The organism is Rhodococcus sp. NPDC077669, assembly GCF_040686915.1.
Taxonomy (GTDB): domain Bacteria; phylum Actinomycetota; class Actinomycetes; order Mycobacteriales; family Mycobacteriaceae; genus Rhodococcoides; species Rhodococcoides fascians.
In genome coordinates, this window is record NZ_JBFBMD010000004.1 from 1 (window position 1) to 57,671 (window position 57,671).

Below are 57,671 nucleotides of genomic sequence, written 5' to 3' on the forward strand. Positions count from 1 at the left end.
ACGCCCGGTCCCATTCCGAACCCGGAAGCTAAGCCCTCCAGCGCCGATGGTACTGCACTCGACAGGGTGTGGGAGAGTAGGACACCGCCGAACACCCGTTGTAAGAAGGGGACCCACTTGGTGGGTCCCCTTTTTGCGTTTGTACCCGAAAATCCGAAAGGACGCCCGTGTCGGAAGACAACAACGATCGTCGCCCCTCCCGAGCAGACGGTGGCAATCGCCCCAACGAGTCCCGAGATCGCAACCCCCGCGCTCAGGACCGTCGCGCCGACCCGCGTCGTTCGGACGGTCCTCCCCGCAGGCGTGGTGGGGAAGGTGGGTTCTCCGGCGATCGCCGCGGGAACAGCGCATCGTCCGACCGTCGACCCCCGCGGCCAGACGAGCCGGATCTGCCCGACGAGGTCGAAGCCGGGCAGCTGGAGCCGGCAGTGCGCCGGGATCTGCTGAGCTTGGACAAGAACAATGCCACTGCTGTGGCCCGTCACCTCGTGATGACCAGCCGCCTGCTCGACGACGATCCGCAGTTGGCGCTGCTGCACGCGCGCGCTGCTCGTCAGCGGGCCGGCCGCATTGCCGTCGTACGCGAGACAGCCGGTATCGCGGCGTATCACGCGGGTGAATGGGCGGAGGCTCTGTCGGAACTGCGGGCGGCACGTCGAATGGCCGGCGGCCCCGGCCTCATCGCGGTCATGGCCGACTGCGAACGCGGACTCGGGCGCCCCGAGCGGGCCATCGAACTCGGTCGCAGCGACGAAGCGCGGGAACTGACCGGTGAAGAGGCGTCGGAACTTCGGATCGTCGTTGCCGGCGCTCGCATGGATCTCAACCAGTACGACCAGGCCGTCGTCACCCTCCAGACTCCCGATCTCGACGCGTCCCGGTCGGGTACGGCTGCGGCTCGTCTGTTCTACGTCTACGCCGATGCGCTCGTTGCTGCCGGTCGCGTCGACGAAGGTGTGAAGTGGTTCCTCAACGCTGCCGCGGCGGATGTCGATGGAGAAACCGACGCAGAAGAGCGGGTCGAGGAGTTGTCCGGGGGCAGTCGGTGACATTACTGCGCGACGCCCACGACGTTCTGCTGCTCGACCTCGACGGCACCGTCTACGCCGGCAAGGAACCCATTCCGGGTGCAGTGGAGGCGCTTTCGGGTGGTTCCGAGAAGCAGTTCTTCGTCACCAACAATGCCAGTCGCGCACCGAGCGATGTCGCCGAACACCTCCGCGAACTCGGTTTCGACACCACAGCGGAATTTGTCGTCACCAGTTCCGAAGCAGCAGCCCGAGTACTCGCGGACAGACTCGATCCTGGCTCACGCGTCCTCGTCGTCGGTACCGACGCCTTGGCGACCGAGATCGAGAAGGTGGGATTGACGCCGGTGCGCTCTGCCGACGACCAGCCGGTTGCGGTGGTTCAGGGACATTCGGTCGATACAGGGTGGCCCATGTTGGCCGAGGCGGTGCTGGCTGTGCGTGCGGGCGCGCTGTGGGTCGCGACCAACGTCGATGCGACTCTTCCGACCGAGCGCGGCCTCGTTCTCGGCAACGGTTCGATGGTGGCAGCAGTGCGCAATGCCACCGACGTCGAGCCCATCGTTGCAGGCAAGCCCGCGGCTCCCATCATGCGTGACGCCGTCGAGCGAAGTGGTGCCAAGTCGGCGCTCGTGGTCGGGGACCGGCTCGATACCGATATAGCAGGCGCGAACGAAGCTGCCCTCCCGTCGCTGTTGGTCCTGACGGGTGTCAGTACCGCTGCAGAGTTGCTTCGTGCTCCGAAGCACCTGCGTCCCACTCACATCGGTAGTGATCTCGGGGTTCTGAACAAGGACGAGTCGGCGTCCGAGGTAGCCGGTAAGGATGGCTGGACGGTCGGCATCGACGACGAGGTCCTGTCCGTGCGGTTCGAGGGTGCTGCCGAGATGGATGCCTTCGAGGGTCTGCTCGCCGTCCTCGATATTGCGTGGTCGGGTTCGGAATTCTCGGACGTTCGCTTCGACGGGGATGGACTCGCCGATCTGCGCTCGTTGTTGGGTTGTTGACACGGGTTCGTGCAGTCGGCCGCGAGCGGGCGTTGGTCGGACCCATCCGATAGCGTGAGAGGTGATGAGCGCGTCGATTCCACTCCCAGGACAACACCGGCCGAACGCGGCCGGCGAACAGTCGTCCGCAGATCCGGACAGCATCAGGGCCGAGATGTCGTCGCTGCTCGCGCAGCTCACCATCGGGTCGGAGGCAGGCCTCGACTCGGAGGCCGTCGATTCCGACGCCCTGGCGCGTGATGCGAGTGTGCTGGACCGGGCCCACGAAGTGCTGGTTCGGGCCTTGACGACCGTCGACAAGACCTGACGTGGCCCGTCGCGCACGTGTCGACGCAGAACTGGTCCGTCGTGGATTGGCCAGATCTCGTGAACACGCCTCCGAACTCATCGAAGCAGGCCGGGTGAAGATTGCCGGAACCGTGGCTTCGAAGCCCGCTACCGCCGTCGAGCCGGGCACTCCGCTGTTGGTGGCCGAGGAAGACAACGAAATCAGCTGGGCGTCTCGCGGCGCGCACAAACTGCTCGGTGCCCTCGACGCGTTCGAGCCACTGGGTCTGACCGTCGAGAACGCGCGGTGTCTCGACGCCGGTGCCTCCACGGGAGGTTTCACCGACGTTCTGCTCAGTCGCGGTGTGCGCGAGGTCGTTGCGGTCGACGTGGGTTACGGCCAGCTCGTGTGGCGGCTGCAATCCGACGAACGCGTGCACGTCATCGATCGCACCAATGTGCGTTCGATAGATGCCGACACGATCGGGGGCCCGGTCGACGTCATCGTGGCAGACCTGTCGTTCATCTCTCTGAAACTCGTTCTTCCCGCTTTCGTCGCGTGCTCCACGTCGGGTACCGACATGGTGTTGATGGTCAAGCCTCAATTCGAGGTCGGCAAGGATCGTGTCGGTTCCGGCGGCGTCGTGCGAGACCCGGCGCTGCGGGCGGAGGCCGTCGAGGACGTCGCGAATGCCGCGCTTGCGTCGAACCTGCGAGTCGAGGCGGTCGCCGCAAGCCCACTGCCGGGACCTTCGGGCAACGTCGAGTACTTTTTGTGGCTGAAGGCGGGCGCAGGTGACGGTTCGCCGCGTACCGACGTGGACGTCACCGAGTTGGTCCGTCACGCGATCGAGGAAGGACCACAGTGACTCCGTCCCATGCAGCACCGACACAGGAGTCCGTTCGGGAGATTCTTCTCGTCGCACACCCCGGCCGGCCCGACATCGCCGAGACGGCGCGCCGAGTGGGCAAAGTGTTCGACGAAGCAGGCATCTGCCTGCGGGTTCTCGTCGACGAAGTGGAACCGTCCAAGATCGAGGCATCGGACACCGAGGAACACGACCATGTGTTCGTGGCGGACATGAGGCTCAACGTCGTCGAGTTCGGTCCCGATGCGGCCGCCGGGTGCGAGATGGTTCTGGTTCTCGGCGGTGACGGAACGTTCCTGCGCGCAGCCGAGCTCGCACAGGCGGCCGACATCCCGGTTCTCGGTATCAACCTCGGCCACGTGGGGTTTCTCGCGGAGGCCGAGGCCGACCATCTCGAGGACGCGCTGGCGCGTGTCATGGCCGGCAACTATCGCATCGAACAGCGGATGACGCTGGACATTGCCATCCGAGTGGGCGACCAGGTCGTCGAGCGTGGGTGGGCCTTGAACGAGGCGAGCATCGAGAACGGTTCCAGGCTCGGGGTCCTCGAGGTCGTTCTCGAAGTGGACGGGCGTCCGGTCTCCGCGTTCGGCTGCGACGGAGTGCTCGTGTCGACACCCACGGGGTCGACGGCATATGCGTTCTCTGCAGGCGGGCCGGTGGTGTGGCCGGAACTCGAAGCCATACTGGTCATCCCGAGCAACGCCCATGCCCTCTTCGCGCGTCCGCTCGTCACCAGCCCCGAGTCGATCATCGCCGTCGAGATCGATGCCGGCGGACACGATGGTTTCGTGTTCTGCGACGGCCGCCGCACATTGGGGTTGCCGGCGGGAGCACGCGTCGAGGTCGTGCGGGGAGCATCGCCCATCAAGTGGGTTCGCCTGGATTCGGCACCGTTCGCCGATCGCATGGTCAAGAAATTCGAACTGCCCGTGACCGGGTGGCGGGGGAGAGCGAGGTAGGGATGCTCGAAGAGATTCGGATCGACAGCCTCGGAGTCATCTCCGGTGCGAGCGCACAATTTCACGAGGGGTTGACGGTTCTCACCGGCGAGACCGGTGCGGGCAAGACGATGGTGGTCACCAGCTTGCATCTGCTGTCGGGTGCACGCGCCGATGCAGGTCGGGTGCGGCTCGGTGCCCAAAGGGCCGTGGTCGAGGGTCGATTCAGCACCGACACCGCCTCGGAACAGGTGATCGAGGACGTCGAGAAGGTGCTCGAATCCTCGGGAGGTCAACGCGACGAAGACAATTCGATCATCGCCGTGCGAACGGTCAATTCGGACGGCCGCTCACGTGCACATCTGGGTGGACGAAGCGTCCCCGCATCGGTGCTGTCGAACTTCACCGATTCGCTGCTGACAGTGCACGGCCAGAACGATCAGTTGCGGCTGCTGCGCCCCGATCAGCAACTCGGTGCACTCGACAGATTCGCCGGTGATTCGGTTGCCTCTCTGGTGGCGAAGTATCGCGCCGCCCGTAAGACGTGGCTCGACGCACGCAACGAATTGATCGACCGCACCGAACGCAGCCGTGAATTGGCTCAGGAAGCGGACCGGCTGCAGTTCGGCCTGCAGGAGATCGACTCCCTGGCACCGGAGCCGGGTGAGGATCGCTCCGTGGCCGAGGATGTGCGCAGGCTCGGCGACCTCGATTCGCTGCGGGAAACCGCCGAGGGTGCCGCCGCGGCTCTCGTCGGGAGTACCGAGGAGGCGTCGGACACCACGTCTGCGCTGTATCTGTTGGGCGAGGCACGATCGCGTCTCGAACACGCCGACGATGCTGCTCTCACAGAACTGCTGCCCCGGTTGAACGACGCGATGGCCGTCGTCGGCGACGTCGGTGCCGACCTGACCACGTATCTGTCGGATCTCCCGTCGGATCCAGGAGCTCTCGACACGATCCTGAACCGGCAGGCCGAGCTGAAGTCTTTGACGCGCAAGTACGCCGCCGACGTCGACGGTGTCATCGCGTGGGCCGAGGACGCTCGCGAACGTTTGTCTCGGATCGATACCTCTGCCGACGCGCTCGCGGAGCTGAGTGCGCGTGTCGAGTCGGCTGCGGTCGATGTAGCGGCGGCCGCGTCCAAGCTCAGCGCTGCCCGGTCGAAAGCGGCGACGAAGCTGTCCAAAGCCGTCAGCGTCGAGCTGGCCGGACTGGCGATGGGAAAAGCCAAGCTGCAGATAGATGTTCGATCGCTGCCGGCCGGACCGTCGGACACGGCACCGATCGTCGTCGACGGTACCGAGTTGCATGCGGGTAGTACCGGGGTCGAGGAGGTCGAGTTCCGGTTGTCCGCGCACGACGGCGCCCAGGCGTTGCCGATCAGCAAGAGCGCGTCGGGCGGCGAGCTCTCGCGGGTGATGTTGGCGCTCGAGGTGGTGCTGGCGGGTTCCGACAAGGGCGCGACGATGGTGTTCGACGAGGTCGACGCCGGAGTCGGTGGTCGGGCAGCGGTCGAGGTCGGTCGTCGGCTCGGTCGGTTGGCTCGTACCCATCAGGTCATCGTCGTCACCCACCTGCCGCAGGTGGCTGCGTTTGCGGACACGCATCTGGTGGTGGACAAGACCGACGCCAAGAAGGGGGCGGCGAACAGCGGAGTCCGGACGCTGTCGTCCTCGGAACGCGTCGTCGAACTCGCCCGGATGCTCGCTGGGCTCGACGACACCGAGACCGGTCGCGCACACGCCGAAGAGCTGTTGGCCACCGCAAACGCGGATCGAGCCGCCCTGTAACTTTTGGTGCTGATGTGATCAGTGTGGTAGTTGTTTCGGCGCGCCTCCATGGCCGGGCGTGTCGATCGGGTCATCATGGTGGGCATGAAGATGCCGGCACTGCTGTCACGTAGTCAGGATTCGCTGCCCGGAATCACCGGGATCGCGCGAGTCGATCGCAACACGGCCAAGCTGCTCAAGCGGGTCGGCCCCGGCGACATCGTCGTTCTGGACGAGCTCGATCTGGACCGGTTGACCGCAGATGCGCTCGTCGAGGCCGGGGTGCTCGCGGTCGTCAACGCGTCGCCGTCGATCTCCGGCCGCTATCCCAACCTCGGCCCCGAGGTCATCGTCGCCAACGGGATCACCTTGATCGACTCGGCCGGCACCGAGATCTTCAAGAAGATCAAGGACGGCACCAAGATCCGGCTCAACGACGGTGGCGTCTACACCGGCGATCGCCGCCTCGCCAAGGGTGAGGAGCAGAGCGAAGCCGAGATCTCGGACAAGATGATCGAGGCCAAGACCGGGCTGGTCGACCATCTGGAAGCGTTCTCGGGCAACACGATCGAGTTCATTCGGACCGAGAGTCCGTTGCTGATCGACGGCGTCGGGGTACCGGACATCGACATCGACCTCAAGGGTCGTCACGTCGTGATCGTTGCCGACGGGCCGGGGCACGCGGAGGACCTGAAGAATCTGAAGCCGTTCATCAAGGAGTACTCGCCCGTCATCATCGGCGTCGGTGCGGGCGCGGACACAGCGATGAAAGCGGGACACCGCCCGGATCTGATCGTCGGCGATCCGGAGGACGTCACGGCGCAGACACTCAAATGTGGTGCAGAAGTGGTACTTCCGGCCGATTCGGACGGACACGCGCAAGGTCTCGAACGCATCCAGGATCTCGGTATCGGTGCCATGACCTTCCCGGCGACCGGTGCTGCTGCAGACCTCGCACTACTGTTGGCCGACCACCACGGTGCGTCGCTGATCGTGTCGGTCGGTAGCCCGGCAAGCCTGGACGAATTCTTCGATCGCGGACGACGCAACACCAACCCGGCCGCGTTCATGACGCGTCTGAAGGTCGGTGCCAAGCTGGTCGACGCCAAGGCGGTGGCCACGCTGTACCGAAGCCGCGTGTCGGGCGGTGCAATTGCCCTGCTCATTCTCGCTGCGCTCGTTGCGGTGATCGTGGCGTTGGCCGTCTCCAACATCGGCGGCGAATCCTTGGATTGGGCGATCGATCTGTGGAACCGATTCGCACTGTGGTTCCAGGGGTTGCTTTCGTGATTTCGCTTCGCCAACATGCCATTTCGCTGGCTTCCGTGTTCGTTGCGTTGGCCATCGGCATCGTCCTCGGCTCGGGCCTGCTGTCCAGCGGACTGGTCTCGGGTCTGCGAGACGACAAGACGGGTCTCGAGAATCAGGTCGACGATCTGCAGTCGACCAACAATCAGCTCGGCGAGCAGCTGAACTCGGCCGACGGTTTCGATGCGGCGGTCTCGGGTCGAGTACTCCGAGACACCCTCGTCGATCGCAGTGTCGTGGTCATCACCACGCCCGATGCAGATCCCGGCGATGTCGACGGAGTCACGCGTTCGATCGGGGCGTCCGGTGCCACGGTCACGGGTCGGGTGTCGCTGACGGATTCGTTCGTGTCCGCGGCGAACGGCGACGATCTGCGCACGCGACTGACCAACGTCATTCCGGCCGGTGTGCAGTTGCGTACCGGGGCGGTCGACCAGGGAAGTCTGGCGGGCGACCTGCTGGGCTCGGTGTTGCTGCTCAATGCGCAGACGGCGCAGCCGCAATCGACCCCCGAGGAGCTGTCTCTCGCGCTCGAGACGTTGCGTAGCGGCGGGTTCATCGCTTACGACAACGGTGCGGTCGCGCCGGCGCAGTTGGCCGTGGTGGTCACCGGTTCGGGTGCCTCGGATGTCGAGGACGGCAACCGCGGTGCCATCGTCGCTCGCTTCGCCGGAGCTCTCGATTCACGTGGAGCAGGTGCGGTACTGGCAGGTCGTTCCGGTGCGGCCGAGGGCAACGGCTCGATCGCAGTAGTACGAGCCGACTCGGCGTTGTCGTCTGCGCTCAGCACGGTGGACAACGTGGATCGTGAAGCAGGCCGAATCACCACGGTTCTCGCCCTGGCGGAGCAACTGGACGGTGCGTCGGGCCGCTACGGCACCGGAGCGAACGCGAACGCCGTCACCGTGGGAGCGCCGGTGAGCTGATCGGCTCTCGCGTCGAATACGCGTGTCGTTGGCGGTGAGGTACGTACTGGTGTTACCGTGAAGTCCCGTGGGTAGCAGGCCCAATTTCCACGCTTTACCTCTCTTATCAGCCCCCTGATAGGAGCAAGCCCTGCAGACTCGTCACGGGAGCCTCATTGTCACGCCTTCAGTCGCGTTCCGACACCAAGCACATCTTCGTCAGCGGAGGCGTCGCGTCTTCGCTCGGAAAAGGTCTGACGGCGTCCAGCCTCGGCCAGCTACTGACCGCACGCGGCTTGCGCGTGACCATGCAGAAGCTCGATCCGTATCTCAACGTCGATCCCGGCACGATGAACCCGTTCCAGCACGGTGAAGTCTTCGTCACCGAGGACGGCTCGGAGACGGACCTCGATGTCGGCCATTACGAGCGCTTCCTCGACCGTGATCTGTCCGGATTCGCCAATGTGACCACCGGCCAGGTCTATTCGACGGTCATCGCCAAGGAGCGTCGCGGCGAGTACCTCGGCGACACCGTTCAGGTCATTCCGCACATCACCGACGAGATCAAACGTCGCATCCTGGCCATGAACGGTCCCGACCTCCAGGGCCACCAGCCGGACGTCGTCATCACCGAAATCGGCGGCACCGTCGGCGATATCGAATCGCAGCCGTTCCTCGAAGCGGCGCGGCAGGTCCGTCACGACGTCGGCCGCAACAACGTGTTCTTCCTGCACGTATCGCTGGTTCCGTTCCTGGCACCGTCCGGTGAACTCAAGACCAAGCCCACCCAGCACTCCGTCGCAGCACTGCGCAGCATCGGCATTCAGCCCGACGCGTTGATCCTGCGGTGCGACCGCGACGTGCCGCCTGGGCTCAAGAACAAGATTGCGCTGATGTGCGACGTCGACGTCGACGGCTGCATCTCCACACCCGACGCCCCGTCGATCTACGACATCCCCAAGGTGTTGCACAAGGAAGGCCTCGACGCCTACGTCGTCCGGCAGCTCGGTCTGCCGTTCCGTGACGTCGACTGGACCATCTGGGGCGGACTGCTCGAGCGCGTCCACCAGCCCCGCGAAACCGTGCGCGTCGGTCTCGTCGGCAAGTACGTGGACCTGCCCGACGCCTACCTCTCGGTCACCGAGGCGCTGCGTGCCGGTGGATTCGCTCATCGCGCCAAGGTCGAGATCAAGTGGGTTCCGTCCGACGAGTGCTCGACGCCTGCGGGGGCTCAGGCTGCGTTGGGTGATGTCGATGCCGTGCTCATTCCCGGCGGATTCGGCATTCGCGGTATCGAGGGCAAGCTCGGTGCCATCGGGTTCGCTCGTACCCGCAAGATTCCACTGTTGGGGTTGTGCCTCGGTTTGCAGTGCGTCGTCATCGAGGCGGCTCGTTCGGTCGGCCTGACCGATGCCAATTCGGCCGAGTTCGATCCGGATACCAAGGATCCGGTGATCTCCACGATGGCCGATCAGGAGGACGCTGTTGCCGGCGATGCCGACCTCGGAGGCACCATGCGTCTCGGTGCCTACCCCGCGACGCTGCAGAAGGGTTCGGTCGTCGCGGCGTCGTACGGCACCGAGAACGTCTCGGAGCGGCACCGTCACCGTTACGAGGTCAACAATGTCTACCGTGATCGAATTGCCAAGAGCGGCTTGGTCTTCAGCGGCACGTCCCCGGACGGTCATCTGGTCGAGTTCGTGGAGTTGCCGGCATCGGTGCACCCGTTCTTCGTTGCTACCCAGGCGCATCCCGAGCTCAAGAGCCGACCTACCCGTCCGCATCCGCTGTTCGCATCGCTGATCAACGCAGCACTGAAGTACAAGGCTGCCGAGCGGCTGCCGGTCGACATTCACGGTGACACCGCTGCGGCCGAGAAGTCGGACGCCGAGGCCGAGACCGTCGGATGAGCGAGGACTCCAGACACGAATTCGCGACGCTCGGTTCGGAGGTTCCGTACTCCGGCGCAATCCTCGCGCTGCGGCTCGATCAGGTGGCGATGCCGAACGGGCGTCGCGCCGAGCGAGAAGTGATCGAGCATCACGGCGCAGTCGGCATTCTTGCCGTCGACGATCAGGACCGCGTGGCGATGATCGAGCAGTACCGGCACCCCATCGGGCGTCGTCTCTGGGAGCTGCCCGCGGGCCTGCTCGACGAGCCGGGGGAGGAGCCCGTGCTGGCGGCGCAGCGCGAACTGGCCGAGGAGACCGGTCTCGCGGCCGGGAAGTGGTCGGTGTTGGTGGACGTGTTGGCCTCGCCCGGATTCACCGACCAAGCCGTACGCATTTTCCTCGCCGAGGATCTGAGTGAGGTCGATCGCCCGGAGGCACACGACGAGGAGGCAGACATCGAGCTGTCCTTCGTGCCGATGGACGAGGCCGTCCGTCGTGCGTTGGCAGGAGAGATCGTCAACGCCTCGGCCGTGTCGGGAGTGCTCGCGTTGGCGGCAGCTCGTGCCACCGGCACCGAGTTGCGTCCGGCCGACGCCCCGTGGGCGGATCGACCCACGGCATTCGAGTCTCGGAAGAGTTCACGAAAGTAGCCACCGTGATCGGCGATCAGATTGCGACGTATCTCGATCATCTTGTGGTCGAGCGCGGGTCGGCACCGAACACGGTGTCGTCGTACCGTCGCGATCTGGTGCGGTACGAGCGGTTTCTGAGTGGTTACGGAATTTCCGATCTGGCCAAGGTGACCGAGAACGACATCACCGAGTTCGTGCTGTACCTCCGGCGCGGCGACGACGAGTTCCCGGCTCTCGCAGCCAGTTCGGCGGCTCGAACGCTGATCGCCGTGCGTGGTCTGCACCGCTTTGCCCTGGCCGAGGGCATGGTGGAGCGCAACGTCGCGATCGAGGTGAAGCCGCCGCAGCCGGCCAAACGACTACCGAAGTCGCTGCCCGTCGACCAGGTCGTGGCGCTGCTGGAATCGGCGTCCATCGCCGGTCCCGATGCGCCGCGTGGGCTGCGAGATCGGGCACTGCTCGAACTGCTGTACTCCACCGGCGCGCGCATCTCCGAGGCCGTCGGTCTGGATGTGGACGACATCGACACCGAGGCTCGCTCGGTGCTCCTGCGCGGTAAAGGCGGGAAACATCGAGTCGTCCCGGTGGGGAGGCCGGCCATCGAGGCGGTCGACGCGTACCTCGTGCGCGGTCGTCCGGGGCTCGTCGCCCGCTCGAATCCGGCGCTGTTTCTCAATGTGCGCGGTGGTCGACTGTCGCGGCAGAGCGCCTGGCAAGTGCTGCAGGACTCCGCGCAGCGGGCCGGAATCACGGCCGGGGTGTCACCGCACGTGCTCCGGCACTCGTTCGCAACGCACCTACTCGACGGCGGTGCCGACGTCCGTGTCGTGCAGGAGTTGCTCGGCCACGCGTCGGTGACCACGACACAGATCTACACCCTCGTCACCGTCACGACGTTGCGTGAAGTGTGGGCGGGTGCGCACCCGCGAGCGCGCTAGCACGCGGTCGGCAATCGTGTGTCAGCGTGTCCGACGACAATGCCGTCGCGTCAAGCGGTAGCGTTTGCGTGAACTACTCGAAGACGAACGGGACAGGGGAGCGCTGGAACGTGTCGACACCGCAGCCGCCAGCGGCGGAGTCAGCCTCGGAACCGTCGTGGGGCGTGCAGCACGCCGCCACCCCCGATACCGGCGAAACGCATTCGTCTCATCCGCACAGCGATGGCGCTCTTTTCCATACACGTCAACCGGAATCCAGTCGGGAGACACGCGACATCATTCCTGCTCCGAACGAGCTCGGGCCCACCGGTCGCAAGACGAGGCCGGTTCCCGATCCGCAGCCGCTGGCCAGTCACGGCCCGGCCAAGATCATCGCGATGTGCAACCAGAAGGGTGGCGTCGGCAAGACGACGTCGACCATCAATCTCGGTGCCTCGCTGGCCGGTTACGGCCGTCGCGTGCTGCTCGTCGACCTCGACCCACAGGGCGCACTGTCCGCGGGATTGGGCGTCGCACATCACGAACTCGATCTGACGGTCTACAACCTCCTCGTGGAGGCGAAGGTGTCGGCCGACGACATCATCATGCGGACTCGCGTCGACAATCTCGATCTGATGCCGAGCAACATCGACCTGTCGGCCGCCGAGATCCAGCTGGTCACCGAGGTGGGTCGTGAGCAGACGCTCGGACGGGTACTGCACCCCATTCTCGACCGCTACGACTACGTGCTCATCGACTGCCAGCCCTCGCTCGGCCTGCTGACGGTCAATGCGCTGACCTGTGCCGACGAAGTCCTCATTCCGATGGAGTGCGAGTACTTCAGTCTTCGCGGCCTGGCTCTCCTCAACGACACCGTCGAAAAGGTGCGCGATCGGCTCAACCCGCGACTGAAGCTGGCGGGCATCGTTGTGACGATGTTCGACGCCCGCACGCTGCACTCGCGCGAGGTGATGACGCGGGTGGTCGAGGTGTTCGGCGACGTCGTCTACGACACCGTGATCACTCGCACGGTCCGGTTCCCCGAGACCAGCGTCGCCGGTGAGCCGATCACTACCTGGGCTCCCAAATCCGGCGGCGCGCAGGCGTACCGCGCTCTTGCGCGCGAGGTGATCTACCGGTCGGGTCCGTGACGATCGACGCTGCCGACGAGGCCCCGATCGAGGTTCCCGCCGACGCGGACCCGTCGAAATTTCGGGTTCGGTTGCTCAACTTCGAGGGCCCGTTCGATCTGCTGCTGTCGCTGATCAGTCAGCACCGCATGGATGTCACCGAGGTGGCGCTGCACACCGTCACCGACGATTTCATCTCGTTCACCAAATCGCTCGGTGCCGATGTCGGACTCGATCAGACAACGGAGTTCCTCGTCGTCGCGGCGACGTTGCTCGATCTGAAGGCGGCTCGTCTGCTGCCGTCTGGTGATGTGGAGGACGCCGAGGATCTCGCGTTGCTCGAGGTGCGCGATCTCCTGTTCGCCCGGTTGCTTCAGTACCGCGCCTACAAGCAAGTCGCGCTGCTGTTCGGTGAGCTGGAAGCCGCTGCGCTGCGGCGTTATCCGCGCTCGGTGTCGGTGGAAGATCGATTCGCCGATCTGATTCCCGAGGTGTTGCTGGGGGTCGACCCAGCCAGGTTCGCAGACATCGCAGCCGCAGCGTTTCGGCCCAAGCCGATCCCGCAAGTGGGCCTCGACCACATTCATCAGCATGCGGTCTCGATCCCCGAGCAGGCAGAGTGGTTGCTCGAGAACCTGCAGGGTCGGGGACTCAACGAGTGGGCATCGTTCTCGGAGCTGGTGCAGGACTGCGAAGTGCAGGTCGAAATAATCGCGCGCTTCCTCGCGTTGCTGGAACTGTTCCGGCAACAAGTGATCGCCTTCGAGCAACCCGAACCGCTCGGCGATCTTCGAGTGAGCTGGACCGGCAAGGACGAAGGACCCATCGTGGTCACGGAAGAGGACTACGCATGAATGCCGACCCGGAACTCGAGCTCGAGGATGTCGACGAGTCAGGCGAACTCGACGACAACACGCTCGCGTCGGCACTCGAGGCGGTTCTGCTCATCGTCGATACTCCCGCCTCCGACGAACAACTGGCATCGGCCGTCGGATCTTCGGTGGCCCGCGTACGTGCCGCACTGAACCGGATGGCCGCGGAACTGACAGAACGCCGCAGCGGAATCGACCTCCGCTACGCCGGCGACGGGTGGCGTTTCTACACCCGAACCGCCTATGCGCCGTACGTCGAACGGCTGCTTCTCGACGGCGCTCGGTCCAAGCTCACACGTGCAGCATTGGAAACCCTGGCCGTGATCGCCTATCGTCAACCGTTGACCCGCGCACGAGTCAGCGCCGTACGTGGAGTCAATGTCGATGGAGTGATGCGTACGTTGCTCGCCCGTGGACTGATCTCCGAAGCAGGAACGGACCCGGAGACGAACGGCACGATGTACTGCACCACCGAGCTGTTCCTCGAACGGCTCGGGCTCGCATCGCTCGGTGATCTACCCGAACTGGCACCGCTGTTGCCGGGAGTGGACCTGATCGACGAGATCAGTGACAGCATGGACACCGACCCCAGAACGACCCGCTCCACCAAGAACCGCGGATCGAAACCCGATCCGGCAGCCGAGCTCGACTCGGACGACTGATAGGTAAGACAAGTGAACAAGCCCGCTCGCCGTGATGGCACACCGGACCGTAACAAGAGACAAGACCCACGCAGGAAGCCCACCGCAGGTCGGTCGGACACCCCGCGTGACGCACGCCGCGGAGATCGCACCCGCGACGCCGCACCCCGGGACGGCGCTCCCCGCGCTGGTGCACCCCGAACCGGCGCCCCTCGCACCGGGGGACCACGCGCAGGCGCTCCCCGCACCGGTGGCCGACCGGCCCCGCGCAGAGGCGTCGAGCAGGGGGAATCGTTCGAGAACAAGCCCGTCGAGACGGGCATCAACGATCGCAGCAACGACGCGGTGCCCCGCAAGAAGCCGTCGCGCCCCAAGCCGCCGAAGCCGCAGAAGAAGCAGACTCCGGCGACCACCATCAGCAACGCCAAGCCGGCGAAGCATCAGTACACCGATTCGTCCCCGCGCAAGCACGTGCCTGCCGGTGAGGGTGTTCGGTTGCAGAAGGTGCTCGCGCAGGCCGGTGTCGCGTCGCGTCGGGCCGCGGAAGAGCTGATCGCCGACGGTCGCGTCGAGGTGGACGGACGCATCGTCACCGAGCAGGGCATCCGCATCGATCCGAACATCGCCGTCGTTCGCGTCGACGGCACTCGTGTCGTCGTGAAGGAAGAACTGGTTCATCTCGCGATGAACAAGCCGCGCGGATGGCAGTGCACCATGTCGGACGATCTGGGTCGTCCGTGCGTCGGCGACATCGTCGCCGAGCGCGTGCAGGCGGGTCAGCGTCTGTTCCACGTCGGTCGGCTCGATGCCGACACCGAGGGACTGTTGTTGTTCACCAACGACGGTGACCTTGCTCACCGGCTGATGCACCCGTCGTACGAGGTGTCCAAGACTTATCTCGCGACGCTGTTCGGCACGATTCCCCGCACGCTCGGCAAGCAGTTGCGCGAAGGTGTCACTCTCGACGACGGCCCGGTGAAGGTCGACGGCTTCCAGCTGCTCGATATCTCGGACGGCAAATCGCTCGTCAAGGTGACGTTGCACGAGGGCCGCAAGCACATCGTGCGTCGGTTGTTCGACAAGGTCGGATTCCCGGTGGGACGCCTCGTGCGTACCGACGTCGGCAACATCGTGCTCGGCGATCAGCGTCCCGGAACACTGCGTGTTCTCGGCCGCGGCGAGATCGGCAAGCTCTACGAATCCGTAGGTCTGTGATGAGTGCGCTCGTCGTGGCGATGGACGGGCCGTCGGGCACCGGTAAGTCGTCGGTATCGCGCCGGCTCGCATCGGCACTCGAAGCAAGCTACCTCGACACCGGTGCGATGTACCGCGTCGCAACGGTATGGGTGCTGCGTTCGGGCGTCGAGCCCACCGATGCAGACGCAGTCGCGAAAGCTGTTGCAGCCCTTCCCCTCGAGATCGGAAAAGATCCTCTGTCGGAGACCGTCTTGCTCGACGGAGAGGACGTCAGCGGCGAAATCCGCGGCGACGCAGTGACCAAAGCCGTCTCGGCTGTGTCCGCGGTGCCTGCGGTCCGTGAGCTCTTGGTGCAGATGCAGCGCGACCTCGCCAGCTCGTCGACGCGAATTGTGGTGGAGGGTCGCGACATCGGCACCGTCGTGCTTCCCGACGCCGACGTGAAGGTGTTCCTGACAGCCTCACCGGAGGCGCGTGCGGAGCGCCGCAACAAACAGAACATCGAACAGGGTCGCGATGACGACTACGAATCCGTGCTCGCGGATGTGCAGCGCCGCGATCATGCAGATTCGACGAGGGCAGTGTCACCGCTTCGTCCCGCTGAGGATTCGGTGATCGTCGATACCAGCGAGCTGGATCTCGACGGCGTGATCGAGCGTTTGCTGCTCGTGGTGAACGACAGAAGTGGAGCAGTGCAGTGAGTGAAGAATTCTTCTCCGGCGCAGCGGAAACCGCGGGCGACGGAACGTGGAGCGACGAGGGCGAGTGGGAGTACGTCGACCTCAACGAGGGTGAGGACGGCGAAGATGCTGTAGCCGTACCGACTCTCGCCGTGGTGGGCCGACCGAACGTCGGCAAGTCGACGCTCGTCAACCGCATCATCGGCCGCCGCGAAGCAGTGGTCGAGGACGTCCCGGGCGTCACTCGCGACCGCGTGTCGTACGAGGCGAACTGGAGTGGTCGACGCTTCCTGGTGCAGGACACCGGCGGTTGGGAGCCCGACGCCAAGGGACTGCAACAGTCCGTTGCGCGCCAGGCCGAGTTGGCGATGAACACCGCCGACGCGATCCTGTTGGTCGTCGATGCCCGCGTTGGTTCGACGACGACGGACGAGGCAGTGGCACGAGTGCTGCGTCGGTCGAAGACTCCGGTTCTGTTGGTGGCCAACAAGGTCGACGACGGTCGCACCGAGTCCGAGGTCGCCGCACTGTGGTCGCTGGGTCTGGGGGAGCCGCTATCGGTGTCCGCCACCCACGGCCGCGGTACCGGTGATCTGCTCGACCGTGTGCTCGAGGCCCTGCCGGAGACTCCGCGCGAAGGTATCCCCGGTGGGGGACCGAGGCGTGTCGCTCTGGTCGGTAAGCCGAACGTCGGCAAGTCGTCGCTGATCAACAAGCTCTCGGGTGACGAGCGTTCGGTGGTGCACGATGTTGCAGGCACCACTGTCGACCCGGTCGACTCGCTGGTCGAATTGGGCGGCAAGACATGGCGATTCGTCGATACGGCCGGACTACGCAAGCGCGTCAGTCATGCCAGTGGTGCCGAGTTCTATGCGTCGCTGCGCACCAAGTCCGCGATCGAAGCAGCCGAGGTCGCAATTCTGCTTCTCGATGCCTCACAGGTGATCTCGGAGCAGGATCTGCGCGTGCTGAGCATGGTCTCCGATGCCGGCCGCGCGCTGGTGTTGGCGTTCAACAAGTGGGATCTGGTGGACGACGATCGTCGTCAGCAGCTCGAGAAAGAAATCGACCGCGATCTCGCGCGCGTGCCGTGGGCCCAGCGGGTGAACATTTCGGCGCACACCGGCCGCGCCGTGCAGAAGCTGGTTCCCGCACTGGAGACGGCTCTGGAGTCGTGGGACAAGCGTGTCCCCACCGGACGCCTCAACACGTGGCTCAAAGAGGTCGTGGCAGCCACTCCGCCGCCGATGCGTGGCGGACGCCTGCCGCGCATCATGTTCGCGACGCAGGCCAGCACACGCCCGCCGACGTTCGTGCTGTTCACCACCGGCTTCCTCGAGGCCGGCTACCGCCGATTCATTGAGCGGCGTCTGCGTGAAGAGTTCAACTTCGACGGCAGCCCCGTTCGCGTCTCGGTACGTATCCGCGAGAAGCGGGAACGGCCAGGCAAGGGCAACAACCGCTGACCTAGTCCGACCCGGCCCCTGAGCAGGCGATTTCCTCTCAGGGGTAGGGCTGGGGTAATCTCAGCAAGCGCCTTTCGAGGTGCGGCGGGCTGTGGCGCAGCTTGGTAGCGCACTTGACTGGGGGTCAAGTGGTCGCAGGTTCAAATCCTGTCAGCCCGACAGAATGCAGGACACAGGCGGCTCCGAAGAAACCCGGAGCCGCCTGTGTCATCTGTTTGCCGGGAGCGTTGTACCCCTCGCAGGGGCGAAGACGCAGAAATGCGGGAGTCCATGTGAAGCGACGTCGAGTTTGATCTCGGCACCTGAGCGATGGGCTCGATGGACGTCACCGGACGGAGCCACTTGATTCGGCAAAATCGCGGTCAAGGATACTTCGAGTCCACGCCGATCTGCGCACATCCCATTGTTCGTGGTTTGTGACGAGACGTCCAAGACGCTTGTGGTTGCGATCCGCGAGGCTAATACTCCAGCCGTCGACCTGCTCCACCGGAGAGAACCGATTAACTGCCCCGACGCTCGTCTTCGAGCGAATGCACTCGGTCTTGCTCCAGGAGTTGCTTAGGGCCGCGACCAGGTCATGCGGCAGTCGACAACGGTGACCATGTTGTGGGCGTGGGTTCGGTGTCTGACGGAGTCATTCGGGCTAATTCAAGGTGGTTCTCAGAAGCTAAAACTGAACCGGGTGGATACGATAACGGTGGCCATGCACACGCAGCTTAGTAAGCACACGAAATCGCTGTAGGACGACCTTGGGTCGTAGTCGAAAGCTGGGAATCTGGGCTTTTTTATTTAGAACTACGGAGTAGGTGACCTTACCCGTCAATTTAATTCAGGTTGCAAACGGCGGCGAGTCGATGCACCAACGCCCCGTTCCGAAAAAGGTATCCGGAGTTTGGGTATTGCCTTGCCCAGAGTTGATTACCGACCCGCATCTGTTAATAGTTCCTGAACTTGGGCGAGATGCTCCGATGCGTTGTCCAAACATCCGGCGCTGGCAAGCGTAGTCACCGCCTCGCCCAAGTGGTCCGCAGGACTGTCAGCCTTCGACGACGACGCAATCTCTTGGGCTTGTCTTAGATTACTGATCACGTCGTATTTGTTGGCGCCGGTATGTTCGGGCATGATTGCAACGGCAGCGAGTAAAGTCGCCATTCGTGAGGGCTCGTCGCCAGCTAATCGTGCCACACCCCACATCGCTTGCACCCGCCACGCGTTGACCTGTGCAGACTCTGTCGCCGCTGAACCCAATATTGCTTGCAGGTCCAGCCAGGGATTGCCCGCCAAATGCCACCACCCGGGGCGGCCAACTGTTATCAGTGCCACGGCCACATGCCAGTCTTCGGCGCGGGCCTGTGCAATCACAGTTGACGCGTCGGTTGGCACGTCTGCGATCCGAGCGGATAGAGCACGCATTGTTTCGTCTTTCCTCTGTTCGAGGATTTCGTCGACATCTTCAGGTGAAAGCGTTCGCGACTCCAGCCAGTTAGTAGCCCGCCTTTCCTGGTGCGTAATAGTGCCGAAAGCAGGTACGCCGTACTCTTGAGCCAATCGACGCTGTGCCACATCGTCTGACCACAACGGTACGTTTCGTGCCTTTGCGAGGGCAATTGGGGTCAACCATGGTGATGCCCTCGAGAGCTTGAAATCTTCCAGTATCGATGGGTCAACATCTGCAATGATCTGAACGGTAGAGGCAGTCTCCTCCAGCATTGCCATGCGGCGGAGAGCGCCTAGATGTTCGTTGAGGTCTAGCTGGCGTAACTCGATCGAGTCACCAGCTGAGTCGTAAGAAATGAAAGTGCTGCCCGCTGATCGTCCGTCGAGGTCGAGCCTGCCGCGGACGATGTCATCGAATGTGCTGTAAGCAACCAAGACATTACGCACCATCCCGCGCACATTTTGGTACTCGTTAAGTTGAGTCGCAATCAGTAGGGCAGAGGCATCAGCTACAACGTCCGACCCGACGGCTGATCCCACGGCTGACTCCTCCGCGGCTGCGTCACCCTCGCGGGCGGTCGCCGCCAGGTAGTAGCCCAGTGGACGGACTGCCAAGATCGCGGAGTATGGACGGCTGACTGCACTGGCTAGAGCCCCGAGCGGTAGCCGAGCCTGGTGAAGCATCTCCAAAATGTCAAAGAGCGGCGTGTCATCTCGCCGCATGATGTCGGCCATCCTGGAGATAAGTGTTTCGGTTGTATGTGCGTCCAGGACTTGAATCGGACTCGCTGTGCCATGGCGAGCTATATGGGATTGCAAAGCGTCAAATGCTGTGTGGCGGAGATCGTTGTCGAGTTCTGGGCGGTGATCAGCCTGGGTGGCGGGCTCGTCACCCGTATCACGGGTTCTGGTGATAACTGTGCCCAGGAGAGACGCGCTAAATCCAGCGTTGTCTGCAAATTGTTCGGCGAGATCGAGCATGCGGGCAAAAGCTGTCGGTGGTAGCGCGACTTGCCTTGAGACAATCGCGAACCACAGATGTGCTTCGTCGATGTTTCTGATAGGCGGATCGTATGATGAAATAGTTGCGTATGCCTTTATGAAAGATCCCAGGTTGTGCTGTACTTCTGCGAGCTGCCAAACATCTTGTGGGTCGATCGTTAGTCCGTCACCATCACTGATGCACCCAAGAATTTGACGTTCGGCTCTACGCAGAAGCGATGACGCCGCCTCGCCGTTAGTAGCATGCGCGGTGTCAATTGAGTGTCGTGCGATGGTGCGACGCGCGATTCGTCTGTTGAATGGGTCGACGGTTGATGACGACAGGACGTCCCCCGCGACAATAGCTGCTTCATCCCCGCGGTTAAGACTCCTCAACAGCTCGCACCGTCGACCTGCGAAGCCAACACTCCTGTAGCGGCCATATGCCCTGTCCGCTGCGTTTTGCGCATCATCACCCCTATTTCCGCGCGCTAAAAGTTCTACGAGTTTAGTTGCAGCGAACTCCTCCGTGTCGGCGAGAATTCGTAACGCGGGTAGATTTGCGTCGAGAACAACAACAGCGGCAGCATTCGTGGAGATTATCTGTTGCCAACTCGCCGTGATTATGTCACGTTCGACCAGAGGTGTAAGGCGAGCCGATTCGTCGACGCCAAGATCGCTCAACCGCAACACAATTCGGAGCAAGGCGTCTGGACGATCAGCGTCGAGGTCAGGGAAGAGGGCGGTCAGACGTTGACGTTGCTCATCCTCTGAATGTTCGGTTGTGTGGATCCGAACTGCTGCCACCTTTTTGTCGATTCCGTCCGGCATCTCGTCAATTAGTCGGACAGCGAGGTCGAGTTTTCCTAGGGCTGCAGCGGCGATCGCGGCTGCAGCTTGCACATCGGATCGCTGAGACTCTATTTCTGTCGCCCGCCCCTGCGGAGAGGCCAAAGAACGGTTGAGTACATCAGCAAAGTCGCCAGCTGCCATCAGGCACTTGAGAAGGGTGGTGAGGGCCGACTTCGTTGGCCCGTTCCATTCGTGTATCTGGTCTACTGCTGCTTGAGCCAAACTTAGTGAGCGCTTGAGGTCTCCAGGTACGCTACAATTCGACATCGCTCGCTGGATTAGTATATCGGCGAGCATTTCTGCGACGCCAGCAGACTTCGGCGCCAGTATTTGGGCGCGCTCTGCGATTGATACGGCACCATTCAAATCGCGTCCGAACTCTTTGCGTCTTGCCAAAAAGCTCAACACGACCGAATCATCGTTACTGGCTTCGAGTAAGGCCTCGACATCGGAAGCAAGGCTGACCGGCTTGGCGCTATTGGCGGGATGTTCGAGGATTGCGAGGCCAACCGCAAGTCGCGGATCTGTAACTTCCTTGCTAATAGCGACCGCGCGGCGAAACAGATTCTGAGCTCTGTCATTATCTGAGTCCAGCAGCACGAGACCACCGTTCGTGATGTAACGGCATGCGTTCTTCGCATCTAGTTCGGCGGCTTTGACGAAGATATCTGCGCTGAGGTCATTTATCTCGTGTGCGTGCGCGTAGTCCGCCATTGACAAAAGGCCTCGGCTTGGCCCAAATGCCGCCAACCAGGGAGGATCGCTATCCAGTAGTGTCTCCAGCACAGCTCTCGGAGCTCGACGGCCGTGTGCGAGGTGGGCTGCCAGCAATGCCGCACTCTCTCGCATTTCTTCGGCCGCGCCCCTAAGTCTGTCAGCGACCTGTGGTGGCAGCCTGCTGAGGTTGTCTTCAAACTGTTCGTAGGCGGTATCGGCGAAGCGATCGGCCGCGGCCTCCCATGCCGCGCCTGCCGAATCCAGGGTATTCGCGCGTGGAACCAGAATAAACAAACCGTCTCGGGGGCCGGATTCAATCGTCCTCTCCGAAATTTCCTGCCAGTAAATCTCATCGGTCGTCAGATCGGCGAGAAGCAGGAAAACGGGCAGTGAGTGCTCAAGCCAGTATGAGACGTGTCGTTTAGAGGGACGGTACTTCCAACCATCGGAATTCTCCTCTTTGAAGTAAGAATCCCCACCTTTGATCTGCAGTCCTACGAGGCGACCCGTCGCGATGGCAGCGCGTTTGATTTCGACATGGGCGTCGATGCCGTAGTCGGAAGTTTGTTGTTCGCGAAAAGCGAATTTGAACGTGCGCTCGATTCGAAGACCGGAAAGATGGACTGCCTCCCTGTCGGTTCCGCTGGTATCGACGATTGCTATTACCTCCCCCATGACCGATTCTCTATATGAAGTCACGTTACGTGGGGTGGGCCTACCGTGCATCGCTGGCACCACTTTCGGTGCATCTGCTTCGCTTTGTGGATAGGAGCTGATGCCGGCGCGCTTGCGGGATGGTAGGTCCTAGAGACCCTCCTTCTTCCAGGGGCGGTAGACCTTCTATTGGTTGACTGGCATGCCCTCGTCGTGCCCCGGATCCGCTCGCGCGACGAGAGCCTTGCAGTGGGCGGGGCGTCCGTGCATGATCGCGCAGAAGCCATGTCAGCCGGAAATGCAACGCTGCCGCCCATGCAGTACGTCGATCCGAACGGCGACGTGATCGGCATGCGCATCGACCTCGGCAAGGAGATCTCCAAGCGCCTGTTTCTGACTCCGAAGTTCGTCACATCGAGTTCAGGGCGCAGATCTCCGTTCTGCAAGCGGGCAGGTGGGACATGATCGACACCGGAATGTTCTACGCTCCTGCACGAAGCCGCCGGACCAGATGAGGTGCCAACCGATCTACCACTGGCTCGATAGACTTTGGCGGGAGGTGCTGATGGCATTGGTACGCGATATGCGCCTGTCCCGAGGACCGGGACGACGCCCCGGAGATCCATCACTGGAGCGGCCGTCCTGACCACCGGGCGCTCGAGCAACTAGCGAGGTACCGACCGTCGGTCCTTCCGGCCGATAGATCCGGCATCGCGCGCCAAATGCCGCTCCTGCTGACCTCCACTTGGACTGTCCTCTGGAGAGGTGTCGGTGACATCGATCGATTCAGCGCAACGCTGGCCTCGGTCGATGCGATCAGGAAGAAGCGCAGCCAGGGCGAGGGTCAGGTGCTGGGATGGGAAGTGCAGCCCCTCGACCTCGATGCCTGGTCGGCCGGCCATCTCCATCCGAACGGCCACCTTGGTCGCCTAAGCCCAAGGGCCTGTCTGCAGGGCAGACCGCCAGTCGAAACAGGCGGTTTGGGCGAGGCGCGATACGGCCACCGCACATGCACCGGTTGAGAATGCGCGAGGTATGCATGCCATGGACACCCCACGGACCCCCATAGCCGCACCGGAAGTGTCGCGGGACAGCTCCTTGTCGGTACCCAACGCGATACCGACAACCATGCCAATTCGAACCCTCGATGGTCCACCGCTACCAGGTGAGATCTTGGCCCATGCGGCACGCGCGGTCGTCCTAGCCGGCCTTCTCGCTGGGCAACATGTCTGCCACGACGAAAACCGTTCAGTAGTCAGCGAAGCCGAGCCGCGTTCGGCCATCTGAACCGAATCCGGCTCGGACTCACTGTCGCTGTTGGTGGTGCCGCGTCCGGGCGGGTATCAGCAACGCGATCCGTCGCCGCGATAAGGAATGCCGAACACCGCCAACCGACCCGGTCTAGCCTCGGTCGTTTCCCCGCATACAGCGCCCGATCCTTAGGCTGGGACCGAGGCGCGGATCAGCTGTGTCGGTACGCATCTTTGCTACTCGATACGCGTCGGCGAGGACATGTGAGGTTGTATGGGGAAAGGCCACTGGGCAATGGTGGGTGTCCTGATGAGGGAGGTTTGGTCCGGCTTGGAAAGGGATTCTAATCTTCCTGAAGGTTGTGGCCGGCCAGCACGTAATAGCGATTCATGGCAGCAATGGCGACAGCTTTGACTATGTTAGTACTCTCCATGAGGCGATCGAGGCTGAGAGATATTGTTGTTGAGACAAATCCGGATGAGTCAGGGTCGCCTTGAGCGGTTTCCGGCGCAGTGGCCGTCTGTTTCGGCGGACGTACTCGTCGCTGGCGACTCCCCGCCGCGAACGCTTCACACCCAGGGTGCGACGGCGAGCGGTGCAAACGTGGACAGATGCTGTCTTGCGGCAGCGGATGCGCGGTGGATGAGTGCGAACGTGAAGACGGCCACGACTACATCGACGGGAGCTGCAGGTGGTGCAACGAACCGTCCGGACAGCTCCGCGTCGTCGGCGGCTCATGACCCTATCGTCGGGTATCGGGACTTCCGACAGGACCCTTTTGACCCCCGAACTGCGAGGGACAAACCCCGGCGCTGTCACGGAGTTGTAGACGGTCGGCGTGTCAGTACGTCGCGTCGCGGACCCCGAGACGGGGGCATCGTCGATTTCTTTCCGTCAGGTGCTGGTTCGAGAGCACACTGCACTAGGGCATCATGGGCCTATGAGTGATCTCGAGTACCTCGCCACTTTGCTCGCTGCGCTGGATGCGGAGATCGCGCGAGTTTCGGCCTCCGAATCCGGGTCCGACGAGCAGGCGTCGGCCATCGACGACGCAGCCGCCGCCGTCTTCCGGTTGCGTGAGAAGGTCAAGGCCGGTTACCCCGGCAAGAAGGCCTACTACCTTGCGGCGTCGACCGATCCCCAGGGGATCAGAGTCGAGGGAATTTCTGCCCTGCACGGCAAACGCGCCCATGAACTGGTCCAAGATGGTGGTTGGATGCACGCAGATTCCAGCACTGTTCTCGATGCTCTCGATGACGACCAAATCAGTCGGTATCACGCGATCGCAGGACGCGGTGTAGCGCAGACGTTTCGAGATTCACGCGAATACTTGGCGACGGCAACAGGTCTGGCCGAAAAGTAGACCCACGCATCGGTACGGCGAGTCGGCCCAGCCTTGGAATAAAGATTCCCGAAGTCTGCTCGATTCCAATGACCACGATGGCGCGCGATTGATTGATCGGATAGATGTCGAACGATGAGGACTTATCCGTTCCATTGTGTATAGGCTCGACTGCAGAAGTCGGTTTTGTCCACTAGGGCGGACAGATGGGCGAGTATCATGGCACTGGCAGATCTCGATACTGGCAACCCACATTGGCTCAACGCCGTCCTTTTTACTGTTGCCGCAGTCGTAGCGATTGTCCTCACTTGGTGGTTCTTCGGCAACGACAGTTAGCCGAGACGGACACGGCTGTGTAGCTCTTCAACACGAGCACGCGAACGGCGTGCTGATCATCTGCCACAGTGAGCCGACGCACCTCGGCCGTGATGCCTCCGGTCATCGAGTCCACGGCCGTCACACGTTCGCCGGGTTCGAGGTGTTCGAGAACCCAGGTGGCAGTGGAAGGAGCAAGATTGGTGGACATTCTCGTCATGCCTCCGTCCCGCTGCGCTGGGTGCCGCAATCCCGGTGTCGGCCGAGCATCTCACCAGGCAGCCGTCGCGGTCCACCTGTTTTCGGCTGTATCCATGATTGAGGATCCGGCGTATTGGGCATCGTGCAGATATGACAGAGAACGCAAAGCTGACAGTGGAACGCACCATCGAAGCGCCCGTGGACGCAATTTTCGACGTCCTGTCCAACCCCGAGCGGCATCAGGCACTCGACGGCTCGGGATTCGTACGCGGCGTGGACCACGCAGACCGAATTCAAAAGGTCGGCGAGAAGTTCACGATGAACATGCAGGGCGATCACATGGGTGGGGAATACCAGACCGACAATGTCGTCACCGGGTACGCCAAGGACAAGCTACTGGCATGGAAGACCGCGCCGGCCGGCAACGAGCCTCCCGGATGGGAATGGTTGTGGGAACTGGAGTCTCAGGGACCCAACGAGACATTGGTGCGGCACACCTACGACTGGTCGAAGGTCACGGACAAGAAGCTTCTCCAGCAGATCGGGTTTCCCCTGGTCACCGAGGATCAGCTGAACGACACACTTGCACGCCTCGCTGTCGAGGCGACGTCCTGATCTTTCGGGCGTACGTTCAGCCGTAGAACGCCGCTGCGTCGACGCTCTCGATGGGCATCCATCGAGCTGGAAAGTCCGTCGACGCAGCGGCTTCGGCGAGGTCCAGGCCACGTATAGCCAACGCCGTCGTGGGTGACTGGTCCACGATCAGACTGATCGCGTACGTTGCTGCGGTGACGTGAACGCAAGGATCAGTTTTGCTGGAACAGGTGCATGCCGTGTCGACGTCCATGGGAACCGGTGCCAGACCCCCCGATACCAGCTCCGCGTGAAGCGCGTCGGGCAGATCCCCGCTCCCTCTGCCGTGAGTCGGATGACTGGCGACGATGCGCAGAGCCGCCCTTTTGTGAGCCGCCGAATAGCGCGGCACCGTAAATGTCGCGGTCTCCATTTTCTTTCCTGCTGAGACCACGCAGCGAATAGAACCGATCGTGTTGGTATCCACGATGGCCGACTCGCTACGAGCCAGGCTCCGCGCTCGAGGAAGCATGGGATTGGGTCGGGTAGCGGTGATCGGCTCGACTCGACGCAACCATTCCTTGCCCCATGGAGTCGCACCGAACGGCGGGGGCTGGGGAGTGGATGCCATCACCGTGCCACCGACAGCGACAACGTCTGTCTGAGTGTCGAATCATCCAGTGCGGCAAGCGCTGTCTCGTTGTTCCCCTCGGTCAACCCTGCAATTGCTTTCTTCCGGGCGTGCAGCGACGCAATGTACTCCTCCAATGTTCCTTCGGTGGTGAGCGCCATGACTGTCACAGGTGAGGTCTGTCCGATTCGATGTACCCGGTCGGTTGCCTGCGATTCCACCGCCGGATTCCACCACCGGTCGTAATGGATGACGGTGCTGGCACGGGTGAGGTTCAACCCATAGCCGGCTGCTTTGAGGCTCAGCACCATCACGGGACAGCTACCGCCCTGAAACTCGTCCACCATTTTCTCGCGCTGGTCCACGTCGAGTCCGCCGTGGAAGAAGGGTATGGCGGCTCCAGTGACACGCGCGAGATGGTCGGCGAGAAACTCGCCGGTCTTGCGGTACTGGGTGAAAACCAATGCGGTCTGCGACGATTCGGCGAGCTCCTCGATGATGTCGGTGAGCCTGTCCAGTTTCCCGGAACGGTCGGGCGACGAAGACATGATGCCGTTCACGAGACCCGGGTGGTTGCAGATCAGTTTCAGCGAGGTCAGCAAAGCGAGCACCGCAGTCCCTCGGCGTTGTGTAGAACCGAAACCGGTGTCGAAGGCAGCCTCGACCGTCGAGTTGTACAGCATCGCTTGCTCGTTCGTGATCGGGCACAGAACGTCTATCTGCTGTTTGGGTGGAAGGTCGGTCGCCACTTCGTCTTTCGTCCGTCGGAGGACGACCGGAGCTATGGAATGGGACAAGTGCGCAAGCGCAGCCGCCGAACCAGCGTTCTCGATGGGTGCGGAAAATCGCCGAGTGAAGCGTGCTCTGGTCCCGAGCAGACCCGGGTTGGTCAGGTCGATCAGGGCCCACAGTTCGTCCATGCGGTTCTCGACCGGGGTGCCGGTCAGTGCGATGCGAGTTGTCGAGCTCAGTCGTCGCGCAGCACGGGAAACCTGCGTGCGCGAGTTCTTCATGACGTGCGCTTCGTCGAAGAAGACCGTGTTCCAACTGATCTCGGCCAGACGGTCGGTGTCGGAGCGCAATGTCGGATATCCGGTCACGGTCACGCAGCCGACCTCGCCACATCCACCGAGCGAGCGGTTCGGTCCCCGGTAGACATTGACCGTCAGGTCGCCGGCGGAGAACTTCTCGATCTCACGTCGCCAATTGCTGATCAGGGATGTCGGGCACACCACCAGAAAATTGCCTTCACCGCGCGAGGCTCCCACAATCATGTGGGAAATGGCCTGCAGAGTCTTGCCCAACCCCATCTCGTCGGCGAGAATTCCTCCACCCCCGGCTTCTCCGACGGTCGGAATCCAGGACGCACCGTGCACCTGATACGGCCGCGGGGTGAAAGTGGACGCACTGTCGCCAAGACTGCCCTGCATGTGCAGGCTGGTGCGTAGGGCATCGACGGCACCGTGCGCGGTCGACACGCTGGACCCGCCCGTGTTGGGCACCGCGTACGCCGCCGGGGGGAGTGACTCCAGCAGCGATGCAGGAATCTCGGCGTAGTGGGGCCGGTGTTCCAGGTGGTCCAGAACCGCCAGCCACCCCCGGGCCGACGCGCTTTCCGGGAGGCCTGCCGATGGTGCCAGTGCCGCTTCGAGTTCGACGCGACGCGGCTCGACGAGCTGCGCTTCGACGGTCCGTACTGCCACGGAGCCACCCGTATTGGGAAGTGTCAGTTCGATCGGCGTCGTCGCTGTGGTAGCCGTCCTTGTGGAATCACGTTGCCAGACAGCGAAACAGTGTCGACGGGGCAGGTAGGTGACCTGCGGAGCGAGGCCCGTGTCGGTCGTCGAGAACATGCAACCTCCAGCCGAGTGAGCGCTTCGGTCGAGCTGCCCACACGGTACGTGCCCGAACGGGATTTCGCCGCATTCAACAGCGTTTGACAATTCCGAAAAATGCTGTCCTACAGCGCTATCGAGCAGCACGCAGCGGCGCGGAACCGATCAGGATTGCTCGCGCGAACACCACCACGTGGTGCGGCCGCCCACCGTTCCGCGAGTCATCGGAGCACCGCATCGTGGGCACGCCGCGTCCGCCTTGCGGAACGGGATGATCTCACCGGTGTGCACGCCACCCTTCTTGATCGCTGACCTGATGGCGCGACGCAGAACAACGCGGAGCTCGTCGAGTTCCTCGGTGGTGAGGGTCTTTGCCCGTCTGGACGGAGATTGCTCGCTCTGCCACAGCACCTCGTCGGCCAACAGATTGCCGACGCCTGCGATTGCTGCTTGGTCCAGCAAACGTGCTTTCAGAGGTGCTCCGCTGGAACCGATTCGGTGCCGGAAGTCGTCGCGCGTGATCTCCGCAGCATCGGGCCCCAACGCATCGATATCGGGTTCGAGGCGCACTCGGCCGAGCCGGCGCTTGTCGAAGAGCCGGAGCTGACCCCCGTCTTCGAACGTCATGGCAAAGCGTGTCCACTCGGGCTTGTCGGTGTCGCGCTCGCCCACGTGCGGATCGCCGCCTCCGTACTGCGACGTGCGATCGCCGTCAGGAGCGGTGACAATGACGCGGCCGCCCATTCCGAGATGGATTCCCAGCGTCGGACCGCTGGACCCGTCGGCGGTGACGGTTTCGCACCACATCGCCTTGCCACGTCGACATGCCTCGGTGAGCTTGCCGCCCTTCAGGGCGTGAGCGATATCGCCCGGCATGTGTGGGCGGCACTCGAACGAGTCGGTGTCATCGATGTCGACGATGACGCGTCCGAGGGCTTTCTCGACGACCTGTCGAGCGTTTTCGACTTCGGGTAGTTCGGGCATGAAGCGGGTGTACCCAATTCGCCGGCTCTATGCGCGAGCCTGTGTCGTCAGGCGCGCTTCCTACCGGTGGCGAACTGTCTGAAGCCGATCAGGTTGCCGAACGGATCGAGAACCTGGCACAGACGTTCACCGGTGAACACCGATTTCGGCCCTCGATGCACGACGCCTCCGCGATCGACGCAGCCGGCGACCACTGCGTCCACGTCGTCGACGTTCCAGTACGAGACCGACCCTGCGGTCCCCGCGGGGCGGTTGTACGAATCGGTGACGTGGACGGTGAGCCGGGTTCCTGAGACGTCGAACGCGGCGAGTTGCTCGTGTACGTCGACGGGGTCGGTGCCCAGGAGCGTTCGGTACCAGTCGACGGCGGCGGCGAGGTCGTCTGCGAAGTAGAAGACATTCCCCACGCCCAAGAGTGTGTTGTCCATCATTGTCCGTTCGGGTTCGTTCGCACCGACAGTGCGATGTCATGGGTTTCGGTGTGCGTAGCACCGTCGACGGTGTGGGCCAGCGCTTTCTGCACCACGTCGTGGTCGGAGCCGGTCCACCGTTCTTCTCGCTGACGTCGGTACTGGCTCCACGACGGCACAGTGAACTGCTCGACCACGGTGTCCTCGACGTCCAGACTCCGGTACAGGTTCCAGGCGTACGCCCCCGTTCGCTTCCGCGCGATCCCGACCGGAGCCATCGACGTCAGAAACTGTTCGAGAGCGTCGTCGACGACTCGGTACGTAACGGTGATCCGTACCGGCCCGTCGTCCGGATCGGGCTCGAACATCACGGTCGGGGTCGGCCACGCCATGGACACCGCACGGTCGAGCACGCCGGTTTCGGGTCGCAGGGGGAGGACTGCGACACTCGCAGCGACCAATGCCAAGGCGGCTACCGCGACCGCGAGTGCGTCGACGATGCCGGTCTTCGACGCCAACCATCCCCACACGAGCGAGCCGATGGCCTGAGAACCCATGAAGACCAGGAGGTAGACCGACATCCCGCGCGCTCGAACCCAGGTGGCGAGCGAAAGCTGGATAGACGCATTCAGTGCGGTCAACGTCGTGATCCAGGCGATGCCGGACAACAGCAGCGCCGGGACCACCGCCCACAGCGGAAGCCACGCCAGCGCGGCCATTCCCACGCCGTACCCGACAGCAGAGCCGACGAGCAAGGTGTTTGCGCCGCAATGTTTTCGGAGCATCGGCGTCGCGGCAACGCCGATCACGGCTCCGACCCCGAGTACGCCCAACAACACGCCGTATCCCACCGAGCCCAGTTTCAGTACCGACGACGAAGCCGATGGCAGTAGCGCCCACAATGCAGATGCGGGGAAGGCGAACAGCGCCGAGCGCAGAATGATTCGTCGAACGATCGGGCCGGATCGGATGTAGCGGACCCCGGACAGGATCGACTCGGCAAGGCCTTCTCGATCCGTTTGTGGATGTTTCGGGCGCTTCCATGCAATCAGCACGCTCAACGTTGCTAGAAAGGAGGCGGCGTTGATGGCGAACACGAAGGTCGGCCCGGCCAATGCCACCAGTACACCGGCAAGCGCCGGTCCGACGGCCCGCGCCCCGTTGACGGTCACGCTGCCCAGCGCCGAGGCGGCCGGGATTTCTTCACGGCTCACCAGCTCGGGCTGAATCGCCTGCCAGGCGGGAGCGGACAGTGATGTCCAGCAACCCAATACGAATGTGCAGGCGAGCAATCCCCACGGAGACAAGGTGTCGGTCCATGCCAGTGCGGTCAACACAATTCCGGTCAGCATCGAACCGGCACCGACCGCGATGAGCAGAACGCGGCGATCGAGCGCGTCGGCGAGCGCGCCTGCCAGCAGAGCCAGCAACAGGGTGGGTAACAGACTTGCTGTCTGCACGGCGGCGATGATGGTGGTCGACGCCTCACGTTCGACGAGGAACCACTGCGCACCGACGGTCTGCATCCAGCCGCCGATGTTCGAGACCAGCTGTGCGACGAAGAGGCTGCGGTAGACGGTATTTCGGAGCGGCGACCACGCGGACGGTGCTGCCGGCGTGGTGGCGGTGGTGCTCACGCCAGTCCCGCCGACCATTGCGCGAATGTCTGCCATTCGACCTCGGGATAACGGGTGCGCAAGCCGTCGATGTCTGCGTCGTACCCGACGTCGGTCAAGAATTGGAACATCGCTCTCATGTCCTCGGAACCTATGTCCCGTGCCCGGCTCGAATACGGCTGCACCGAGGTTCCGAGAACGTCGCCGAGAGTGTTCGCCATGGCCTCCAAGCTCGGATCGTCCGAAGCGAGATCGATTCGCATCTCGTGAAAGTGCGCGGGTTCGGTCAACACGAGGGTGACGAACCGCCCCAGATCCCGCCGCGACAGCTGCTGCAGTGGCGTGTGGAGCGGCAAGGGCAGATCGAGGCGGCCGGCCCTGACGTCGTCGAGTCCGCCGAGAAGGTTGTCGTAAAAGTAGGTGGGGCCGACGATCGTGTACGACAGCCCAGCTCGACGCAGCAGTGCCTCGGTTTCGGCCTTCGTCTCGAAATGCGGTATGCCGGTGCGGCGGTCAGCGCTCGCAACCGAGGAGAACACCACGTGCGGAACCTCCGCGGCGATCGCCGCATCGACGAGGGCTGCGCCCTGAGCCAATTCGGCCGCGGGACCGTCCTCGAACGGCGTCGTCATCACGAACGCACCGGCACTGTCTCTCAATGCAGCCGCGGACGATTCCCGATCGGTGATGTCCGCGACGACGATCTCGGCACCTCGCTCACGTAGCCGATCCGCGCGGGCCGAATGACGCCGCACCACTGCGCGCACCGGTAGCCCCTGCGCCAGCAGGGCATCCACCACCGCGCCGCCCTGCCCTCCGGTTGCTCCGACGACTGCGTACGGTCTGATCATCGTGTTGTCACCTTTGTTCCGGAGGGCGAGAGCGGGGCTGCTACTGGGCGATGAAGGCGAGAATGTCTGCGTCCAAGGCCTTCTGGTAATCGCCGTAGATTCCGTGCGGTGCACCGGGGTAGACCTTGAGGGTGCCGTGCTGGACGAGTTCTGCGGTTTTCAGTGCCGCCGCGGCGATCGGCACGATCTGGTCGTCGTCACCGTGGGCGATGAAGATCGGGACGGTCAGCGCTTTGAGATCCTCGGTGAAGTCGGTCTCGGAGAACGCCTTCACGCAGTCGTATGCAGCAGTCAGATTGACCAGCATCCCCTGTCGCCAGAAGTCGTCCTTGGCGCCCTGGGAGATGGCGGAGCCCTCACGGTTGGCACCGAAGAACGGCTCGGACAAGTCCTTGTAGAACTGCGATCGATCGTAGAGAACGCCGTTGCGGATGTCGTCGAGTGCTTCGATCGGCGTGCCCTCGGGGTTGGCCTCGGACTTCAGCATGACCGGGGGAACGGCACCGGCAGTGATCACCCGAGTGACGCGGCTGCCACCGTGCTGCGCGGCGTACCGCACGACCTCGCCGCCACCGGTCGAGTGTCCGATGAGGGTGAGTTCCTGCAAGTCGAGGGCCTCGACCAGTTCGGCCAGATCCTTGGCGTAGGTGTCCATGTCGTGGCCGACGGCAGTCTGCGAGGACCGGCCGTGGCCGCGGCGATCGTGTGCGATGGCGCGGTAGCCGGCGTCTGCGAGAAGCTTCAGTTCGAGCTGCCAGGCATCCGAGGACAGTGGCCAGCCGTGACTGAGCAGAACTGGCTTTCCGGTGCCCTGCTCGGTGTAGTAGATCTCGGTTCCGTCGGTGGTGGTGATGTACGGCATGGCCTGCTCCCTGGTTCGGTTCGATTGGGTACCGACAACATTCGTCCGTTCCCGGGTCGAAAGCGTCGCCGCTGCCATCCAACGCGGGGGAGGAGATTCCGGTGGCGCCGCTACCTGCTAGCCGGTAGACAGACCGATGTGGACCGACAGTGTCGTGCCACCCCCGGGTGGACTGACGATGGTCAGTTCGCCGCCGACTGCGGCCACCCGATCCTGTAGTCCGATCAAACCCGACCCTGTGCTCGGATCGGCACCTCCGCGGCCGTTGTCGGTCACGGTCAGTTCCAAGCTGTCCTCCGTCAGGTGCGCGGTGATGTCGACTTCGGTGGCCTCGGCATATTTGGCTGTGTTCGTCAGCGCCTCGGCGACCACGTATTACGCCGCCACTTCCACCGATTCGTCCATCCGGGAGGAAATGTCGGCGGTGAGGGCAACGGGAATCGGACTGCGTCTGGCCAACGTCTTGAGGGCCGGTGCGAGTCCTCCGCGCGAGAGGATTGCGGGATGGATGCCGCGACTGAGTTCGCGGAGGTCGGTGTGCACCTGCGACAGCGTCTCGACGCTGCGGTCCAACATCGCGCGGAGCTCGGTCAGATTCTCCGGGGCAGCGGCTTGGGCGCCGCGCAATTCCATTCCGAGAGAGACGATTCGCTGTTGGGCACCGTCGTGCAGGTCACGCTCGATACCTCGGCGGGCTTGGTCGGCGGCGGCGACCACGCGGGACCGGGACCGCGTCAGCTGAACTCGTGTGTCGTGGTTGTAGACCGCAGTGGCAACGAGGTCGGCGAAGTCGGCCAGTCGATCTCGGGTCTCACCGCCGGCCGCATACTGCGTAGCTGTCGTGCCGATGATGACGGCACCCCAGGTATTGCCGTCGACAGTGATCGGTACACCTTCGACCCAGCGAATACCCCTGCCCTCCAGTCGCTCAGCGATACCGCCGGTCGCTTCGGTGAAGTCGACGGCAGCGGCGCGGCCGGTGTCGGCGACGATCGTGGCCACGTTCTGCCCACCGATCGGCAGTTGATCACCGGCTTGCACGCGCTCACCGGCGGAGTCGTCGCGGATCGCCAGAATCGTGTAATACCCGTCGCCGTAGCGGATCACCGAAACATGTTCGTTGTCCAACCCGACGGTGAGTTCGTGTGCGACTGCGAGGTACACGTCATCCGGATCGGCCCGCAGCGCCACCAATGTTGCGACCTTCCGAAGTGACGCTTGCTGGCGTGCCAGCGCGACGGTGCGGAGGTGCATGTCCTGACGGTCGCGGGCGGCGGCAAGAAGAGCCTCCAACGAAGGCACGACACGGCGGATACGGCGGGCATCGACGCTATCGAGATCGGCGGGAACCAGCAACGACGCGGTGACGACGTCCCCGTCCCGAAGCAGGATTTTCTCCTGCCCCACGGACGCGTCGGCATTCCCTTGCTTCAACACCGCGAAGGGTAGGTCGAGGACCGCAGCCAGGCGGGTGCTGGCAACGTCGAGCATCGTCGGGGTGTGGTCCGAGCGCAAGATGGTCTTGGCGAACGCCGCCAACATATCTGCTTCTCGTCGACGTTGATCGGATTCGGTTGCGCGCAAACGTGATTGGCCAACCAGCACGTTGGTCAGAAGCGCCAGTGCCAGAAACACGATCAGTGCAGGGACGAGGCTCTCACTGCTTTCGAGTACATGGATGTAGGCGTACGCGCCGGCACTGGCCACCGATGTCGCGATCGACAGACGAAAGCCCCACCCCGCAGACACGATCAGCACTCCGAACAGGAATATCGCACCGAAAGCATTCTCGGGTGACACCCGTTTGAGCGTCAGCACAACGAGTATCTCGACGGCGATGGCGGCTGCGGCCGCTGCGATTCCGCAGGCGACCGGCGGCGCACTCGGCCGGAGTATCACAGTGACGAGCCGGTCGCGGAGGGCGGTGTCCGACGTCATCGGCACATCCGACTGCTCGAATTACCGCTAGCGGTAATGCCGACCCGAGCCGTCTCTGACACTCTCGACAGAGTGATGCCCTCCCGCCTGCAGTGCCTGATCGTCGACGACAGCGACGCTTTCTGTGTCGCTGCACGCCGACTGTTGGAATCGGCAGGGATGTCGGTGGTCGGCACCGCGACCTCACTCACCTCGGCGATCGATGCAGTGCTGTCCACCCACCCCGATCTCGTGCTGGTCGATATCGACTTGGGTGCCGACAGTGGATTCGACGTGGTCGAAGCGATCGACGCCCAGGATCTGACGCCTCCGCCTGCCGTCATTCTCGTGTCGACACACGACGAGGAGGACTTCGCAGATCTGGTGAACAACAGTTCTGCCCTGGGTTTCCTGTCGAAATTCGAGCTGTCGGCGAGCGCGATCGAAGCCCTGCTGGGCACCTGACGGCGGGTCACCCGACGGTGTCCAGATACAGGATCACCGCTCGCACGCGACGGTGATCGTCGGCCGTCTCCGACAGGTCCAACTTGGTCAGGATGCTTCGGACGTGCTTCTCGACGGTTCCTTCGGTGATCCACAAGCGTCTGCCTATGCCCGCGTTGGAGAGCCCTTCGGCCATCAAGGTCAAGACGTCCCGTTCGCGAGAACTCAACGCGCCGAGGGGATCACCTCGGCGCTTGGCCGCAACCAGTTCGTAGACAAGAGCAGGATCGATGACCGACGATCCTGCCGCGATCCGATCTATCGTCGAGACGAAGTCGGCGATGTCGGTCACGCGGCTCTTGAGCAGGTAACCCATACCCTTGGCGGTGTTGTTCGCGCTGTCGAGCAATTCGAGTGCGTGATCGACCTCGACGTGAGCAGACAGGAGCAGCAGCGAGACGTCGGGGAAACGGTCGCGGATCTTCACGGCCGCGTCGAGCCCCTCGGCGGTGTAGGTCGGCGGCATCCTGATGTCGATGATCGCCAGGTCCGGTGGATCTTTCTCGAGCAACGCCAGTACCTCCTCGGCGTCACCGGCCCGGCCCACGACATCGAGGCCCGCCTGGGTGAGCAGACTGGCCAGGCCTTCTCGCAGCAACACGTCGTCATCGGCGATGACTACTCGTATCTGGGACATCACGCTCCTCGAACCCGTCGGGTTCGAAGTATCGGCTGCGGCGTCGTGAGCTGTCATCAGTCATTCGACTCTATTGCGCGCTTCGATTGTCGACTCGGTTGCTGGATTTTTCAGTCGCTCGATCGGTCGTCGTGGATTCCACGGTTCGGACTCGGCCCGGGGGAGAGGTCGTTCTCACGGGTTGCCTCGAAAAACAACTGCAGGAAGGACGACGACGCATCCCCGGGCTGGGCGGCGCGAGCCTGACGGGGTTCATCCGATGACCTCGACATCGCCATTCCGTCCCTTCCGTCCCTCACCCGCAGAACGGGTATCGCTTCCTCCCAAATAGTCTCAGATTCTGAACAGTCAAACAACTGAGAGTTCTCTGGGTGGAGTCGGAAGCCGGGGTGGTGAGGAAGTCGACGTGCCGGCTTACATACCGGCGGCCGTGGGAGGTTCGATCAGCATCCTCTTGATCACTTTGCCGGTCGCGGTTCGGGGGAGTTCTTCGAGGAACGTGATGTCTCGCGGCACCGAGAACCGGCTCAGTCGATTTCGGATGTAGGCCCGCACCATATCTGCGTCCAGGCCTGCAGCACCCCGACCGACGACGAACGCCGCGAGGCGCTGACCGTACTCGTTGTCCGGTACACCGACCACCGCTACCTCGCCGACCTGAGGAAGGTTGGCGATGGCGTCCTCCACCGGCCCGGGAAACACGTTCTCGCCGCCGGAGATGATCATCTCGTCGTCCCGCCCGCACACGAAGAGCCGCCCGTTGCAATCGATGTACCCGAGGTCGCCGGTATCCATGAGTGCTGCACCGCGAGCCGAAGCAGTCGACGGAGGCTCGGCGTTCGTGTAGCCGTCGAAGAGCATGTCGTTACCTACGAATATCCGGCCCAGAGTGCCGGTCGGAACCACTGCGCCGTCGGCGTCGAGTACGGCGATCGTCGTGCCGAGCGGCGGCCGACCCGCGGTAGTGGGAGCTGCACGTAGATCCTGCGGTGTGGCGATGGTCGCCCACGAGACCTCGGTGGAACCGTAGAAGTTGTACAGAACATCTCCGAAGGCATCCATGAACCGCGAGACGGTCGACCCCGTCAACGCCGAACCGCTGCACGCGACGACTTTCAAGCTGGACGTGTCGTAGCGTGATCGCACGGACTCGGGTAGATCGAGTATGCGCTGCAACATGATCGGGACGGCGATCAGCGACGTGCACCGATGAGTCTGGATTGCCCGCAAGCACTCTTCCGGATCGAATCGATCCTGCAGAACCACTGTTGCCCGCAGCGGTGTACTGATCTGCAACGCCGCCAGCCCCCAACTGTGGAACATCGGCGCAGCGATCAGCATGCGCTCGTTCATACGAAGTGGCATGCGGGACAACATGGCCGCGACGGTCCCGAAGCCGCGTGGGGTCGGGCGAAGTGCACCTTTGGGAGACCCGCTGGTGCCCGAGGTCAGCACGACAACGGATCCGGGCCGTTGCGGTCTGTCGAACGTGGCGGACGGAGCCGCGACGAAATGCTCCAGAGTGCGACGGCCCGCGACGACGGTATGAGCCGACAAGCTGACGCGGAGGACGTCGCTGGGGAGGTAGCGAACCATCTTGTCGAATTCGTCGTCGACGAACAGCGCTTGCAACTGGTGACGACTCGAGATGGTCTCGATCTGGCGGGCCGCGAGGCCGGTGTTGAGAAGTACGACCTCGACACCGAGCATGCCGCAGGCGACGACGCATTCGATCATGGCAGTGTGATTGCGGGCCAGAACTCCTACCGTGCTTCCCGGGCGAATTCCGGATGCGGCGAACCCTGCTGCTATCCGATGCGATCGCAGGTGGATCTCTGCGAACGTGCGAGTACCGCGATCGTCGATCACGGCAATTTCGTCCGGTGACTTGGCGGCGGCGGCCGCGAAGCCACCGCCGAGGGTGAAGCCCCATTTCGCCAGCGAGTTCAGCTGCCGGTATGCGCGATCAGGACGCGCGGCACGAACGACGCCGGTACCGATCATCGTTTTGAGGACCGCAAGCTGTAGCGACCGGGAATCGCCGGCGTTGGACACGATCGATGTCGTTGCGCCGGAGAGGGACTCGGCCAACCTGTTCAGGCCACCCATGACCCAGTCGACCACTGCCCGATTGTGTTCGGGTTGCGGCGAGTAGGTTCCGGCCAGGCCGGCTCGGAAGATCGTCACATCGATTTTGGTCTCGCTCGGTGAACGCGCGCTGAGGGTGAATCTGATGAAACCGCCGGATTCGACGTGCTCGACGGTGATGATCGGCCGGTTACGTCTGTTCACCACGACTTCGAGTGCGTGCTCGACCCCACCGACGTCGCACGTGTAGCGGTTCGCCGACTCGCTGAGAAGGCAGTACCCGAGTCCGGGGAAATATCGCGGGTACAGTTCGACCGCACTGAGCACCCCGCACACTTGCTCGACGTCGTGTGCGAAGACCGTGCTGCAATCGATGACGTCGGAAACCATGGTCCACCCCTGTGCCTTGCCGTGTCGAACAGCGCCGCTGCCACATCGGCACCGACCAGAAGAATGGCAGCGCACATCGGTAACGGGTCATCCGCCTGGATGAAGTCGTCATAGTAATCCCGGTGCGCGGTTTCGGGAAGGAAACGCGAATCTCCGTCTAATTGGGACGAAGTTCGCCGCCGCCCCAGATCTCGTCGAACGGAACCGTTTGGGCCAGGATTCGCTCCGCCGCTCGGTGTCCCGACAGGAATGCCGCGGTCACCGTCGACGGATCGTCCGTCCACGTTGCCTCGCCGGCCAGGTGTAGAACTCCGCCGACCGGGGTCGACAGATCGTCGTGGTCGCTCGGTCGCGAGCCGACCGCCGGGTAAGAGTAAGCACCGCGGGAGAACGGGTCGTCCTGCCATCGCGTGACATGCACCCGCTGCGGGGAGATCACGCGTTCGCCGTAGAGGCCACGAAGCGCGTCGAGCACCGATTCGGCAATGCGTGCGTCGGACCACTGCCGGATCGTCTGCGCACACGGCCCCGCCGCAAACGTGAGCAGCGTGGGCAACCCCTGCGGCACGGTCACGTCGTACCACGAGTGCCACCAACGCCCGGCCTCCCCCTGCTGCCGAATCGCGTAGACGTCCTCGTCCCAGAATGCATGCGGGAACTGTAGGAACACCTTCTCGAACGCGTTCATCTCGAGTCCGTCCAACGCAGTCGACACCGGATGGGGAAGAGGCGGTTCGATAAGCAAGGTCGGTGACTTCAGGACGCCGATCGGAACCGTCACCACGATGTGGTCGGCCGAGAACGTCTCGGTGAGAGTCTCGACGGAGGAGCTGTTCGATCCCCACGCGATGCGTGTCACTTCATGGCCGAGTCGTACATCCAGCCCGTCGGCCAGACAGACCGCGAGCCGGTCGTACCCCTCGGGGAAGACGACCTCGTCACCCTCGATCGCGTCGTCGTCCAACCCGTGCGCATCGAGCATCCCCTGGTCGACACCCAGCTGTTCCTCGGCCCGGTGACCCAGGAACTCCCGGACCCGTTCGATTCGATCAGGATCCCATGCGAGCCGTTTCACGGTGCTGTTCACGGCATCCCCGTACGACGTGCCCAGGGTCGATGTCGCTACGGTCGCCGCCAACAGCTCGTCGACGACGTGTACGTCCGACGCGAAGCTCGCAACCTCGTCCTCGCTCAGACGCCGTCCGTTCGGTGAGTAGTACGCGATGGGTCGTCCGTCCGGCTGAAAACTCCCCACCGTGAACTCACTGGTCAGAATGCCGAAAGCCTGTACTGCGTCGGCCAGCGGATTGTTGTCGATTCCATGAACCCAGGACGCACCGACATCGAGAATCTGTCCGTCCGTCCGCAGGGTGTCCACTCGTCCGCCGATGCGGTCGCGGGCTTCGAGAACGACCACACGGTGACCCGCACGGTGCAGAATGCGTGCTGCGGTGAGGCCGGAAATGCCGGCTCCCACCACCACGGTGTCGACGTGCGTCATGCTCTGTCCGTTCCCTTGGTTGCCGACATGCTCAGTTCCCACGGCCGGGGTTGCCGTTGCCGGAGTTCCCGTTGCCTGAATTGCCGTTGCCGTTGCTGTTGCCTGGACTCCCGTTGCCGGAGTTGCCGTTGCCCGCATCACCGTTGCCCGCATTACCGTTGCCCGCATTACCGTTGCCGTTGTTCCCGTTTCGCGGTGGAGCCACAGGTTGTGGCGGCTCGGCGGGCACCTGATCGACGGCGGGGGCGGGCACGTCCTGGGGGAGGTTCGAGACAACCGGCATCGAGGACTCGGATGCCGTCGTCACGGGTGCAGGACTGGTCGGAGCGGTGACCGATGTGGACGGCGATGTCTCGATCGGCTCGTCGCCTGTTCCGGTTGCCATCCAGGCAATTGCCGACGCGACGGCGACGAACAGTGCGGCCGCAGCCAGAAAGACAAGACCGCGACGCCGTGAACCCTCCGTTTGCCGAGGGGCCGAATCCTGTTCGGCGACAAACGTTGTCGCATTCGCGGCGGGCAGGACCGCAGTGGCCGGCGGTGGTGGCGGTTCGCTGGAAAGACTGTGTAAGGCGTCGGCCACGGTGTCCGCCGTCGGCCTGTTTTCGGGATGTCTGGCCGTCATCGTCGTCAGCAGTGAATGCCACTGGGGCCCGAGTTGCTCGGGTACCTCGGGATCGCGGTGCAAGCGCGCCACGGCTGCGGCTACCGCGCTGCCGTCGAACACCATTGCGCCGGTAAGACATTCGATGAGAACCAATCCGAGGCTGTAGATATCGGTTGCAGGCCCCGCAGAGGTGCCCGTCGCCTGTTCCGGGCTGAGATAGTGAGCGGTGCCGACGGTGGTGCCGTGCTCGGTGAGGCGGTCGGCGTCGACGATGCGAGCGATACCGAAATCGGTGAGCTTCACGCAGTGTCCCGTGCTCGACGCCGGCTCTCGGGCGACCAGGATGTTGGCCGGTTTGATGTCGCGGTGGATCACGCCGCGGTGGTGGATGTAGGCAAGGGCTCGAGCAATCTCGTGTCCCATCCGGGCGACGACATCGCCCGGTAGTGCGCGGCCTGCGCGGTAGCCGTTCAGAGTGGGGCCGTCGACGAACTCCATCACGAGAAAAGGCACTCGGATGCCGCCGGTGTCGGGGGCGGTACCCGCGTCGTACAACGTCACCAGGCCAGGATGCGACAGCGACGCGAGCGTCCTGATCTCGGCATCGATCCGTGCATCGGTATGTGCGGGTTCACCCTGACGGAATATCTTCACGGCAACGGGCCTACCGAGGACGTCGTCGTCGGCTCGAACGACATCTGCCATTCCGCCGCGCCCCACGACGTTGCCCAGACGATATCTGCCCGCGAACAGGTGATCGTCGGAGTTCGCACCCACCATTGTTCACCGCCGATTCGAAGTCTTCCGAGAACCCTATAGCCCGTCGGCGAGGGAAGAAGGCGCGGCCGGCGACCATCGGGCATGATGGTTCCCCGGGTGGGGACCGTCGAGATGTACCGAGGGAGGTCCGCCTGTGCATCGTGACGCCTCGCACGCGCAATTTTCGCCGATGACGATCGATATCACGTCGACCTACCAGCCGATCGTCGCGTTGGACGGCCGAGCTGTCGTGGGTTACGAAGCCCTGGTGCGGACCTGCGGCGACGCGCAAGCGATCTCGCCGCCGCAGCTGCTGCGCGAGGCGGCCGATCGAGGCGAGTCGGCCGAGTTCGACTGGCGGTGCAGACTCAGCGCCCTGAGCGGGGCCGTCGAAGCCGGTTTCCCCGAAGGACTCGCGTTGTTCGTCAACGCGGAACCCACAGCCCTGGACGCGCCACCTCCGAGAGAGTGCCTGCCATTGGTGGCCGAGGCATCTCGGTTGTCGATCATCGTCGAGATCACCGAGCGAGATCTGATGGGTGACCCCTCCGGGCTGCTGCGTGCGGTAGAGCATGCCCGCGACCTGGGATGGCGGGTCGCGCTCGACGATGTGGGTGCAGACTCGTCGAGTCTGGCACTGATTCCGCTGCTCCGGCCCGACGTGATCAAGCTGGATATGTCTCTCGTGCAGGGCCGTTCGAGCTATGCCACGGCGTCCGTGGTGTCCGCGGTCGCCGCAGAGGCCGAACGCAGCGGTGCGCTGGTGCTCGCCGAGGGAATCGAAACGGAGCGGCACGAAGCGACCGCGCACGACATGGGTGCGGTTCTCGGCCAGGGCTACCTGTACGGCGCCCCGACTCGTCTACCCACCTTCGGAGCCACCGGCGGTACGGCCAACACACTCGAGTTGGAGCCGGCAATAACCGTCCGGGCCCCTGTTGCCGTGACGCCGTACGGTCTGGTCCATCGATTCGGAACCCGTCGGCGCGCTGACGCACGGCTTCTCGACGACATCGAGAACGGTCTGCTTCGCAGTGTCTACGGCACCGGTGCGTCGACCGTCGTATTGGCGACGACGAACGCGTCGGCCGGGACGACCGCCGAGCGTGTCGCGTTGTTCGACGACCTCGCTGTGCGCACGTCTCTCGTGGCCGTCTTCGACTCGCGGCCGATGCCGGGTGAACATCGGTTTCGGACCGTTGCGGTCGGCGAGGACGAACCACTGGCGTCGGAGCGCTCGATTGTCATCGTGGCACCGATGTCTAGCGTTGCTCTCATCGCGGTGGAGAGCGGAACTGCCCACGACGGAAGCGTGTTGTACGACTACTGCCTGACCTACGACCGACACATGGTCCTCGATGCGGCGACGCTTCTGCTCCGCCGATTGCCCGCTCGGACCCGTGTATGAGCCACTACAAGTCAAGAATATGTAAATATTTGCCCGTTTTTCGATAAAGACCGTGACGTGTGCCCGGGATGATGTTGACTCGACGTCATGAGTTTTCACCGTCTCGCCATCGACTATTCGGCCGCGGACGGAGGCACGATCAGTTCTATCGAGACAGCGATCAACAATGCTTTCGATCCGATCTCCGCCGCTGTCTCCAGCTTCGTGTTCTTCACCGTGAACATCGGTGGTGCCGCAGTTCCACTGATCGTTCTGTGGCTGATTCTGGGTGCCGTCGTCTTCACCGTCACGTTCAAGTTCATTCAGTTCCGCGGTATCAAGCGATCTTTGATCCTGGTGAGCGGCAAAGAAGACGAAGCCGATGCACCAGGAGAAGTCAGCCACTTCCGGGCTCTCACGGCCGCAGTGTCCGGAACCGTGGGACTGGGGAACATTGCAGGTGTGGCGGTCGCAGTCACGCTGGGTGGACCAGGGGCGACCTTGTGGATGATCCTCGCCGGACTGCTGGGAATGGCCTCGAAGTTCGTCGAGTGCACCCTAGGCGTGAAATATCGGGATATCAACGAGGACGGCACCGTCTCGGGCGGGCCGATGAAGTACCTCACCAAGGGACTCGCCGAGCGAGGTCTTGCAAAGGTCGGGAAGGTGATGGCTGCCTTCTACGCCGTCATCATCACGTTCTTCGCCATCAGTGGCGGCAACATGTTTCAGGCCAATCAGACGTACGCGCAGGTCCGCTCGGTTACCGGTGGCGACGAAGGCTTCCTCGGTTCGGACGGTGCGAAGGCAGTGTTCGGACTCGTGATCGCACTCATCATCGGCCTGGTCATCATCGGCGGCATGAAGTCCATTTCGGCCGTCACCGCAAAACTCGTTCCTTCCATGGCGTTGGTCTATGTCGTCGCGTGCGGCGTCGTCATCGCCGTGAACTTCCGGTCCGTTCCGACGGCGTTCGGTGCCATCTTCGACGGCGCGTTCTCACCCGAGGGCGTGGCAGGCGGAGTACTCGGAGTGATGATCATCGGGTTCCAGCGCGCGGCCTTCTCCAACGAGGCCGGGTTGGGATCGGCTTCCATTGCTCACTCGGCCGTCAAGACCAGACATCCGGTCACCGAAGGATTCGTGGCAATGCTCGAGCCCTTCATCGACACTGTGGTCATCTGCACGGCAACGGCCCTGACCATCGTGATCGCCAATACTGTGTCCTGGCAGGACCAGCGCGCCATAGTTGCCGAAACCGGTGAGTTGCCGGCGGGCGGCGTCACGCTCACCTCCGACGCCTTCGAGACCGTCCTGCCGTGGTTCCCGTACGTACTCACTCTCGCTGTGGCACTGTTCGCGTTGTCCACGGCGATCACCTGGGCGTACTACGGACTACAGGCCTGGACATCGTTGTTCGGTCGCAGCCGGTTGTCGCGCAATTTCTTCAACCTCATGTTCTGCACCTTCACCGTCATCGGCACCGTCCTGTCGCTCGGCTCGGTGCTCGACTTCGCCGACGCCACGCTGTTCCTTCTGGCGTTGGTCAACATCTCGGGCCTCTACTTGCTGCTGCCGGTCGTCAAACGGGAACTGTCCGACTACATGGCAGTGCGTCGGGGCGAATCGAAGGCAGTCGACGCCGAGCTGTGACAGTGTCGGTCGACCGACCAACTGCTTCCGAACAGGAGAGCGTTCACCACGGCACCCCAGCCCGGAGTGGTCGGTACACTGACGCGCAGTCGGCAGGAGGTGAGGGCATGAAGACGGATTTCAAGAAGACCCTCGACTCGTATTCGGCACGGCGCAACGTGTTTCGAGTTCTGACCGTGCCACCGACGAAATACTTGATGATCGACGGCCACGGGGATCCGAACACCGCACCGGAATATGCCGATGCTGTATCCACCCTGTTCCCCGTTGCGTATCGGCTGAAATTCACCAGTAAGAACGACCTGGAGCGCGACTACGTCGTCCCACCGCTCGAAGCCTTGTGGTGGGCGCCGGACATGGCGGCCTTCACCACGCGCCGGGACAAGTCGAACTGGCTCTGGACTGTGATGATCATGGTGCCTGACTGGATCGACCACACGATGTTCGAGCACGCCGTACGGGTCGACGCATCCGAGAACCGTTCGGACCGACGTGACGGAATGCGCCTCGACACCCTCGACGAGGGCCTGTGCGTGCAAACTCTGCACACCGGTTCCTACGACGACGAGGCCGCCGTGCTCGACGAGATGCACCACCGCTACATCCCGCAGGCCGGGCTGACGATGACCGGCCGTCATCACGAGATCTACCTCAGTGACCCACGACGGGTCGAACCGGCGAAGCTGCGCACCATTCTTCGGCAACCGGTGCGGTACTCGGCGGACGAGGCCTCGCTCTGACACGATGACCGGCATGACCAATGCGGTGCGTCCGGCGTCGTTCACCGTCGGCACCCTCACGTTGCTCGGGGCCCTGTACTTCGCTCAGGGGCTGCCTTTCGGCTTCTTCACGCAGGCCCTGCCCGTCGTCCTTCGAGAGTCGGGCTTCTCGTTGGTGAAAATCAGTGCAACCGGGGTGTTGTTTCTGCCGTGGGCGCTGAAATTTCTGTGGGCACCGTACGTCGATCGTTACGGGTCGAGGCGGCGGTGGCTTCTGTCCTTACAGGTGTCCGCCGCGCTGGTGGCGCTCGCACTGTCTTTTCTCGATTTGTCGTCGACGTTGCGCTGGCTGTTCGTCGGAATCTTTGTCATCAACGCGCTGTCGGCCACCCAGGACATCGCAACGGATGGGATAGCGGTTCGCACGTTGACGGTGGCGCAACGCGGCCTGGGTAACGGTCTGCAAGTGGGCGCGTACCGGGTAGGTATGGTGTGCGGCGGGGGAGTGCTGTTGTGGCTGTTCACCTTTGCGGGATGGCAGGTGCTCTTCGTTGCGATGGCATTGCTGATCCTGTTGGCGACGGCCCCGGTCTGGTTCATGAACAGGCAACTGGCCGCGGCAGACGTGGACACCGACCGGCAGCCCGAGTCCGAGGGCCCGGCGCGACTCTCTGTGGCCTGGTGGTCCCGATTGCGCAGGCCTGGCATGGTCGCGTTCATCCTTCTCATCGTCGGCTTCAAATTCGGAAACTCGATGGGCTCGGCGCTGGTCGGCCCGTTCCTTTCGGACAACGGACTGACCTTGACTCAGATCGCCCTGGTCGAGGGCGGCCTGTCGTCGGTGGCAGCACTCGGAGGTGCTGCGCTCGGCGCGTGGTTGTCCTTTCGCTTCGGACGTCGTCAGGCTCTGCTGGTCGGCGGAATCGCCCAAACTCTCAGTCTTGCGTTGTATGTAGTGGCATCGTTCGGCATCGGCGGGTTTCCGCTCCTGGTCGCGGCCAACGTCACCGAACACGTGCTGGGCGGCGCTGCAACCGTTGCCGTTTTCGCACTGATGATGGACGCATCGGAAAAACGTTATGCAGGAAGCGATTACACACTGATGGCCTGCGCAATCGTCTTTGCGCAGGGTGCGTCCGGACTTACGGCGGGCGTGATCGGCGACGTGTTCGGTTACACCGCGTTGTTCGGTTCCGCACTGGTGCTGTCCGCGGTCGGTTGCGCGGTGCTGATCGTGGCGCTCGACAGGGGCTGGGGGCCCGTCGGGCTGCACGAGGTCATCTCAGTCGAATCTCGCAGCCACTGAAGGCGCCCACTGCTCCTCCGTCGCTCAGCTTTCGGCGACCGAGCCGGAGATGTTCACCATCCACTGCACACCGAACTTGTCGGTGAGCATGCCGAATGTGTCACCCCACGGTGCTGCGTCGAGACCCATAGTGAATTGTGCGTCGACGGCCAGCGCGTTCCAGTAGCCCGTCAATTCCTCGTGCTCGGTACCGAAGAGCGAGACGCTCATCGTGTTTCCGGGTGTGTGTTCCATCGACGACGGGGTGTCGGCCCCCATCAGTGTGAATCCGCTGGGAGTTGTCAACTGGCCGTGCATGATCAGGTTCTTCTCGGATGGATCGTCGGTGGCCTGGCCCTCGCCGAACGTGGTCAGCGTGAGCTCTCCACCGAAGACCGTCCTGTAGAACTCCATAGCGGTGCGCGCATTGTCACGGAACGACAGGTACGGACTGAGTGTGGGCATGGCGGGACTCCTTCTCGAATCGAACGACCGGTGCGGGCTGCATCGGCTTCATCCGTCGAAAAAGTAGACACGAAGCTGGGGGAGAACTCACCGCCCAGGCTCGGATGGGCTCGCCTCGGCCTCGGCGAGAATGGCGCGGAGGGCAGCCACATGGCGGCGGTAGGCGGTTTTACCCTCCCTAGTCAGCGACAGCCACATCCGCCGCGAGTCGGTGCGTGATCTCTGCTGATCCACGTAGCCGGCGTCGACCAGGGCCGCCACCTGCTTGCTCAGCGCCGATGCGCTCAATCCACTGTGTTCCTTCACGACGGCGAGCTCGAGCGTCGTACCTGCCGCCAGCAGCGCGCAGATCCGCAGCCGGTTCGCCGGATGAATGATCGGATCCAGATCGTCCGTCATCGGTGTGTGCTCCGGTAGTGAGCGATCGAACCGAACGAGTAGGTCGCCGTCGCTGCTGTAGCGAGGAGCACCAGCGTCCAGCTCGGCAGGGATGGCTGCGCGAATGCCAGTGCCACCACCACGAAAGCAACGGACAGTGCGACCGACGCCAGAAATCCACGGCTGGTAGGCAGCGCCCACGGTGTGCCCATTCGGAACCCGGTGATCACGTTCGTTGCCACAATGGCCGCGGCCAGAATCAGCAGGGCGACAGTGCGGTGGGAGTCGGTGAGCAGTGGCGTGAGTGCCAACGCCCCGATGAGCACTGCGTTGACGGCGTACAACCAGACCGGCCACGGAGTGTCGCGCACGGCGCGTTGCACGCGGTCGATGTCGTCGAGAGTCGTTCGAGCTTCGGACGAGGTGGGCTTATCGATGCTTTCCATATCGGAAACCATATTGGATAGTTTCCGATATGGCAACGAATTGTGTGATCAGTTCTCGAGATCGGTATCGGTCGGCCGCGGCACCTCGGCCTCCCAGCGGGCCCGTCGCTCGTCCGGGGATTGTTCCCACCACGGCGTACCTCGTTCTCCCAGGGCGACTTTGGCGGCCTGAACGCCCGCGCGAGACTCTGTGGCACCGGAGGTGCGTTTGACGTCTCTGCGCCACGCCATGAGGATCGAGCGCAATTCGGCGTTGCGATCCTCGGGAATGTCGGGATCGGTCGCGCGCCACCGTCGACCTTTGATGACGACATAGTGACCGTCTTCGGTGCGTTCCACTTGCTCGGCCATGAGACCACCTTGCCACCCGACACTGCCTGTCGTCGGTTCGACGCGTGGTTTACGATTCCGGCACCTGTTCCGCTTCTGCCTCACACCGAACCGAGGATTGCCATGCGCACCGTGATCGTGACCGCGTTCGTTTCGCTCGACGGCGTCATGGAGGGGCCGGGTGGGGAAGTCGGCTACCGCAACGCGGGGTGGACGTTCAAGGACATCGAGTTCGATCCAGCGGCGTACGAGATCAAGGGCCGCGAGCAGGACGAGGCCACGGCCATGCTGCTGGGGCGTACCTCCTACGAGGCGTTCGCTCCCGTGTGGCCCACGATGGACGATTTCGCCGGATACAACTCGATGCCCAGATACGTGGTGTCGACGACATTGGAGCGCAGCGACGACCGTTGGCCGGCAACCATTCTGCGCAGCATCGACGACGTCGCCGAACTCCGGGAGACCGAAGGCGGGCCGATCTCGGTGCACGGTAGCGCGACGCTGGGTCGTAGCCTCGCCGATGCCGGTCTCGTCGACCGCTACCACCTGTTGGTCTTCCCGATGCTGCTCGGCGCGGGCAAGCGGCTGTTCAGCTCCAGCGACAAGGCCACGATTCACCTGGATCTGGTGGAGCACGAGGTGTACGGCAACGGCATCCAGAAGCAGGTGTTCGACGTCCGTCGATGACCGTAACCGTCGATGACCCGGATTCGTCGACAGCGCGCGATTCAGATGTCGTCGCTCTTCAGGGTGCGCCGCCGAACGGCTACGAGGTGAAGCTCCGGTCGGGACGCCGCCATCCGCTCGACCCGGTCGAGGATGTCGGTCACGTGGTCGAGGTCGCCGGCTACCACCGACGCTCCGATTTCGGCCCGTCTGTGCAGGTCGCGATGGTCGGTTTCGGCGACCGACACCGCGAATTTTCGATGCAGCTCCGAGATCACGGGCCGAATCACCGAGCGCTTCTCCTTCAGGGAGTGCACGTCGCCCAACAAAAAATCCAGTTCTATCCATCCGATCCACATAGGCTTACGACTGTACCGCGGTAGTGGGCGGGGCTACCCGGTGCGAGCCGAAGGGCCCGCACCAGGTAGCGGTCAGCTCTTGGCCACCAGGCCGAGTGCTACCAGATCGGCCAGATACTTCTCGATCAGTTCTCGCCCCAGGTGTGGGATATCGCCGACAGCCGACGCGAATTCGTCTGCCGGCAGGATTGCTCCCGACGACGGGTGCTGGGGATGCGCGTAGGAGTGGATCAGCGGCAACAACGAGTGTGACCGTTGTTTCTCCGGTAGTTCCTGAACTGCCGCGCTGAACCTTTCGAACCAGTCGTCGTAATCGTCGACGATCTCGATGGTGCAGCCCGCGTCACGTAACCAATCGACGAACGTATCCAACGATATGTCGTCGTCGTGGGGGTTCAAGATGTCGAAGGTTCGGTAGCCTGCCACGTCGTCGCCCGCGATCGAGGTGATGGCCGCTGCACTGAAGTCCGCAGGCAATCCGTCGTAGTGAGCCAGTGGCCTGCCCTGCTCGTCGGTGGGCGCTCCGGTGTCGGTGGCATAGAAGCTTCTCGGTGCCAGCCCGGTTGCGACCACCGACAGGATCAGGCGCGTGAATACGTCGGGCACGTTCAGCTGACCGGACCATCTGCTGTGGGCGAGGATCATGTCGGACCGGAAGACCGAAACGGGCAGCGAGTACTCGTCGAAAGCGTTGCGCAACAACACTTCGCCCGCCCACTTGGAGTTTCCGTAACCGTTGGCGTACGACTCGTCGACTGCTCGTTGCGGACTGTCCACCCGAATGTCACCGTTCTCGTGGAAGTCGTCGACACCGACGGCAACCGCGACCGTCGACAGGTAGGTCACCGGCTTGATGTGGTCGGTCAAGGCCAACCGGATCACCTCGGCCGTTCCGACGACGTTCGGTCCGAAGAGGTGCTCGTACGGCAGCGCGTGATTGACCAGTGCTGCCGGGTGCACGACGCGGTCCACGCGGCGGGAAAGTTCTTCCCAGACAACGTCGGTCAACCCGAACCGGGGAGTGCCCAGATCGCCTGCAATCACGTCGAGTGCGGCGTCGGCCAACGCGCGGTATCGATCGGACAACGTCGCGTCCCCGCTGTCGAAGGCGGCGTCGAGCCGAGCGCGGGCATCGGCATCGGAGCGTCCGCGCACCAGGCAGATGACTCTTCCGCCGGCGGCTGCCATCTTCTCGAGCCATTCGAGGCACAGAAACCTGCCCAGGTAGCCGTTCGCTCCCGTCAGCAGCACGGTGTTCGTTACCGGCCGAGGGCCTGGAATTCGATGAGCGGCATCGAGCAGTGAGGCGTCCAGAAATGCCGACAGTGGCAGATCCGATGCGTGCGCGACGGAAGCGTCGCGTCCGTGAACCGACGCGAATGTCGCTGTGTCGGAATCGTTGTCGATCGCGGACGTGATGTAGTCGGCAAGAGCCGCCAAGTCCATGGCGGGTCCGGTGATCACCCCGACCGGGACGTCGACGTCGTAGATGTCGCGCAGCAATGTGGAAAACGTCAACGCCGACAACGAGTCACCACCGAGATCGGTGAAGTGGGCATCGGGCCGGATGTCTGCGCCCGAACAGCCGAGTAGAGCCTGGGCGGCGTCCCCGACCGTGACGAGCACGGGTGCCTGGGCACCGGAACGCCGGAGCTCACGCAGTCGATCGGTCTGCCCCGATTCGAGTTCTGCGTAGCGACGCTCGAGTTCGTCGCCGTACCGCTCGACGAGTTTGGGACGCAATTGCTTTCCGGCACCCGACAGCAAACCGTTGTCCTGAGTGAAGGGCTCGCGTTCGAGCACGACCTCGCGAGGTATCTCGTACGAATTCAGCGACTCCGTGCGAGCGATCCGCTGTAGCGACTCCATGATCGCGCCCGCAGTCGAGTTCGCGTGGGCAGGAACGACGATCGCCAACAGATACGACCGCTGGCTGTTGCCGTACAGGAAGATCTGGTCCACCAGCTCGCTCGTACCGAACACCGCTTCCAGGCGCGCCAACGCGACGAATTCGCCCTGGGCCAACTTCAGCACGTTCTTGCGACGATCCACGTATGCGAGCCGGTCCGGTTCCAGCTCGGCCACGACATCGCCGGTGCGGTAGAACCCGTCCGAATCGAAGACGTCTGCGGTCACATCGGGCCGCTTGTAGTAGCCGGGGATGATCGACGTCGTCTTGAGTAGGAGCTCACCACGTGGATGGGGAGTGTCGGTGGAGAAATAGCCGAGTTCGGGCACGTCGTCCAACTTGTATTCGAGAACCGGTGGCCGCGCGACAATCCCGTCGAGAAGTACCATTCCGGCTTCGGTCGAGCCGTAATTGTCGCGAACCCGAACGTCGAGCAAGTCGGTCACGAAATCCTTGACCTCGGCGGCGATGGGTGCGGTGCCCACCATTGCAGCCAGGATTCGTCCACCGAACTGCTCGGACCGCACGCGCTCGAGCACGCCTCGCGAAATCTGCTCGTGTTCGCCCGCATCGGTACCGTCGACCGCACGATCGATTTCGGCGAGCACGGTGTGGCGAATCATCTCGCACACCCGCGGAATCAACAACGCCAGCGTGGGGCGCGCCAGAGCGAAGTCCTCGAACAACGTGGACAGGTCGCTGGAGCCGGCGAAATGAACCGTGCCGCCCGCCGCCAGAGTCGAGAAAACGAGCCCGCGGCCCGCAAGGTGGCTCATCGGTAGGTAGTCGAGAGTGATGACGGGAAAAGCCGGCTCGTCGACACCCTCGGACGAGGCACCCGTCCGATGCCAGGCCCCGGTCCACGCACCGGACACGATCTGCTCGGTATGCATCGCCCCTTTCGGAGTACCGGTGCTGCCGGAGGTGTAGATCAGTGCGGCGAGGCGCTCGGGATCCTCGACGTCGAACAACGGCACCTGGGGGAGTCGGGAACCCTCGTCCACCAGTTCGGTGAGCGGTCGAACAGCAATGCCGGACCCGTGGACACCCTCGCGCGCGGACGTCAGCGCGCGGGTGTCGGCATCGATTCGGTCGTCGTAGTCGAGTACGACCACTGTGCGGATCGACCGGCAGTGACCGGCGACCTCCATCGCGACGGCGAGGTTGTCCACGTCGGAGGCCAGGACCACCGGCTCGACCTCGTCGACGATGGCCCTCAGTTGACCCGCGGTGGCTCCGGCCTGAAGTGGAACTGCGACTGCGCCAACACGGATTGTGGCCAGTTCGGTGATCACGTAGTCGATGCCGGCGAAACCGAGCGTGGCCACGAAGTCGCCCGCAGCGATGCCGCCGTCGTCGTGACCGAGGGCGGACGCCAAGGCTCCCGCGTCGGCCCAGGCCTGCCCGTAGGTCACCGTGTCGAATCGGGGGAGCAAGCGAGCGGTAGTGCTGCCGTCGGTGTCCTCGATCGTGCGCGCGCGGCGTCCCAGGGCGGGGCGGTCGGCGTACCTGGTCATGATCTCGGCAACCACGCGAGCGAGGTTGGGTGCCAGTTCACGAGCCGCGTCGGCAACCGACCGATCCGGCTCGGCAGCCCGGAACTCCGGATCGCTGTCGTGAAGATGCTGGAAACGGTCTCGTTGGCGGATGTCTCGATCGTGTTCGCTGTCGACGGCCACTGTGCTTTTCATGGCAATTGTTCGGGTCATGCTTCGCTCCCCTCCACGATGCACCGGACGACGCCGGATCATCGTGCTCGTACGTCGAATATCGTTATCAAAGGTAAGTATATGCCCGTGGCCGAGTAGGTAATCGTGACGCTGCTCATAGTCCAATTGGCCGGAAATGTCTGTGTTTCAACCTTTCTCGCGTACTGCTATGCCGGGCAACCGTCGTGTATCCGGGCGGCGTAGGTACTCGATGTGGACGACCGAACTCGACTTGTATGGTGAGTTGCACGTCACGTGCGACGCGGTTGCCGCTCCCTCGTAGAGCTCACGCCGTCGGCTCACGCGTCACCCCTCTCGATCGGAGCAGCGAAATGTCGGACGTTCTCTCACGCCGCGACCTGGATTTTCTGTTGTACGAATGGCTCGATGTGGTTGCGTTGACGGAGCGGCCACGTTTTGCGGAACACTCGCGCGAAACGTTCGATGCGGTACTGGACCTGAGCGCAGACATCGCCCACAAGCATTTCGCCCCGCACAACAAGAAGGCCGATGCACACGAGCCCACCATGAACAGGGATGGTGCGGTGGAGCTGATCCCCGAGGTGAAGGCCGCTCTCGACGTGTACCGCGACGCGGGGTTGATCGCCGGGCAGTTCGACGAATCGATCGGCGGTATGCAGTTGCCCGCCACCGTCTCTCGTGCTGCGATGGCGTTCTTCCAGGCTGCAAATGCTGGAACGTCCTCGTATCCGTTCCTGACGATGGCCAACGCCAATCTGATCGCCACCTACGGCACTCCGGAGCAGGTGCGCGACTACGTGCGGCCCATGATCGACGGGCGTTGGTTCGGCACCATGTGCTTGTCCGAACCGCAGGCCGGGTCGTCGCTGGCGGACATCACCACGAAGGCTGTGCCGCAGGACGACGGCAGCTACCGGCTCACCGGAACCAAGATGTGGATCTCCGGTGGAGATCACGAACTGACCGAGAACATCGTGCACCTGGTTCTGGCGAAGACGCCGGGTGGACCTCCCGGCGTCAAAGGGATCTCGCTGTTCATCGTTCCCAAGTTCCTGCCGAACGGTGAGGGCGGCATCGCCGAACGTAACGACATCGTGCTGACCGGGCTCAATCACAAGATGGGCAACCGCGGTACCACCAACACCCTGCTCGCGTTCGGCGACGGAACCCATTCTCCCGGTGGGAAAGCCGGGGCAGTCGGCTATCTCGTCGCGGAGGAGAACCGTGGTCTGTCGTACATGTTCCACATGATGAACGAGGCCCGGATCGGCGTCGGATTCCTGGCGATCGCACTCGGCTACGTCGGCTACCTGAAGTCCGTCGAGTACGCGAAGACGCGCACCCAGGGACGGCCACTGGGAGCCAAGGATCCGGCCGCGCCTCCGGTCGCATTGATCGAGCACGCCGACGTGCGCCGAATGTTGTTGGCGCAGAAGTCGTATGTCGAGGGGGCATTGGCCCTCGGGCTCTACTGCTCGCGTTTGGTGGACCACCAGGATTCGGCATCGGACGCCGCCGACGCAGCTCGATCGACACTGTTGCTCGACGTACTGACACCGATCGCCAAGAGTTGGCCCTCGCAGTGGTGTCTCGAGGCCAACAGTCTTGCCATTCAGGTGCACGGGGGTTACGGCTACACCCGCGACTACGACGTGGAACAGCACTACCGCGACAACCGGCTCAACCCCATTCACGAAGGTACACACGGCATTCAGGGCTTGGACCTACTCGGCCGCAAGGTCGTCATGCAGAACGGTGCCGGGTTGGCGCTGCTCTCCGAGCGAATCGCCGAGACCGTGACGCGAGCATCGACTCACGGGGGAGCGGCCGAGCAGTACGGCACCGAGCTGAACAACAGGTTCTCGAGGATCGTCGAGGTCACCGCCGCAGTCTGGGGTACCGGTGACGCCGCCGTGGCGTTGGCGAATTCCACGGCCTACCTCGAGGCAATGGGCCACACGGTCATCGCGTGGATGTGGCTCGAGCAGCTGCTTGCCGTGGGAGACCGAATCGGAGACTTCTACGACGGAAAGCGCTCTGCTGCACGGTACTTCTTCGTCTACGAGCTACCGAAGGTCGATGCACAGCTCGATCTGCTGGCGCTTCTCGATCGAACGACCCTCGATATGTCACCCGCCTGGTTCTGAGCACGAGACACCCGATACAAGGAGATTTCAGAACATGTCGATCTTGGACAAATTCCGCCTCGACGGCCGCGTCGTCATCGTCACGGGCGCATCGTCCGGTTTGGGAGTGTCTTTCGCGAAAGCGGCGGCCGAGGCCGGAGCCGACGTGGTGCTGGCCGCCCGTCGCGTCGACAAGTTGGCACAGACTGCCGCACTGATCGACAGCGTCGGTGGGCGTTCGCTGAGCGTGGCAACCGATGTGGTCGATCCCGACCAGTGCACGGCCATGGTCGAGGCCGCCGTCGCCGAGTTCGGCAAGGTGGACGTGCTGATCAACAACGCCGGCGTCGGCACGGCGTACCCCGCCACCCGCGAGACTCCCGAGCAGTTCCGCTCTGTCATCGACATCAACCTGAACGGCTCCTACTGGGCCGCTCAGGCGTGTGGACGGGTGATGCAGCCCGGAAGCTCGATCGTGAACATATCCAGCATTCTGGGGCTCACCACCGCCGGTCTGCCTCAGGCTGCCTACAGTGCCAGCAAGGCGGCCATCGTCGGTCTCACTCGTGACCTCGCGCAACAGTGGGGCGCTCGAAAAGGCATCCGCGTCAACGCTATTGCGCCTGGTTTCTTCGAGAGCGAGATGACCGATTCCTACCAGCCGGGATACCTCGAGGTATTGGCTCCCCGAATGATCCTCGGACGCAAGGGCGACCCCGAAGAACTGGCCGCCACCGCGGTCTGGCTCGCCTCCGACGCGGGCGGATACGTGACGGGCCAGACCATCGCAGTGGACGGCGGCGTGACCATCACCTGATGGTCGGGGTCACCATCACTCGATGGCGGTGACTGCGATGCCTTCGCGCACGAGCCTGCGACCGACCACGACAGCATCGTCGGTGTCGAGGCCGGGCAGAGAATCCAACCGGCACGGCGATCCTTCGAGCAACAATTCGAGGGCATCGGCGCACTGAGGCGGCATCGACACGGTTTTGTCGCGCAGCACGACAGCCGCGGACTCGGGGGTTCGCACCACTCGCGCGATCACCCCGGCCCTGAGCCGAATCGAGTCCTGACCCCGCAGCGCGCCCATCTGGGCAACACTGCGAACGGGGCGCACCGGTTCGGGTCGAACCAGCTCGTCGTACCGACTCGCAACACGCTCGGTGATCCGATGCAGCGCCTCGGGATCTCGATCCAACTCGTCGAGAGCTCGGCGCATGTCGCCGAGGACGCGGCGTACGTGGGGGAGAACGGACTCGGAATCGGTCGGGTCCCATCCGGCCGGCAACGGTGCGCGCAGTCCCTCGACGTCCTGAAGAGCACCGAGGGTGTGATGGGCGATGTCGTAATCGTTGAACGACGCGACGCCTATCGTCAGATGCACCGTCGTCTCGCCCAGGGCCTGCGCCGAATGGATCCAGCCGCGCGGGAGATACAGAACGTCACCGGGCTCGAGCACGATGTCCAACTCCGGGGAGTCGTCGGCGTGACGTTCCACTGCTGCTCGTCGGTCCGACCACGGCTGATTGTTCAGTGGATGGCGATGCACCGGCGAGTGAATTGTCCACCGCTTGCTACCGGCGATCTGCACGACGAACACGTCGTGAACATCGTAATGCGGCGAAAAGCCCTGGGACGCAGCCGGAGTGACGTAGGAATTGACCTGTACCGGGTGGCCGAGCTCGCGAACGAGCTCGCCGGTGAAAGCAATCAAGGGCGGCCACAGGCGATGCAGGCCCTGCAGCACCAGAGTGTTGCCGGCCGCGAAGGCCGACAGAACCGCCGCGGAATCGACCTGGTCGGTGATCTCGGCGCCGAACCCTCCGGACCCCGTGAACTTGTTCTTCTCCAGCAGGCGGCCGTCCTTGGCCATCCGCACGAACGGGGTGCGTACGCCGCGCTCGGCGATCAACTCGTCGACCGCGTCGACCGTCATCAGATCCTCGAACGATCCGGACAGTTCGGCAGATCGGGTGAACTTGGGTGCTGTGCCCCAGTGACGCTCCGCGAAAGTGGCGGCGTCGATTCCGGTGAGACGACGAAGCGCGGACCGGTTGCCCGGTCCGCGCTCGTCGTTCGACTCGATGATCAAGCGGAACCGTCCGCACCGCCGTCGTGTCCGCCGGGGTTGGATCCGCCGTCGGCCGGGCCTTCTCCACCCGCTGGGCCGTCGGCTCCGCCGTCGTGTCCGTCAGGATTCGATCCGCCGTCAGCGGGTCCTTCGCCTGCTCCGGCCGGGCCGTCTGCTCCGCCGTCGTGTCCGCCGGGATTGGATCCGCCGTCAGCGGGTCCTTCGCCTGCAGATCCGCCTGAGGTGGTGATGTCGTCGTCGTTGATGCTCATCGAGGTCCTTCCGTTGATGGAGGTTCGTGCTCTCGCGCAGCGCGGGAACATCGGGGGTATTGACGCAATCTCTGTGATTCAAACAGCGACGGCACCGGGAAATATCACTCCTGATCGTCGGCGATCTCCGGGGCGTTCTCCCGTGTCGCCATCCCACCGCCGCCTCCGCCGTCCACCGGTCCGGGGCGGCCGCCCTTGGGGGAATCCGCCGTGTCGTGTTCGGTCGAGGTGCCGCCGTTTGTGTTGTCCTTGTCGTCCTGTCCCATGGTTCGACACTAGACCGGCCGTCCGGCCGTGGGAGCATGGAACGATGGATCGATCCCCTGCGCAGCACGTGGTGCTGCTCGACGACGAAGGCCGCGCCGTCGGCACCCAGGACAAGACCACGGTGCACACCGAACAGACCCCGCTGCACCTGGCGTTCTCCAGCTACGTGGTGCGTGAGGACGGTGCCGTGTTGCTCACGCGACGG

53 protein-coding genes, 1 tRNA gene and 1 rRNA gene (1 of these 55 running past the window's edge) are annotated in these 57,671 nt (G+C 63.4%); 31 read left to right on the top strand and 24 right to left on the bottom strand.

What is annotated here, in order from left to right; all coding sequences use genetic code 11:
• From rrf to AB0P23_RS06420, 19 genes are all read left to right on the top strand, one after another.
• A 5S ribosomal RNA gene (rrf, locus tag AB0P23_RS06330) occupies positions 1–93 on the top strand; the annotation flags it as partial.
• Positions 94–167: 74 nt separating this feature from the next.
• Positions 168–1,049 (top strand): hypothetical protein, encoded by an 882-nt coding sequence (locus AB0P23_RS06335; protein WP_080729252.1) that lies wholly within the window; start codon positions 168–170, stop codon positions 1,047–1,049.
• Positions 1,046–2,035, top strand: coding sequence for an HAD-IIA family hydrolase (locus AB0P23_RS06340; RefSeq protein WP_032372365.1), 990 nt, complete (start codon positions 1,046–1,048; stop codon positions 2,033–2,035). Before AB0P23_RS06335 ends, AB0P23_RS06340 begins: the two co-directional genes overlap by 4 nt.
• Before the next feature lie 64 nt (positions 2,036–2,099).
• Positions 2,100–2,342, top strand: a complete 243-nt coding sequence (locus AB0P23_RS06345; RefSeq protein ID WP_032372366.1) for a hypothetical protein — start codon at positions 2,100–2,102, stop codon at positions 2,340–2,342.
• Between the two features lies 1 nt (position 2,343).
• Entirely contained in the window at positions 2,344–3,171 is an 828-nt protein-coding gene (locus tag AB0P23_RS06350) for a TlyA family RNA methyltransferase (RefSeq protein WP_032372367.1), read from the top strand.
• Positions 3,168–4,133: an NAD kinase gene (locus tag AB0P23_RS06355; protein WP_032366112.1), complete on the top strand. Its 966-nt coding sequence runs from the start codon at positions 3,168–3,170 to the stop codon at positions 4,131–4,133. Before AB0P23_RS06350 ends, AB0P23_RS06355 begins: the two co-directional genes overlap by 4 nt.
• 2 nt (positions 4,134–4,135) lie before the next feature.
• The gene (recN, locus tag AB0P23_RS06360) at positions 4,136–5,905 is read left to right on the top strand and encodes a DNA repair protein RecN (protein ID WP_206497579.1); all 1,770 of its coding nucleotides are present in this window, start codon (positions 4,136–4,138) and stop codon (positions 5,903–5,905) included.
• An 84-nt stretch (positions 5,906–5,989) separates the two neighbouring features.
• Positions 5,990–7,174 carry a putative cytokinetic ring protein SteA gene (gene steA / locus AB0P23_RS06365; protein ID WP_032366203.1) on the top strand — a complete coding sequence of 395 codons (1,185 nt, stop codon included), beginning with the start codon at positions 5,990–5,992 and terminating at the stop codon, positions 7,172–7,174.
• Positions 7,171–8,118, top strand: coding sequence for a copper transporter (locus AB0P23_RS06370; RefSeq protein ID WP_206497578.1), 948 nt, complete (start codon positions 7,171–7,173; stop codon positions 8,116–8,118). Before steA ends, AB0P23_RS06370 begins: the two co-directional genes overlap by 4 nt.
• Before the next feature lie 155 nt (positions 8,119–8,273).
• Positions 8,274–10,007, top strand: a complete 1,734-nt coding sequence (locus AB0P23_RS06375; RefSeq protein WP_206497577.1) for a CTP synthase — start codon at positions 8,274–8,276, stop codon at positions 10,005–10,007.
• Positions 10,004–10,639, top strand: coding sequence for an NUDIX hydrolase (locus AB0P23_RS06380; protein WP_206497576.1), 636 nt, complete (start codon positions 10,004–10,006; stop codon positions 10,637–10,639). Before AB0P23_RS06375 ends, AB0P23_RS06380 begins: the two co-directional genes overlap by 4 nt.
• Before the next feature lie 5 nt (positions 10,640–10,644).
• Positions 10,645–11,559 carry a site-specific tyrosine recombinase XerD gene (xerD, locus tag AB0P23_RS06385; RefSeq protein WP_206497575.1) on the top strand — a complete coding sequence of 305 codons (915 nt, stop codon included), beginning with the start codon at positions 10,645–10,647 and terminating at the stop codon, positions 11,557–11,559.
• A gap of 110 nt (positions 11,560–11,669) precedes the next feature.
• Complete coding sequence (locus tag AB0P23_RS06390) at positions 11,670–12,689, top strand: ParA family protein (RefSeq protein ID WP_283348434.1); 1,020 nt, start codon at positions 11,670–11,672, stop codon at positions 12,687–12,689.
• Entirely contained in the window at positions 12,686–13,522 is an 837-nt protein-coding gene (locus AB0P23_RS06395; RefSeq protein WP_094652690.1) for a segregation/condensation protein A, read from the top strand. The genes AB0P23_RS06390 and AB0P23_RS06395 overlap by 4 nt, the downstream gene beginning before the upstream one ends.
• Positions 13,519–14,202, top strand: a complete 684-nt coding sequence (scpB, locus tag AB0P23_RS06400; RefSeq protein WP_057474926.1) for an SMC-Scp complex subunit ScpB — start codon at positions 13,519–13,521, stop codon at positions 14,200–14,202. Before AB0P23_RS06395 ends, scpB begins: the two co-directional genes overlap by 4 nt.
• A gap of 12 nt (positions 14,203–14,214) precedes the next feature.
• Positions 14,215–15,396, top strand: a complete 1,182-nt coding sequence (locus tag AB0P23_RS06405; RefSeq protein ID WP_072692094.1) for a pseudouridine synthase — start codon at positions 14,215–14,217, stop codon at positions 15,394–15,396.
• Complete coding sequence (gene cmk / locus AB0P23_RS06410; RefSeq protein ID WP_094668760.1) at positions 15,396–16,079, top strand: (d)CMP kinase; 684 nt, start codon at positions 15,396–15,398, stop codon at positions 16,077–16,079. Before AB0P23_RS06405 ends, cmk begins: the two co-directional genes overlap by 1 nt.
• Positions 16,076–17,524 (top strand): ribosome biogenesis GTPase Der, encoded by a 1,449-nt coding sequence (gene der / locus AB0P23_RS06415; RefSeq protein WP_027497207.1) that lies wholly within the window; start codon positions 16,076–16,078, stop codon positions 17,522–17,524. Before cmk ends, der begins: the two co-directional genes overlap by 4 nt.
• 85 nt (positions 17,525–17,609) lie before the next feature.
• Positions 17,610–17,683, top strand: a tRNA-Pro gene (locus tag AB0P23_RS06420).
• A gap of 759 nt (positions 17,684–18,442) precedes the next feature.
• Here AB0P23_RS06420 and AB0P23_RS06425 read toward each other — a convergent pair.
• Positions 18,443–22,186 (bottom strand): DUF4365 domain-containing protein, encoded by a 3,744-nt coding sequence (locus tag AB0P23_RS06425; protein WP_363797075.1) that lies wholly within the window; start codon positions 22,184–22,186, stop codon positions 18,443–18,445.
• A 264-nt stretch (positions 22,187–22,450) separates the two neighbouring features.
• Here AB0P23_RS06425 and AB0P23_RS06430 point away from each other — a divergent pair, with 264 nt between their 5' ends.
• Complete coding sequence (locus tag AB0P23_RS06430; protein ID WP_241258484.1) at positions 22,451–22,630, top strand: transporter substrate-binding domain-containing protein; 180 nt, start codon at positions 22,451–22,453, stop codon at positions 22,628–22,630.
• 1,726 nt (positions 22,631–24,356) lie between these two features.
• Positions 24,357–24,779 (top strand): hypothetical protein, encoded by a 423-nt coding sequence (locus tag AB0P23_RS06435; protein ID WP_032387383.1) that lies wholly within the window; start codon positions 24,357–24,359, stop codon positions 24,777–24,779.
• Between the two features lie 283 nt (positions 24,780–25,062).
• Here AB0P23_RS06435 and AB0P23_RS06440 read toward each other — a convergent pair whose 3' ends face one another.
• On the bottom strand, positions 25,063–25,293 hold the full coding sequence (locus tag AB0P23_RS06440) for a hypothetical protein (protein WP_206499141.1): 231 nt from the start codon (positions 25,291–25,293) through the stop codon (positions 25,063–25,065).
• Between the two features lie 131 nt (positions 25,294–25,424).
• On the opposite strand from AB0P23_RS06440, the gene AB0P23_RS06445 reads away from it, so the two are divergent.
• Positions 25,425–25,889 (top strand): SRPBCC family protein, encoded by a 465-nt coding sequence (locus tag AB0P23_RS06445; RefSeq protein WP_027497200.1) that lies wholly within the window; start codon positions 25,425–25,427, stop codon positions 25,887–25,889.
• 16 nt (positions 25,890–25,905) lie between these two features.
• On the opposite strand, the gene AB0P23_RS06450 is transcribed toward AB0P23_RS06445, so the two are convergent.
• The 9 genes from AB0P23_RS06450 to AB0P23_RS06490 all read right to left on the bottom strand — a co-directional run bounded on the left by AB0P23_RS06450 (position 25,906) and on the right by AB0P23_RS06490 (position 34,974).
• The gene (locus AB0P23_RS06450) at positions 25,906–26,034 is read right to left on the bottom strand and encodes a hypothetical protein (protein ID WP_268988362.1); all 129 of its coding nucleotides are present in this window, start codon (positions 26,032–26,034) and stop codon (positions 25,906–25,908) included.
• Positions 26,035–26,477: 443 nt separating this feature from the next.
• Positions 26,478–28,331: a DEAD/DEAH box helicase gene (locus AB0P23_RS06455; protein ID WP_206499139.1), complete on the bottom strand. Its 1,854-nt coding sequence runs from the start codon at positions 28,329–28,331 to the stop codon at positions 26,478–26,480.
• A gap of 147 nt (positions 28,332–28,478) precedes the next feature.
• On the bottom strand, positions 28,479–29,297 hold the full coding sequence (locus AB0P23_RS06460) for a DNA-formamidopyrimidine glycosylase family protein (RefSeq protein ID WP_027497198.1): 819 nt from the start codon (positions 29,295–29,297) through the stop codon (positions 28,479–28,481).
• A 47-nt stretch (positions 29,298–29,344) separates the two neighbouring features.
• On the bottom strand, positions 29,345–29,704 hold the full coding sequence (locus AB0P23_RS06465) for a VOC family protein (protein WP_161631810.1): 360 nt from the start codon (positions 29,702–29,704) through the stop codon (positions 29,345–29,347).
• A gap of 20 nt (positions 29,705–29,724) precedes the next feature.
• Complete coding sequence (locus AB0P23_RS06470) at positions 29,725–31,380, bottom strand: MFS transporter (RefSeq protein ID WP_027497197.1); 1,656 nt, start codon at positions 31,378–31,380, stop codon at positions 29,725–29,727.
• Positions 31,341–32,174 (bottom strand): NmrA family NAD(P)-binding protein, encoded by an 834-nt coding sequence (locus tag AB0P23_RS06475; protein WP_027497196.1) that lies wholly within the window; start codon positions 32,172–32,174, stop codon positions 31,341–31,343. The genes AB0P23_RS06470 and AB0P23_RS06475 overlap by 40 nt, the downstream gene beginning before the upstream one ends.
• 40 nt (positions 32,175–32,214) lie before the next feature.
• On the bottom strand, positions 32,215–33,036 hold the full coding sequence (locus tag AB0P23_RS06480) for an alpha/beta hydrolase (RefSeq protein WP_027497195.1): 822 nt from the start codon (positions 33,034–33,036) through the stop codon (positions 32,215–32,217).
• A gap of 117 nt (positions 33,037–33,153) precedes the next feature.
• On the bottom strand, positions 33,154–33,408 hold the full coding sequence (locus tag AB0P23_RS06485; protein ID WP_308051320.1) for an ATP-binding protein: 255 nt from the start codon (positions 33,406–33,408) through the stop codon (positions 33,154–33,156).
• A 3-nt stretch (positions 33,409–33,411) separates the two neighbouring features.
• Positions 33,412–34,974 carry a histidine kinase gene (locus AB0P23_RS06490; RefSeq protein ID WP_308051319.1) on the bottom strand — a complete coding sequence of 521 codons (1,563 nt, stop codon included), beginning with the start codon at positions 34,972–34,974 and terminating at the stop codon, positions 33,412–33,414.
• A 75-nt stretch (positions 34,975–35,049) separates the two neighbouring features.
• Between AB0P23_RS06490 and AB0P23_RS06495 the strand changes: the two genes are divergently transcribed.
• Complete coding sequence (locus AB0P23_RS06495) at positions 35,050–35,418, top strand: response regulator (protein ID WP_230591966.1); 369 nt, start codon at positions 35,050–35,052, stop codon at positions 35,416–35,418.
• Between the two features lie 7 nt (positions 35,419–35,425).
• Here AB0P23_RS06495 and AB0P23_RS06500 read toward each other — a convergent pair whose 3' ends face one another.
• The 4 genes from AB0P23_RS06500 to AB0P23_RS06515 form a co-directional block, all read right to left on the bottom strand.
• A complete protein-coding gene (locus AB0P23_RS06500; RefSeq protein ID WP_032372748.1) occupies positions 35,426–36,094 on the bottom strand; it encodes a response regulator transcription factor in 669 nt (222 codons plus the stop codon).
• Between the two features lie 414 nt (positions 36,095–36,508).
• A complete protein-coding gene (locus AB0P23_RS06505) occupies positions 36,509–38,572 on the bottom strand; it encodes an AMP-binding protein (protein ID WP_032372379.1) in 2,064 nt (687 codons plus the stop codon).
• Between the two features lie 157 nt (positions 38,573–38,729).
• Complete coding sequence (locus tag AB0P23_RS06510) at positions 38,730–40,073, bottom strand: NAD(P)/FAD-dependent oxidoreductase (protein ID WP_219519348.1); 1,344 nt, start codon at positions 40,071–40,073, stop codon at positions 38,730–38,732.
• 31 nt (positions 40,074–40,104) lie between these two features.
• Positions 40,105–41,460: a serine/threonine-protein kinase gene (locus AB0P23_RS06515; protein WP_219519351.1), complete on the bottom strand. Its 1,356-nt coding sequence runs from the start codon at positions 41,458–41,460 to the stop codon at positions 40,105–40,107.
• Positions 41,461–41,629: 169 nt separating this feature from the next.
• Here AB0P23_RS06515 and AB0P23_RS06520 point away from each other — a divergent pair, with 169 nt between their 5' ends.
• The 4 genes from AB0P23_RS06520 (at position 41,630) to AB0P23_RS06535 (ending at position 46,504) form a co-directional block, all read left to right on the top strand.
• A complete protein-coding gene (locus AB0P23_RS06520) occupies positions 41,630–42,847 on the top strand; it encodes an EAL domain-containing protein (RefSeq protein ID WP_045841747.1) in 1,218 nt (405 codons plus the stop codon).
• 87 nt (positions 42,848–42,934) lie between these two features.
• Positions 42,935–44,479, top strand: coding sequence for an alanine/glycine:cation symporter family protein (locus AB0P23_RS06525; RefSeq protein ID WP_032372382.1), 1,545 nt, complete (start codon positions 42,935–42,937; stop codon positions 44,477–44,479).
• Between the two features lie 107 nt (positions 44,480–44,586).
• Positions 44,587–45,219, top strand: coding sequence for a GyrI-like domain-containing protein (locus AB0P23_RS06530; RefSeq protein ID WP_032372383.1), 633 nt, complete (start codon positions 44,587–44,589; stop codon positions 45,217–45,219).
• 13 nt (positions 45,220–45,232) lie between these two features.
• Positions 45,233–46,504: an MFS transporter gene (locus AB0P23_RS06535; protein ID WP_032400829.1), complete on the top strand. Its 1,272-nt coding sequence runs from the start codon at positions 45,233–45,235 to the stop codon at positions 46,502–46,504.
• A 24-nt stretch (positions 46,505–46,528) separates the two neighbouring features.
• On the opposite strand, the gene AB0P23_RS06540 is transcribed toward AB0P23_RS06535, so the two are convergent.
• From AB0P23_RS06540 to AB0P23_RS06555, 4 genes are all read right to left on the bottom strand, one after another.
• Positions 46,529–46,948 carry a VOC family protein gene (locus AB0P23_RS06540; protein WP_032400724.1) on the bottom strand — a complete coding sequence of 140 codons (420 nt, stop codon included), beginning with the start codon at positions 46,946–46,948 and terminating at the stop codon, positions 46,529–46,531.
• A gap of 87 nt (positions 46,949–47,035) precedes the next feature.
• The gene (locus AB0P23_RS06545) at positions 47,036–47,347 is read right to left on the bottom strand and encodes a transcriptional regulator (RefSeq protein ID WP_027497184.1); all 312 of its coding nucleotides are present in this window, start codon (positions 47,345–47,347) and stop codon (positions 47,036–47,038) included.
• Entirely contained in the window at positions 47,344–47,772 is a 429-nt protein-coding gene (locus tag AB0P23_RS06550; RefSeq protein WP_063216687.1) for a hypothetical protein, read from the bottom strand. The genes AB0P23_RS06545 and AB0P23_RS06550 overlap by 4 nt, the downstream gene beginning before the upstream one ends.
• 48 nt (positions 47,773–47,820) lie before the next feature.
• On the bottom strand, positions 47,821–48,123 hold the full coding sequence (locus AB0P23_RS06555) for a hypothetical protein (RefSeq protein ID WP_032370584.1): 303 nt from the start codon (positions 48,121–48,123) through the stop codon (positions 47,821–47,823).
• A gap of 102 nt (positions 48,124–48,225) precedes the next feature.
• Here AB0P23_RS06555 and AB0P23_RS06560 point away from each other — a divergent pair, with 102 nt between their 5' ends.
• Positions 48,226–48,789, top strand: coding sequence for a dihydrofolate reductase family protein (locus AB0P23_RS06560; protein WP_206497572.1), 564 nt, complete (start codon positions 48,226–48,228; stop codon positions 48,787–48,789).
• 41 nt (positions 48,790–48,830) lie between these two features.
• Here AB0P23_RS06560 and AB0P23_RS06565 read toward each other — a convergent pair whose 3' ends face one another.
• Together AB0P23_RS06565 and car are read right to left on the bottom strand one after the other, a co-directional pair.
• Complete coding sequence (locus AB0P23_RS06565; protein WP_027497180.1) at positions 48,831–49,127, bottom strand: DUF503 domain-containing protein; 297 nt, start codon at positions 49,125–49,127, stop codon at positions 48,831–48,833.
• A 72-nt stretch (positions 49,128–49,199) separates the two neighbouring features.
• Entirely contained in the window at positions 49,200–52,745 is a 3,546-nt protein-coding gene (gene car / locus AB0P23_RS06570) for a carboxylic acid reductase (RefSeq protein ID WP_219519357.1), read from the bottom strand.
• A 332-nt stretch (positions 52,746–53,077) separates the two neighbouring features.
• Here car and AB0P23_RS06575 point away from each other — a divergent pair, with 332 nt between their 5' ends.
• Positions 53,078–54,874, top strand: a complete 1,797-nt coding sequence (locus AB0P23_RS06575) for an acyl-CoA dehydrogenase (protein ID WP_206497570.1) — start codon at positions 53,078–53,080, stop codon at positions 54,872–54,874.
• 34 nt (positions 54,875–54,908) lie between these two features.
• Entirely contained in the window at positions 54,909–55,670 is a 762-nt protein-coding gene (locus AB0P23_RS06580) for an SDR family oxidoreductase (RefSeq protein ID WP_206497569.1), read from the top strand.
• Between the two features lie 15 nt (positions 55,671–55,685).
• Here the strand turns inward: AB0P23_RS06580 and AB0P23_RS06585 are convergent, their stop codons facing one another.
• From AB0P23_RS06585 to AB0P23_RS06595, 3 genes are all read right to left on the bottom strand, one after another.
• Positions 55,686–56,948, bottom strand: coding sequence for a cupin domain-containing protein (locus AB0P23_RS06585; protein ID WP_052053295.1), 1,263 nt, complete (start codon positions 56,946–56,948; stop codon positions 55,686–55,688).
• Complete coding sequence (locus AB0P23_RS06590; RefSeq protein ID WP_027497175.1) at positions 56,945–57,199, bottom strand: hypothetical protein; 255 nt, start codon at positions 57,197–57,199, stop codon at positions 56,945–56,947. Before AB0P23_RS06590 ends, AB0P23_RS06585 begins: the two co-directional genes overlap by 4 nt.
• Positions 57,200–57,303: 104 nt before the next feature.
• Positions 57,304–57,465, bottom strand: coding sequence for a hypothetical protein (locus AB0P23_RS06595; protein ID WP_206497568.1), 162 nt, complete (start codon positions 57,463–57,465; stop codon positions 57,304–57,306).
• Positions 57,466–57,509: 44 nt separating this feature from the next.
• Between AB0P23_RS06595 and idi the strand changes: the two genes are divergently transcribed.
• On the top strand, positions 57,510–57,671 hold the beginning of the coding sequence (gene idi / locus AB0P23_RS06600; RefSeq protein WP_032372389.1) for an isopentenyl-diphosphate Delta-isomerase. The gene runs 447 nt beyond the window's last position; only the first 162 of its 609 coding nucleotides appear in the window; the start codon lies at positions 57,510–57,512; its stop codon lies off the right edge, out of view.

Excerpts from the sequence above, each read along its gene's own strand:
- AB0P23_RS06345 (WP_032372366.1), top strand. The coding sequence starts at position 2,100 with ATGAGCGCGTCGATTCCACTCCCAGGACAACACCGGCCGAACGCGGCC.
- recN (WP_206497579.1), top strand. The coding sequence starts at position 4,136 with ATGCTCGAAGAGATTCGGATCGACAGCCTCGGAGTCATCTCCGGTGCG.
- steA (WP_032366203.1), top strand. The coding sequence starts at position 5,990 with ATGAAGATGCCGGCACTGCTGTCACGTAGTCAGGATTCGCTGCCCGGA.
- AB0P23_RS06380 (WP_206497576.1), top strand. The coding sequence starts at position 10,004 with ATGAGCGAGGACTCCAGACACGAATTCGCGACGCTCGGTTCGGAGGTT.
- scpB (WP_057474926.1), top strand. The coding sequence starts at position 13,519 with ATGAATGCCGACCCGGAACTCGAGCTCGAGGATGTCGACGAGTCAGGC.
- cmk (WP_094668760.1), top strand. The coding sequence starts at position 15,396 with ATGAGTGCGCTCGTCGTGGCGATGGACGGGCCGTCGGGCACCGGTAAG.
- AB0P23_RS06425 (WP_363797075.1), bottom strand. The coding sequence starts at position 22,186 with ATGGGGGAGGTAATAGCAATCGTCGATACCAGCGGAACCGACAGGGAG.
- AB0P23_RS06430 (WP_241258484.1), top strand. The coding sequence starts at position 22,451 with ATGTCAGCCGGAAATGCAACGCTGCCGCCCATGCAGTACGTCGATCCG.
- AB0P23_RS06435 (WP_032387383.1), top strand. The coding sequence starts at position 24,357 with ATGAGTGATCTCGAGTACCTCGCCACTTTGCTCGCTGCGCTGGATGCG.
- AB0P23_RS06440 (WP_206499141.1), bottom strand. The coding sequence starts at position 25,293 with ATGACGAGAATGTCCACCAATCTTGCTCCTTCCACTGCCACCTGGGTT.
- AB0P23_RS06445 (WP_027497200.1), top strand. The coding sequence starts at position 25,425 with ATGACAGAGAACGCAAAGCTGACAGTGGAACGCACCATCGAAGCGCCC.
- AB0P23_RS06455 (WP_206499139.1), bottom strand. The coding sequence starts at position 28,331 with ATGTTCTCGACGACCGACACGGGCCTCGCTCCGCAGGTCACCTACCTG.
- AB0P23_RS06460 (WP_027497198.1), bottom strand. The coding sequence starts at position 29,297 with ATGCCCGAACTACCCGAAGTCGAAAACGCTCGACAGGTCGTCGAGAAA.
- AB0P23_RS06470 (WP_027497197.1), bottom strand. The coding sequence starts at position 31,380 with ATGGCAGACATTCGCGCAATGGTCGGCGGGACTGGCGTGAGCACCACC.
- AB0P23_RS06475 (WP_027497196.1), bottom strand. The coding sequence starts at position 32,174 with ATGATCAGACCGTACGCAGTCGTCGGAGCAACCGGAGGGCAGGGCGGC.
- AB0P23_RS06480 (WP_027497195.1), bottom strand. The coding sequence starts at position 33,036 with ATGCCGTACATCACCACCACCGACGGAACCGAGATCTACTACACCGAG.
- AB0P23_RS06490 (WP_308051319.1), bottom strand. The coding sequence starts at position 34,974 with ATGACGTCGGACACCGCCCTCCGCGACCGGCTCGTCACTGTGATACTC.
- AB0P23_RS06495 (WP_230591966.1), top strand. The coding sequence starts at position 35,050 with ATGCCCTCCCGCCTGCAGTGCCTGATCGTCGACGACAGCGACGCTTTC.
- AB0P23_RS06500 (WP_032372748.1), bottom strand. The coding sequence starts at position 36,094 with ATGTCCCAGATACGAGTAGTCATCGCCGATGACGACGTGTTGCTGCGA.
- AB0P23_RS06505 (WP_032372379.1), bottom strand. The coding sequence starts at position 38,572 with ATGGTTTCCGACGTCATCGATTGCAGCACGGTCTTCGCACACGACGTC.
- AB0P23_RS06510 (WP_219519348.1), bottom strand. The coding sequence starts at position 40,073 with ATGACGCACGTCGACACCGTGGTGGTGGGAGCCGGCATTTCCGGCCTC.
- AB0P23_RS06515 (WP_219519351.1), bottom strand. The coding sequence starts at position 41,460 with ATGGTGGGTGCGAACTCCGACGATCACCTGTTCGCGGGCAGATATCGT.
- AB0P23_RS06520 (WP_045841747.1), top strand. The coding sequence starts at position 41,630 with ATGACGATCGATATCACGTCGACCTACCAGCCGATCGTCGCGTTGGAC.
- AB0P23_RS06525 (WP_032372382.1), top strand. The coding sequence starts at position 42,935 with ATGAGTTTTCACCGTCTCGCCATCGACTATTCGGCCGCGGACGGAGGC.
- AB0P23_RS06530 (WP_032372383.1), top strand. The coding sequence starts at position 44,587 with ATGAAGACGGATTTCAAGAAGACCCTCGACTCGTATTCGGCACGGCGC.
- AB0P23_RS06535 (WP_032400829.1), top strand. The coding sequence starts at position 45,233 with ATGACCAATGCGGTGCGTCCGGCGTCGTTCACCGTCGGCACCCTCACG.
- AB0P23_RS06540 (WP_032400724.1), bottom strand. The coding sequence starts at position 46,948 with ATGCCCACACTCAGTCCGTACCTGTCGTTCCGTGACAATGCGCGCACC.
- AB0P23_RS06545 (WP_027497184.1), bottom strand. The coding sequence starts at position 47,347 with ATGACGGACGATCTGGATCCGATCATTCATCCGGCGAACCGGCTGCGG.
- AB0P23_RS06550 (WP_063216687.1), bottom strand. The coding sequence starts at position 47,772 with ATGGAAAGCATCGATAAGCCCACCTCGTCCGAAGCTCGAACGACTCTC.
- AB0P23_RS06555 (WP_032370584.1), bottom strand. The coding sequence starts at position 48,123 with ATGGCCGAGCAAGTGGAACGCACCGAAGACGGTCACTATGTCGTCATC.
- AB0P23_RS06560 (WP_206497572.1), top strand. The coding sequence starts at position 48,226 with ATGCGCACCGTGATCGTGACCGCGTTCGTTTCGCTCGACGGCGTCATG.
- AB0P23_RS06565 (WP_027497180.1), bottom strand. The coding sequence starts at position 49,127 with ATGTGGATCGGATGGATAGAACTGGATTTTTTGTTGGGCGACGTGCAC.
- car (WP_219519357.1), bottom strand. The coding sequence starts at position 52,745 with ATGACCCGAACAATTGCCATGAAAAGCACAGTGGCCGTCGACAGCGAA.
- AB0P23_RS06575 (WP_206497570.1), top strand. The coding sequence starts at position 53,078 with ATGTCGGACGTTCTCTCACGCCGCGACCTGGATTTTCTGTTGTACGAA.
- AB0P23_RS06580 (WP_206497569.1), top strand. The coding sequence starts at position 54,909 with ATGTCGATCTTGGACAAATTCCGCCTCGACGGCCGCGTCGTCATCGTC.
- AB0P23_RS06590 (WP_027497175.1), bottom strand. The coding sequence starts at position 57,199 with ATGAGCATCAACGACGACGACATCACCACCTCAGGCGGATCTGCAGGC.
- AB0P23_RS06595 (WP_206497568.1), bottom strand. The coding sequence starts at position 57,465 with ATGGGACAGGACGACAAGGACAACACAAACGGCGGCACCTCGACCGAA.